Raw genomic sequence first — 57129 nt, 5'->3', positions numbered from 1 at the left:
CGAACTGGGTGGGATTGAAGCGGATGTCGAAGGGGCCGGCCCCCTGGAGGGCTTCCCGCGAAAGCAGATGGCAGCAGCCCGACACCGACAGGCAGGGCCGCGTGTAGGCGAAAAGCCCGACATCGGCCGCGCCCCGGCAGGGTTCGCAGACAAAAAGCCGCTCCTTGACCTCGGCCATGGACGGCCGGCCCATCTGGGGCGGAAAGAGGTTGAAGTCGGCCGATTGGTGGTCGCGCGGCGGCTCGCAGTCGGTGATGGCGCAACCGATCGCCCCGGTCTGGGGATGCTCCCGGGCCGTGGCCAGCAGGCGCGAGAGCCAGTCGCGTTCGGGAAAAGCGTCGTCGTCGAGAAAGGCGACATGTTGACATGTCGCCACCTCGGGCACGGACAGGAGCCAATTGCGCGCTCCGGGCGCGCCGATGTTGACCGGCAGACGCACGATGACGAACCGGCCGGCCGGGAAAAGGTCGGCGATGGCTTCGAGCATGGCCCCGGTGCCGTCGGTGGAGCCGTTGTCCAGGACCGCAACCGTGGCCTCGCCAAGGTCTGTGGCGGCCAGGTGGGTCAGGCACTCCCGGAAAAGCGCTTCCTTATTCATGGAATACAGGCACACCGCCGCCTCGCCGGCCCGGGCCGGGCGCGGCGTTTCGCGTGTGCGCGACAGTTCGAAGGCCCGAAGTGTGAGGTTGACGTGCTGGGGCAGGACGCGCCGGACGGCCAGACAGGCCGTAAGGGCAGCCGTCCGGTCGCCGAGGCGTTCCTGGCAGTGGGACGCGCCGACCAGGGCAAACAGTCCCCAGGCATCGCCGTCCAGGGCGAGCAGCTTTTCCAGGGCGGCCTCGGGGGAGCGGCGCAGCAAGGCCAATTCGGCCTCCAGGCGGGCAAAAAGCGGCGGCGGCACGACCGGGGCAAAGCCGGCCAGGAGCGCCTCGGCCTGGTCAACATCGGGCAGGCGACAAAGCGCCTGGAAGGCCGGGGCCAGCCGGGCCAGGCCGGCGGTGTTGTCACGGGCGGCGATTTCCAGGTAGCGGATGAGGAGTTCTTGATCACCGCTGGCAGCGATGGCCGCGTAAGAGATCTCGTCGTTGTCCATATTCGGCAGCGACGCCAGCAGGTCGGCCACTGCCGCCGCCTTGGCCGGCAAAAACGGGGCGGCGGCCTGGGTTTGGGCCGTAAGTGCCAGACTCTCCCGGTCAAAAGGGGCGCGCTGGACGGCGTAGGCGAGCAGCCCCTTGGCGGCGGCGGCGCAGTCGGGCTGGCCCGCTCCCTGGGCCAGGAGCAGGCCGGCCAGGGAGCGGCGCAGTTCCTGTTGTTCGGTGGTCAGCGCCCAATAGGGCAGGGCGTCCAGGACGGCTGGCAGAAAATGGGGCGAGGGCGTCGGCAGCGGCGGCAGGGCAGGGCGGCGCGGATCGATGGGCATGGCGGTCCTTTTCCCTTGGGAGCATTGGTGCTAGGTTGCCTTGGCCCATAGCCCGTCCGGGGCGGCAAGTCCAACCGCCGTCTGGCCGGCGCGTCGGGACGCGGCAAACACCAAGGCGCATTCATGCACACGACATCCCTGGCCCGGGCGGCAGCCATCCTGCGCGCCGGCGGTTGCGTGGTCTATCCCACGGAAACCTATTTCGCCCTGGGCGCGCTGGCGGACAACGCCGCCGCCCTGGAGCGCATCGTCGCCGTCAAGGGACGGCCTGCCCACAAGCCCTTGCCGCTTTTGGTCGGAGAGCTGGCCCAGCTCGCCGCGGTCGTGCCGCCGGGCTTTGCCGCCGGACCGCTTGGGGCCGATTTCGGCGAACTGGCCGCGCTTTTTTGGCCCGGCCCGCTGTCCTTGGTGGTCCCGTGCCGTGAAGCGCTGCCCGGGCTGGTCAAGGACGCCGACGGTCGGGTGTCGGTGCGCTTCACGCCCCACGAAACAGCGGCGGCGCTTTGCCGCTTGGCCGGCGGCGCGTTGGTGGCCACCAGCGCCAACGTCAGCGGCGGCCCGCCAGCTGCCACGCCTGAAGCACTGGACCCGGAAGTGACGGCGGCCGTGGACGCGGTGCTGACCGCTGGCGCACCCCCGGCCGGCGGCCCGGCCTCCACCGTGGCCGGCCTGCGCGGCGGCAAGCGCCTGACCATTTTCCGCCGGGGCGCGACGCCGTTATCCGCCCTGAAGGCGGCCGGCTACCTGCCTGAGAACGTCACGAGCTGACCCGTTTCACTTCCCGTATTGACCGGCGCGTGGTCTCGCTACCGTCAGGGCCATAAGCCGTTCCAGAACGGCCTCGTGGCCAACGCCCGCCAGGCAGGGCAGGGGGCGCGGGCAGGCGGCGGCAAAGGCCCCGGACGTTACGACCGCGCAGGGCGCGCAGGCCATCCCCGCCGTTATGACGTCCAGGCCGACCGGACCCCACTGCCGGGGCGAGGTCGGGCCGAAGACCGCCACCCCAGGCACGCCGTGCAGGCCGGCCAGATGCAGGGGGCCGCAGTCCGGCCCCACCACCGCCCGGGCCGCGCGCAGCGCCAACGACAATTCTTCCACCGTCTCGAGCAACATCATGTTGCTTCCGGCCGGGGCAAGGCCGCGTTCCAGTTCCGCCGGTCCCAGAACATAAACCGGGCGCAGCCCGCGCGCGGCCAGCCCCTTGGCCAGGGCGGCCAGCCGGTCCAGGGGCCAGCACTTGTCCGGGTGGCCGGCTCCGGGAAAAAGCAGCACGTCGTCCGTGGTCGGTGCATGGCTTCCGAAAAGCGTTTGGAACATCTCGCGCCAGTCCTCGGCCCAGGGGATACCGTGGGTTTCCAGGGCCTTGCGGTAGTGCCCCCGAGGGCTCTCCAGACTGCCGGGCACGACGCCAGGCAAGAACAGAAAACGGTCGCTTGGCGGCAGCTCCGGCCGAGCAGCCAGGCCGGGGCGGATCACCAGGGTATTGGCCAGGGCCTTGGGCCAGACGGCGGCGGCGAAGCGGGCGTCGAGGGTTCGACGCAGGTCGGGCGGGCAGGGCGCGGCCAGGGGAGCGAGGTAGCCGGCCAGGGACGGACGCACGGCAGCAAAGGCCGCAGCACCCGGAAAACGCCGGACCACCGACAGAAAAGCCGGCCAAGCCAGGAAAAAATCGCCAAGCGCTCCGGCATGTTCCAAAACGATCTTGTCAGGGGGGTTCATTTCGCGTACCCTTGGAGATAGAAAAAGACGTATCTTTATAATTGCTTGAGACTTTTTCGGGAAACCGGGCCGGGCAACCGCCCGCAGACAACCACCGCGTCCGCCTGGAGCATGTGATCATGGCCCTTGTCAAACCCTGCCCGCAATGCGGCCACTCCATCGTCCATTACCGCAATCCCGTGCCCACCGTGGACACGCTCATTCATCTGCCCGGACGCGGCGTGGTGCTCATCGAACGCCTCAATGAGCCTTACGGCTGGGCGCTGCCCGGCGGGTTCGTGGACTACGGCGAATCGGCCGAGGCCGCCGCCATCCGCGAGGCCAAGGAAGAAACCGGCCTTACCGTGGAACTGACGAGCTTACTTGGCGTCTATTCCCACCCCTCGCGTGACCCCAGGCAGCATACCTTGAGCGTCGTCTACATTGCCCAGGCCCTGGACCCCGACGAACTGGCCGCCGGCGACGACGCCAAGAACCTGTCCGTCTTTCCCGTGGGGCAGTGGCCGAAGCCCTTGTGCTTCGACCATGAACGTATTCTCAACGACTATGCCACGCTTTTGAACCGGGTCAAACCGCTGTGAAGCGGCCGCCAGCCAGACAAGGACGCGGCGAAGAACTTCCGCCGCGCCTTGTAGCCCCGAACGCCGCCCGGGGCGGTTGACGGGAGTAACGGACCACATTCCCCACTCCCGCGGATGGCCGTGCGCAAGGGGAAGAGAACCGGCCCTGCCGAGGAGCGCGATGAAGTTTCATCACAAGGTCCTCTTTGTCGCTTCGGAAATGTATCCCTTCTCCAAGACCGGCGGTCTCGGGGACGTCATGGGCGCGCTGCCCAAGGAACTGAAGCGTCAGGGCGTCAACGTCGCCCTGATCGCGCCCTACTACGGCCGCCTCAACCACGGCGACCACCAGCTGCGGCTGATCTATTCCAAATGCCGCGTCGGCTACCCCTGGGCGCCCATCACCGCCGACATCTACACCGCCACCTGCGACGACGTGCCGGTCTACTTCGTCCAGCGCGGCGAATACTTCGACCGCCGGTTCTACTACAACACCCACGACGGCGACTATTTCGACAACTGCGAACGCTTCATCTTCTTCTGCCGGGCCACCATGGCCTGGGCCAGCCGGCTGGACGGCGCGCCGGCCATCGTCCACGCCCACGACTGGCAGGCCGCCCTGGTGCCGGCCTACCTGCACTTCCTGCGTCCGGCAGCGCCCTTTTGGCGCAACACCAAAACCGTCATGACCATTCACAACCTGGCCTTCCAGGGCCGTTTCGCCTCACGGCTGTTCTTCGACTCGGGCCTGCCCAAGGAGGCCTGGGGCCTGGACGGCGCGGAATTCTGGGGTGATTTCAACCTGCTGAAGGCCGGCCTGGCCTATTCCGACATCATTACGGCGGTCAGCCCCACCTACGCCCTGGAGATCCTCTCGCCCCAGTTCGGTTGCGGCCTGGAAGGCATCCTGACCAAGCGCGCCTCGCAGCTGCGCGGCATCTTAAACGGCGCGGACTACACCGTCTGGGACCCCATAAACGACCGCCACCTGCCAAGCGCCTACAGCCCCGACGACCTTTCGGGCAAGGCCGTGTGCAAGCGAAACCTCGTGGCCGAGCTGGGGCTGGACCGCCGGTTCCTCAAGCGGCCAATCCTGGGCTTCATCGGCCGCATCCGCGACCAGAAAGGCATTGATCTGTTGATCGACATCATGGGCCGCGTCATGGAAAAGGACGCCGCCGTGGTGGTCCTTGGCGAAGGCAGCCTCGACTACGAGGCCGTGCTGTTGGACATGATGGAAAATTACCCCGGACGGCTGGCCGTGCGCATCGGCTATACCGAAGACCTGGCCCATCGCATCCAGGCCGGTTCGGACATTTTCCTCATGCCCTCGCGCTACGAGCCTTGCGGCCTGACCCAGATGTACGCCTTGCGCTTCGGCACACCGCCCGTGGCCACGGCCGTGGGCGGGCTGCGCGACACCATCGTGCCCTGGCCCGATCCCGCGGCCACGGGATTCACCTTTTCCGAACCCGACCCCGAACTCTTCTACCGGGCCATTCTCGACGCCCTGGAACTCTGGGACCGCCCCGAAGCCTGGAAGGCCATGGTCGTAAGGGCCATGCGGGCTGATTATTCCTGGGAAAAAGCGGCCAAGAATTACATCAATCTCTACCGGGAGCTTGGAGCCGACATCTGAGCCGCTACGAGGCCGACACGGCATTGCCGTCGGCTCGGTCTTGTGGCGCAACCTGAAGAAATCGAGCGTTGTTTACCGCCTTGCTCGTGAGCGGCGTTGTGCGCTCCGTGAAGGCGACACCTGATCCGACGCGCCGGGACCGCCTGGACCAAGGGCCGTCCCGCCCGCCAAAGGAGTTCCCATGTCCAAAGCCGCCGCTTCGTCCGTGTCGCCCTGCCTGCCCGTGGCCCTGGGCGAACTCGACATCTTCCTCTTCGGCCAGGGCAAACATTGGGACCTCTACCGGCTCCTGGGCGCGCATCCCTACGATGGGCCGGACGGACCGGGCTACCGGTTCGCCGTCTGGGCCCCCAACGCCCGGGCCGTGTCGGTTATAAGCGACGCCAACGGCTGGACCCCCGGGGCTCAAGCCCTGCATCCCGTGGCCGCCTCGGGCATCTGGGCCGGCTGCATCCCGGGTTTCGAGAAAGGCTGGCTCTACAAATTTTCCGTCATCCAGCTAGACGGCGCGGTAGTGGAAAAGGCCGATCCCTTCGCCTTTTGCACCGAAATGCGGCCTGGTGTGGCCGCCCGGGCCTGGGATCTGGACAGCTACGCCTGGAACGACGGGGCCTGGATGAAGCAGCGCCGGGCGCGCGGCCTGCCCCTGACCGATCCGGTGGCCATCTATGAAGTCCATGCCGGCTCCTGGCGCTGGAAAACCGCCGACTACGGCTCGTTCTACTCCTACCGCGACCTGGCCGAGACCCTGGTGCCCTACGTGCGCGACCTGGGTTTCACCCACATCGAATTCATGCCCCTGGCCGAACATCCCCTGGACGAATCCTGGGGCTACCAGGTCGGCCACTATTTTTCCCCGACCTCGCGCTTCGGCACGCCCGAGGACCTGCGCTACTTGATCGACGTCTGCCACCAAAACGGCATTGGCGTCATCCTCGACTGGGTGCCGGCCCATTTTCCCAAGGACGCCTGGAGTCTGGGCCGCTTCGACGGCACCGGGCTTTTCGAGCACGAAGATCCGCGCCAGGGCGAGCACCCCGACTGGGGCACCTATGTCTTCAATTTCGAGCGCCACGAGGTTAAAAACTTCCTTCTGGCCAACGCGCTCTATTGGTTCAAGGAATTCCATCTCGACGGCCTGCGCATCGATGCCGTGGCCAGCATGCTCTACCTCGACTACTCCCGCCGGGAAGGGCAGTGGATTCCCAACAAGTACGGCGGCAAGGAAAACATCGCGGCCATCGAGATGCTGCGCGAGCTCAACGTGGTGGTCCACGAGCATTTCCCCGGCGCGGCCATGATCGCCGAGGAGTCCACCTCCTGGGCCGGTGTGTCGCGGCCGGTCTATACCGGAGGCCTGGGGTTCACCTTCAAGTGGAACATGGGCTGGATGAACGACACCCTGAGCTATTTCGCCAAGGACCCCATCTACCGGGGTTACCACCAAAACCAACTCACCTTTTCCATGCTCTACGCCTTCCACGAGAACTTCATCCTGCCTCTGTCCCACGACGAGGTCACTCACGGCAAAGGCGCGCTCATTTCCAAGATGCCCGGCGACCAGTGGCAGCAAATGGCCAACCTGCGCCTGTTTTTGGCGTATATGTGGGCCCATCCGGGCAAGAAGCTCCTGTTCATGGGCTGCGAATTCGGCCAGTGGAAGGAATGGAACTCCCGGGAGCCCCTCGACTGGGCGCTGATGGATTTCCCCAATCACCAAGGCGCGGCGGAACTGGTGCGGGCGCTTAATGCCCTGCACAAGGCCTATCCGGCCATGCACGACCGCGACAACGACTGGACCGGATTCGAGTGGGTGGATTTGTCTGATTACGCCGCCTCGGTCATCACCTTCCTGCGCAAGGCCCCGGACGGATCGCCGGTCTTGTGGGCGTTCAACTTCACGCCCATCGTGCGCGAGAACTACGCCGTGGGCTGCCGCATCCCCGGGTTCTGGCGGGAGATATTCAATTCCGACGCAGCGCTTTTCGGCGGCGGCAACATCGGCAACGGCGGCGGCGTCATGGCCCGGCCGGCCGCGTACGGCGACTGGCCCGAATACCTCTCCCTGACGCTGCCGCCCCTGGCTGCCGTGGCCTTGACCCCCGAAGGCTGAACATGGACGGGAGGAGGCGCGGCCTCCTCCCCAAACCTCCTGTGCCGGGGGAATCTTCCCACCGGCTGTTGGTGTTGTGGAAGGAAGCCCATGACTGCCCAATCCCCTTTGAAAAACCCCATCCTTCTCACCCTCGGCGACGCAGGCGGCCTGGGGCCGGAACTGGTCTGCCGGCTGCTCGGCGGCCCGGACGCGCCGAAAAACGACCGTCCTGTGGTGCTTGTTGGCCCGGAAACGGCCCTGGTCTGGCACGCCGAGCGCCTGGGGCTGGCCCGGTTCTGGACGCGCCTGTCCGACTACGACGCCGTGGCCGAGGCTGCGCCCGGGATTTATCTGCTGGAGCCTGAGGGCTCGGCCGGGCTGCCGTTGTCCCCTGGCCAGGAGACGCCTGAAGGCGGGCGGGCCGCCGGCGAAAGTCTGGAGCTGGCCCTGGCCGCCCTGGCCGCCCACCCGGATTGGGGACTGGTCACCGGCCCGCTGTCCAAGGCGGCGCTCAATGCCGCCGGTTTCGCCTTTCCGGGCCATACCGAATTTCTGGCCGAGCGTTCGGGCGTGGGGCGCGGCGGCGTATGCATGCACCTGTGCGGCCCGGTGCTGCGGGTGAGCTTGGTCACCACCCATCCGCCCCTGGCCAAGGTGCCGTCGCTGGTCACCTACGATCGGGTGGCCCGCTGTCTGGCCCTGACCTGGGATTACGTTACGCGCCTTGGGGTGGCGGACAAGCCCATTGCCGTGTGCGGCCTCAATCCCCATGCCGGGGAGGGGGGGCTTTTAGGCCGCGAGGATGAGGCGGTGGTGCGCCCGGCCGTGGAGGCGGCCCGGGCCAAGGGCATTTCGGCCGTGGGGCCGCTGCCGGCGGACACGCTTTTTTACCGGGCGGCCCAGGGCGAATTTTCCGCCATCCTGGCCATGTACCACGACCAGGGCCTGCCGCCGCTGAAGCTTTTGCACTTCAAGGACACGGTCAACGTGACCCTTGGCTTGCCCTTTGTGCGCACCTCCGTGGGCCATGGCACGGGCTTCGAGCTGGTCGGCACGGGCAAGGCGGCCGTCAGCAGCCTGGCCGCCGCCCTGAATCTGGCCAAGCGGCTGACGGGGTAACCACGTCTTCCCGCTATCTCCTCTTTGCCCCTTTTGGGGGACCGGGGGCCTCAGGCTCCCGGCCGCCTGAGGAGTCGTTTTGCTGCGGCTCGGGGCGCGACACGAGTGTCGCGTTCACGAAAAACTCACAGGGTATCTCGTAGACAACATGTTGAAACTGTAAATTTTTTCTTAAAAAATGTCGTATTTTTAAGGGACGCGACACTAGTCGCCCAGACGCAATTCCTTGTAGTAATTGACCAGGCCATTGGTGGAGCAGTCGTGGGACGCCACCGGCGCGTCATTCTCCAGCTCCTTGAGGATGGTTCCGGCCAGCACTTTGCCGAGTTCCACGCCCATCTGGTCGTAGGAGTTGATGTCCCAGATGGTTCCCTGGACAAAGATCTTGTGCTCATAGAGCGCGATCAGCGTGCCCAGAGTCTTGGGATCCAGGACGCGATATAGGAACGAATTGGTCGGTCGGTTGCCGGTGAAGGACTTGGCCTTGGATAAAAGCTCCAGCTGCGCTTCACCCAAGACCTTGTCGGCCAGCTCGGCCCGGGCTTCGTCCACGGTCTTGCCCTTCATGAGGGCCTCGGTCTGGGCGAAAAAGTTGGACAAGAGCATGTCCTGATGCCGGCCCAGGGGCGTGCGGGTGATGGCGGCGGCCAGGAAATCGCAGGGGATGAGCTTTCGGCCCTGATGGATCAGCTGATAAAAAGCGTGCTGGCCGTTGGTGCCCGGCTCGCCCCAGATGATGGGGCCGGTGGTGTAGTCCACAAACCGGCCGTCATTGGTGACGGACTTGCCGTTGCTCTCCATGTCGCCTTGCTGGAAATAGGCGGCGAACCGGGTCAGGTGCTGGTCATAGGGCAGGATGGCCTGGGTCTGCGCCCCGAAGTAATTGTTGTACCAGATGCCGAGCAGTCCCATGACCACCGGAATGTTGCGCTCAAGTGGCGCGGACCGGAAATGCTCGTCGGCGAGAAACGCGCCTTCGAGCATGGCTTCAAAGTTGTCGAAGCCCACGGCCAGGGCGATGGACAGGCCAATGGCCGACCACAGGGAATAGCGCCCGCCGACCCAGTCCCAGAAGGCGAACATGTTGGCCGTGTCGATGCCGAAGGCGGCCACGGCTTCGGCGTTGGTGGACAGGGCCACGAAATGCTTGGCCACGGCCGCCTCGTCGCCGGCTTGGGCGAGAAACCAGTCCCGGGCGTCATGGGCGTTGGCCATGGTCTCCAGGGTGGTGAAGGTCTTGGAGGCGATGATAAAAAGGGTCGTCTCCGGGGAGACGCGCTGCAGCGTTTCCACCATGTGCGCGCCGTCCACGTTGGAAACGAAATGCGACGTGATGCCGGGCACGGCATACTGGGCCAGGGCCAGACTCGCCATCTGCGGTCCCAGGTCCGAACCACCGATGCCGATGTTGACCACGTCGGTGATGGCCTTGCCGCTATACCCCTTCCACTGGCCGGAATGGACGCGGCCGCAGAAGATGCGCATCTGGTTGAGCACCTTGTTGACGTCCGGCATGACGTCGTGGCCGTCCACCAGGATGGGCCGGTTGGCCCGGTTGCGCAGGGCCACGTGGAGCACGGCCCGGTTCTCGGTGCGGTTGATTTTTTCGCCGGCGAACATGGCGTCGCGCCGGGCTTCCACCCCGGCCTGCCGGGCCAGGTCGAACAGCAGGCCCAGGGTCTCGTCCGTGACCCGGTTCTTGGAATAATCGAACAGGATGTCGCCCAGGCGCAGGGAAAGTTTGTCGAACCGGCCGGAATCGGCGGCGAACAGGTCGCGCATGTGCAGGTCCCTCACGCGCTCATGGTGGGCGACAAGGGCGCTGTGGGCCGGATGCTCGGTGAGTTGGGCCATGTCGGGTCTCCTTTGACCGTCGCGGGCTTGGGATCAAGGCCTTGGCCGGGGCGGGCGCGGCCGGACGACGCTATTGCCATAACACGCCGTTGTTGCGGAAAAAAGAATAAAATACGGCATCGGCCCCGGTTTGGGGCCGATGCCGTATGGCCTAGCATATCGCTGCGTCCATTGCACGGCGGGGACTGCGTTTTTTACAAAGCCGGCGGCTGGGCCTGGTCGGTGGCAGGCGGCGCGCCGAGTTCGGCCACGGCCTCGGCGTAGGCGGCCCGCAGGGCCTCCATGTAGACCGCGTCCACCGGACCCTTCCAGGTGGTCACCTCGGTGAAGCGTTTGGGGATGCGCGTGGCCCTGGGGTCGTAGCCGGTGGCGATCTTGAGCCGCCAGCGGGCGCGCCGGGCATTCTCGGCGGCGGCGTCAAAGGAGCCGGCCAGTTCCTCATGGCCCAGGCAGCCGAGCACCGAGGCGATGACTTCGGGCTTGTAGACCTCCCGGGCGAAAAGGCAGGCCACGAGGCAAGTCAGAAGCACTCGCTCGCGCTCGTCCTTGACCAGGAAGTCCACCACCTTGGCCACGTCCTGCTCCTTGTGCTTCTGGTCGTAGGAGTAGGCCCCGGTATCGAGGTGGGAATGGCGGAAGGCGACGGTCTGGGAGGCAAAATAGGTCTCGCCCGTGGCGTAGCCGGCCATTTCCTGGCCCAGCACGCAGGCGTAGTCGGCCCCGCCGTAATGAGCGGCGGCGACCATGGCCCCCTGGCCAAGGAGCGCATAGAAGTCGTTGGCCTTGTGGCCGATGAGCCACATGGCGCGTTTGAGGGCAGCCGCGTCGCCAAAGGTGAGCTTCACCTCGGTGTCCTTTTCGGAAATGACGCCCTTTTGCGTGGCCTCCACGGCCCAAGCCAGGGCCACGCCGGCCGAGATGATGTCCAGGCCCTGGCGGTCGGCCATGTCGTTTATCGCCAGCACTTCCACCGGATCGACGACGCCAAGCATGGGGCCGGCCGCGAAGTTGGGTTCGTGGTCGTAGGCCACCTGATGGATGGCGAACCGGTGGGAAGAGGAGAACATCTCGCGCACCATGCCGACGTGGATGCAGCCCACCGGACAGCCGGCGCAGGCAGCGTTGTGCATGAGGAGCTTTTCGGCAAAGGCCTCGCCCGAGATCTTGTCGGCCTCGGAATCGCTCGTCGCGGCCAGGTTGCGCCAGGGCAGCGACTTGAGTTCGTTTAAGGGCAACACGTTGGCCGGGGTGCCAAGGTTGTGGTATTTTTCCATCATCCCGGAGGATGTGACCTTTTCGTGGATGTCCTTGAAAAGCTTGGCATAGCCCTTGTCGGCCGGCAGCGGCAGGTCGCCGTCGCCCTGGATGACGATGCCTTTGAGGTTTTTCGAGCCCATGACCGCCCCGGCTCCGAGGCGGCCGAAGTGGCGGTAGGTGTCGACGTTGATGCAGGCGTAGCCCGAGCCGTTTTCTCCGGCCGGGCCGATGCGTAGAATGCTGCGGTGGCCCGAAGCCCCCTCGGCGATCTTTCGCAGGAGCTTGCCTGTGGTGAACACGTCGGCCCCGGCCAGATAGTGGACGTCGATACGTTCGATGCGCCGCGAGCCGACCACCAGGGTGGAGAGCCGTGGGGCCTTGCCCACCACGACCAGGGCGTCGTAGCCGGCAAAGCGCAGGGCCAGGGCCGAGCGGCCGCCGGCGTGGGATTCGGCGTAGTTTTCGTTATATGGCGATTTGAAGCCGCACACGGTCTTGCTCATGAGCGGGAAATAGCCCGTGGCCGGACCAATGGCGAATATCAGCGGCTGACGGGGATCGAAGGCCGGGGCCGTGGGCAGGCCGTATTTTTCATAAAGGAGCGCCGCCAGCCCCGAGCCGCCGAGGCATTGCCGCCGACCGGGCAGGATGGCCAATTCGCCGCGACCGCGTTCGAGGTCATACACCAGGACGCGGAACAGATCGTTTGCCTCATTCGACATGGCAGCTCTCCAGGCAGGGGGCGGCGGGCGTGTCGGCCTCGACCAGCTCCAGGCAGTCATGGGGGCAATAGGCGGTGCACTGGCCGCAGTGCAGGCACACGGCGGGATTGCCGGCCGCGTCAAGATTGATGGCGTCCACCGGGCAGGCGGCGGCGCACTGGCCGCACTGGATGCACAGGGATTTTTTGAGCGTCACCCCGCCGCCGGACTTGCGCTGACTCATGGCTCCGGTTGGGCAAGCGGCCGCGCACGGGGCCGGGTCGCAGGCCAGACACAAGATGGCCTGGAAGCCGCTGGACACGCCGCCGGTGGACCGGATGCGAATGCCGGCGGTCTGCCAGGACATGGACTTGTACACCAGCCGGGCGCAGGCCAGGGAGCAGGAATGGCAGCCGATGCAGCGCTCCATGCGCAGGGCGCGATGGATCTTCATGGTCGGATCTCCAGAGGCGAAATCGCCAAAAAAGGCATAATGGTTTCGGGTATCTTTCAATTGGCATAGTGGCATCAGGAACGCCCGAGGTCAACCGCCGGCCGGCGACATTTGGCCGACGCCACGAAAACGGCAAAGGATTTCTTGACCGGGCCGGCGAATACGCTTAATAACCTTTCTCCCAACGGGGGCGTAGCTCATCTGGGAGAGCGATGCGTTCGCAACGCATAGGTAGTGGGTTCAAGTCCCATCGCCTCCACCAAAGGATTGCAAGGGCCTTGCGGCAGATGCCGCAAGGCCTTTTTTTTGTGCAGAACAACCAGCCAGCCACGACTGCCCACGACGAACTTGGCGCACCAGGTATGCCCTTTCCGAACGCTGGGCAAACCGCCTGCCGCCAGAACATCATTCCGCCATACTTGACGCTTCTCGACTGAACGGGGACTGACGGTCATAGAATTGTTGTTCACAAGGCCTCAAGTCATTCGTCGTCGCCACTTTGCATGAGCCCCTTGCCTCCATTGCGCCTCGTCACTGCTTCGCAATCGATGGGCGTTGCACTCGTCTCTTGAACCCCGGGTCAGGACTCGCCTCTCCAATCCTGCATGGCGATGTTCGGCGTCATCATCGGATGGAGGCTGTACGTTGTCCGTCCTTAGGCGTGCCATGGAGAAACGGTTATTATTCACATAATAAACCATTTGACAACATATGGTTAGCGTAACAACAAATCTTATTGCAAAATATTAATGGTCCATTTAAATTACGAAAGGCGGCACACTTGCGAGAAATGCAAAAAATCCAGGAAATTCGCAGAGCAATGACGATCTGGATTTGCCATGCCCGCGAGTCGCCAACCCAGGTTGCCGCATGCCCTTGGTTAAAAAGGACTGTCGGTGGCAAGGGCGTATCCCGATGCAGGCGGGGGGCTTGTTCGGGGCGTTGAAGTTGATGATTGGGGGAAGCGGTTTTGGGTGATCAGTCAGGGCATAGACGCCGGACTGATGTTTTTATGTTTTGTTTTGATATGGAGTTGTTTCATGCAGTGGTTTTACGATTTGCGCGTTGGCAAGAAACTGATCATTTCTTTTATTATCATGGCGATTATTACAGGAATTGTCGGTTACCTCGGTTTGCACAATATGGGTGCCATTAATAGCATGAATAACACGATGTACGAACGAGAGCTTCTTGGCATTTCTGCTGTCAAAGAAGCCAATATCGATCTTATTTATGCTGACCGTGCCGTGCGAAACATGATCATGACGACTTCACTCGAAGATCGCGCTCGCAACGTAAAAAGCCTGGAAAAATATAAGAATGAATACCAGGAGCAGATGAACATCGCCAGAAACTTGTTCTTCTCCAAGGAAGGCAAAGAGAAAATTGCCAAACTCGATGCCGCCTGGAATGCCCTGCAACCTGTATGGAATCAAATTATTGAGGCTTGCAATAAAGAAGAACTGCAGTCGAATAGGACTTCCGTTGATCTTGCCTTGGGGGTCGGACGCGAGAAGGTTAACGCTGTTGACGATATCATGACAGATCTTGTTCGCATCAAGGAAAACAACGCCAAAAGATACTACGACGAGTCCAGCGAAATCTACAATACGAGCCGAAACGTGCTTTTTGCCATCATCGGCACAAGCATCGTCATTGGCCTGCTGCTCGGCGTCGGTATCTCTCGCGCCATTGCCAAGCCGCTTATTGCCTGCATGGAGTTTGCCAAGGCCCTGGCCCGAGGTGATCTCGGCCACAAACTCGAAGTGGTCCGGGCCGACGAGGTCGGCCAGGTCTGCCAGGCCATGCGCGAGGTGGCCGAAGCCGAAACGCGCGTCACGCAGATCGCCGAGATGATGTCCGAGGGCAACCTGCGCATCCAGGTGGAGCCGCGTTGCGCCGAGGACGTCCTCATGCGCTCCCTGGCTTCCATGATCGAACGCCTCACCGAGATCGTCGAAGAAGTCAAAAGCGGTGCTGAGAACATGGCTTCCGGGGCCGAGGAACTGAGCGCCTCTTCCGAGTCGCTGTCCCAAGGCGCGTCCGAACAGGCCGCCGCAGTGGAAGAAAGTTCCTCTTCCATGGAAGAAATCAACAGCTCCATCATGCGCAACGCCGACAACGCCCGCCAGACCGAAACCCTGGCCAAGAAAGCCAGCGCCGACGCCAAGGAATCCGGCGCGGCCATGGTCGACACCGTGGCCGCCATGCGCCAGATCGCGGCCAAGATCTCCATCATTGAGGAAATTGCCCGCCAGACTGATCTGCTCGCCTTAAACGCCGCCGTCGAGGCCGCCCGGGCCGGCGACCATGGCCGGGGATTCGCCGTCGTCGCCGCGGAAGTGCGCAAGCTGGCCGAACGCAGCCAGGGCGCGGCCGCTGAGATCAACACCTTGTCCGCCTCCAGCCTCGACGTGGCCGAACGGGCCGGCCGACTCCTGGAAATGCTCGTCCCGGACATCCTCAAGACTTCCGATCTCGTTCAGGAGATCGCCGCCGCCTCCCAGGAGCAAAGCTCCGGTGTGGAACAGGTCAACAAGGGCCTGCAGCAGCTTGATCAGGTCGTGCAGCAAAACGCCTCGGCCTCCGAGGAACTGGCCTCTACGGCTGAGGAACTTTCCTCCCAGGCCGCCCAGCTCGTCAGCACCGTGGGCTTCTTCCAAGTGGCCGGCCAAGGCGTGCCCCGGGCCGCCCACCGCACGGCCACGGGCGACAAGGGCACCCCGCGCAAGGCCCTCCCCCGAAAAGGTGTGCCGTTGCCGGCGGCGGCCAAGGTCGATCTTGGCGACGAGCATTTCGAACAATTCTAGAGTGGGGACGGCCATGAATCAGACATCGAATATCGGCGTCCGGCGATTTCTCACCCTGATCCTGGGCGAAACAGGCATCTTTGGCATCGATATCCACGTGGTGCGGGAAATCCTCGACTATACGGACATCGCCAGATTGCCGCGGATGCCCGACCACATGCGCGGGGTGGTCGACGTGCGGGGCCAGGCCGTGCCGGTCCTTGATCTCGGCCTCAAGCTCGGCTTCGGCCCAGTCAACCAAACCCTGAATACGCGTATCGTCATCGTGGAGCAGCCCGACCCCGACGGGGGCGTCCGACTGGTGGGGGCGCTGACCGAAGCGGTCAAGGAAGTGCTGGAACTCGACGCCCAGGCCATCGCGCCGCCGCCGGGCATGGGAACCGACGTCGAGGCGGCCTGCATCCAGGGCATCGCTCGCCACAACGGCCGTTTCATCATACTCCTCGACACGGCTCGGGTCTTTTCCGATGAAGACCTCGCCGGGCTGGCCAGCCTGACGCAACAGGCGGCCACCCATCACGCCGCCTGAGCGGTGCGCGAACCACAATGAAATACAGCGCACCGGCGCGGATAGTCCGCGCCGGTGCGCTTTTTTGTCGAAAAAACCGTCCCGGCAAGCATCCATCGGGATCACGCCGAAAACTGCCCCGGGGCTGTCCCTGGAACCGGCAGAGTCCGGCGGCCCCGGGCCTGGACATCCTGTTCAGGAAAACCGACCAATGCGCCCCGCTACACCATGCCGCCATTAGCCCGAATGACCGCGCCATTTATCCAGCCGCCGTCGCCGCCAACCAAAAATGACACGACCCCGGCCACGTCCTCGGGCGTGCCCAGCCGGCCAAGGGGCGTGGCCGCCGCGATACGCTCCACCATTTCCGGCGTCTTGCCCGTCAAAAACAGCTCCGTGCCCACCGGCCCCGGGGCCACGGCCGTGACGGCTATGCCGCGCGGTCCCATCTCCTTGGCGAAAATGGCGGTCATGGTTTCCACCGCCGCCTTGGTGGCGGCGTAGACGGCGTAGCCGGCCGGCCGCAGGCCGACCACGCTGGAGGAGAAGTTGACGATGCGCCCATTGTCGCGCAGCCGTGTCGCGGCCAGGCGCAACATGTTGAACGTGCCGCCAAGGTTGATGGACACGATGCGCTCGTACAGGTCGTCGCTGGTGTCGGCCAGGGAAACCAGCCCCGGCTGCATCACCCCGGCGTTGTTGACGACGACGTCGACGCCGCCGAAAACAGCTTCGGCCGCCTCGAAGAGCGCCGCCGCGTCGGCCGGGTCGGACACGTCGGCCCCGATGGCGACCCCATGGCCGCTCTCGGCCACAATGTCGCGCACAACAGCCTCAGCCCGGTTTTGCCCAGTCACGTAATTGACCACCACCGCCAGCCCGTCCGCCGCCAGACGCCGGGCCACGGCCGCGCCGATGCCCCGGGACGCTCCAGTGACAATGGCCACACGTTTGTCCATCATAAGGCCCTCCAACTTCCCTGTCGTCATCCTGCCTGGCTGATGCCGGGCATACGCGCACCAAGCCTAGCCCCTCGCCAAGTCCCAGACAAGCGGTTCAAATGCCGGCGTCTCCGTTGCCCAACAACCCGAAATCGGGCAAGGAATGGGAAACGTCCAACCGTCACGGAGGCGTCCTTGGCCCCATCCGCCCGCGAATTGCTCACCCGTCTGGCCCCGGATTTCCCGGCCCGCCACGTCGGGGAACTCTACGACGACACCACCGAATTCATGCGCATCGGCTACGGCGACGTCATGGTCCTTGGCGAGCGCCACTTCCTGGTGCTTCGCGACGAGGCCGAACGCCGCTTCGGCATGGAAGACCCAAAGTACTGGGTCAAACGCTGCCGCTGCCTGGAAACCGGCGGCCGCAACATCGTCAAGCTCGTTTTCCACGAGAACTTTCCCATGACCATCGGCTCCATGGTGGTCACCTGCACCAGAAGCCCGCGCAAGGAGACCCGCATCCTCGACCTTGTGCGTGGCGACCCACGCTTCATGCAGGGCGAGACCATCTACGACGCGGCCGACAATCCCGTGCGCATCCTCGACCTCGTCGCCGGCAAGCGCCTGGACGAGAAGATCGAGGCCCTGGAAATGCCGCACCGCGACTATTTTCACGACCTTTTTCCCACGGTCCTCGAACGCTTCATCGAGGCCTGCCAGGCCATCAAATGGCTCCATGACCGCAACGAAAAACACGGCGACGTGCGCCGCGACCACCTCTACGTGCTCCACGATTCCGGGCAGTACTGCTGGATCGATTTCGACTACACCTTCGACTTCCAGGAAAGCCCGTTTGGCCTTGATCTCTTTGGCCTGGGCAACATCATCCAGTTCCTGGTCGGCATGGGACAACACACCACCCAGTCCATCTCGCCGGCCTTGCGGGCGCAAATCACCAGCGACGATTGCTCCATCATGTTTCCCAACCGCATCGTCAATCTGCAAAAGCTCTTTCCCTACATCCCGCTCGAAATGACCAATGTCTTGCGGCGTTTTTCCCTGGCCGCCGAAGTCTATTACGACACGGCCGGCGAACTCATCGACGACCTCTGCCGCGCCCGCCAAGCCCTTGGCCGAAACGGCATCTGACCTGGAGCAGCCATGAACACCGACAAAATCCTCATTGCCTACGACGGATCGGACAATGCCCAGCGCTCCGTGGCCTATGTCGCGGCCATGGTCGGGCACGACGGAACCCGACAAGTCGATGTGGCCGCCATCGAACGGCCGGCCGACCGGGACCTTTTTGCCGATGACGCGGCCTGGAAAGCCGAATGCCAGCGCCGCAACGCCGCCATGCGCGACGCCCTGGACCAGGCCCGGGCCATGCTCGTCGCGGCCGGCATCCCCGACGACAAGGTCGGCACACGGTTCGTGGAGAGCTGCCGTTCGCCGCTGCGGGAAGCCACCGAATGCAGCATCGGCACCAGCATCGCCCTGGAAGTGCTGCGGCTGGCCGAGGAAGGCGGCTACGGCACCGTGGTCGTGGGCCGGCGCGGCGTGTCCAAGCAGGAGGAATTCCTCTTCGGCAGCGTCTCCACCAAAATCATCCACGCTGCCAAGGGGTTGGCGGTCTGGGTTGTGGCGTAAGAAAGCGACAGGAAGATGCCTTTTTTGCTCCACATCTTGGAGGGGCAACCGATAGTTTGGGTGGCGGCTGGCGGTGGATTTGACATTTCCATCAGGCGTTTTTCGTGGGCGCGCCATGAGTCCGGCCCGGAGTAAACGCCAAGGGGCCGCCCGGGACGGGTTCCTGGGCGGCCCCTTAGCGTTTGAACCTGCGTGAAGCTACTGGGCCAACCCCAGCAGCCGGTCGGCCATGAGCGACGGGGCCAGATCCCGCTTGAGGCCGGCGGTCAGCGTCAACTCTCCCCACATGTCCATGGGCTGGCTGGCTCCGGCCTCGGCCAAAGCCATCTCGAAGGCCCGGCGCAGGGCTGCAAACGACGCTTCCACTTCCGGGTAGGCGTTGTCCTGCCGCCAGGGCAGGCGCAGCGTTTGCCGCAGCGTGCCGGTGGCGTGGTTGGGCGTGGCCAGCTGGTAAAAGCCGGCCGGCGCGGCCCCGGCCCGTTCGTGCTGGCCGGGATAGCAGTGGGCCTGCCAGGAGGACGGCGGCTCGGGGATGGTCGAATCGACACGCACGTAAGGCAAGGCCAGAGCCTTTTCGTGGCCTTCCAGGACGACGTCGTAAACTAGCTCGGGACGCAGGTTGCCGCGCTTTTTGACGATATGCCAGGTGATGCGCATAGGGGACTCTCCTAGTCCAGTTGCACGACGTCGCCGAACGGCGGTCGCTCCTTGGCGGTTTTTGGCACGATCCACAGCACCGGATAGGCCGGCTCCTCGGGAAAGCGGTCGCACTGGAGATCGGTGAAATAGAGCAGACAGGCCGGCCGCAAGCCGTCGGCCTCGACCTTGGCGAAGGCCGGGCGGTAGTCCGTGCCGCCGCCTCCTCGCGGAGTCAGCGCCAGGGGCGGATCGGCCCGGGAGTACACGGTCGCTTCGCTCACGTCCGCGTCGCAGGCATAGACGTGAAGGCTTGCCTCGCAGGCGCTCAGGATGGAGCCGAGTTCGGCGCAAAAGGCGGCGAGAAGCTCCTCGTCCACCGAGCCGGAGGTGTCGAGAACAAGGGCCACCTCGCCCAGGGTCATGGAGCGCGGCGAGGGTAGATAGAGGCCCAGGTGGATATGGCGGCGGCTGGGCGGCGACCAGGAATAGTCGCTGACCGCCCGGGCCAGGATGAAGCGGCGCAAGAGCGCCGCCCAGTCGAGCCTGGGCGCGGCCAGCTCGGCCAGCAGCCGGTCGAGGCCGGCCGGCATGTTGCCCATGGCGCTGGCCGCCCGGCGCGACTGGTTGACGTCCTGGCGCAGCTTGTCGGTCAGATCGCGGTGTTCGGATTCACGGCGCTGCCCGTCCAGGTCCGGGTGGTCGCGCACCTCGCCGATGCTGCGGCTTGGCGTTTGGCCAAGGGTTCCGGCCCTGTCCTGGTCGCCCGAGGCGCTTTGGGGCTGCTTGTCCTGGCCGTTAAGCGCGGAGCCGGACGGCGCGGGTTCGGCTTGTCCGGCCTTGGCGGCCAGCGGCGTGTCGCCATCGCCGCCGCCCGGGGCGGTGTCGGCCGGCAGGGCCGATGTCTTGGCCGCATCCGTGCCGCCGCCGCCGTGGCGCTGGTCGATTTCGCCGGCCAGCACGGCATAGATGGCCTCGGCCGGTTTGCCGGCCTGGGTGGCCTCGAAGGGGTGGCCCGGGGGCAGGGTGAAACCCGCTTCCACCAAAAGGGCGGCCACGGCCAGGTCGCAGGCCCGGTTCCACAGCGCCTTGTCCCGGTCCTTGCGGCGCAGATGGTGTTCGCAGGCCAAGTGCAGGATTTCATGGGCGATAATCGCCGCGATTTCGTCCTCGCTGCGCTCGGTCACGTAAAGAGGATTGTAGCCGAGCGTGACGCCGTCGGTCCAGACGTCGCGGCAGGAGGCGTCGGCCAGGGGGGCCAGACGCAGGGCCATGGCCCCGAAAAAGGGGTGGCCCAGCACGAGCTCCATGCGCGCCCGCACGAGCTTTCGGCCCACGGCGTCGGGCGCGGTCACACGAACACCTCGGCGTTGTCCCGGGCCCAGGCGGCAAATGACGGCGTCTTGGCCGTGCGGCTGTCGCGGCGCACGGCGTCGCGCATGAGCAGCACCCCGAATTCCACCGGCAGCCGGGCGGCGTAGCGGGTCAGCGCCGGCATGACGTCCGGGCAGGCCAGCCGTCCTAGGGCCTCGCAGATGGCGTAGGCTGCGGCCGGTTCCACCGGGGCCGGCGCGGCGTCGGGATCGGCCAACACGGCGTCGGTGTCGGGCAGCTCGCGCCAGGTGCGCAAAAATCCGGAAAATTCCAAAGCCGCGCCGTCGCCCACGGCCCCGCGCAGCAGTTCCAGTTCCACCTGCGGATCGGGCGCGCCCTGCAACATGGTGGACACGAATTCCCAGGACCGGGGCGTGGGGAAGGACCGGACGGCCCGGGTCGGATCGAAATCGTGGAGCAAAGCGGGCCGGAAGCGCAAAAAGGCCGTGACCTCGGACGCGATGCCCGCAGCTTCCGCCCAGGCAATCCAGTCCTCCAGGTGGGGTTCGATTTCCAGGTGCACGAACCGGTTGGCCAAAGCGGTCGGCATCCGGTGGGTGACGGCCCGGTCCTGATCGCGGTTGCCGGCGGCGATGACGGTCCAGCCGTCGGGCAGGCGGTATTCGCCCAGGGCCCGGTCGAGGATGAGCTGGTAGCAGGCGGCCTGGACCAGGGGCGGGGCGGCGTTTAATTCGTCGAGAAAAAGGACGCCCTGGCCGCTTGTCGGCAAAAAGGCCGGAGCGCGCCAGTGGGTGCGGCCGTTGGCGTCGATTTGCGGCAAGCCGCGCAGGTCCACGGGATCAAGGAGCACGGCCCGGATGTCGATGAGCTCAAGGCCGAGAGCGGCGGCGGTCTGAGCCACGATCTGGCTTTTGCCGACGCCCGGGGGACCCCAGAGAAATACGGGTTGGCGGATGGGGAGCAGGGTGGTCAGGGCGCGGGCGACGTGAGACGGGATCAACGGCAACCTCCAGAAGAAATATCCCGGGGCGTCGCCGTCATCGGAGCAGGAGCGCGTCAGGCGGCATGGCGCGGACTTCCAGGCCGCCTGACGCGCCGGGCATGGCCACCGTCCGGAAACGCCCCGGGATGAAGTGCTGATAATGAAATTGAGAATTGATGTCAATTGATGAAAGTGGGAGGGAAAGGGCTTCAACCGTCCTATCCGGTCAGCTTATACTCGGCGGCAACAAGCGGGGGTCCCGCGTCGACGGGGCTCTGCCCAGGCCGTGCGCCAGAAGAGCGAAAGAGCGGCGGGCGAGTCAGGGCGCGATTCATGCCGGCCGTGGCAGCAGGCAGACTAACGCCAGGAGCTCGGCTCAGGCTGGCACGTCGGGCGGCAGGCAGGATTCCTGGCAGACGGCCAAATAGTCCTCCACGGCTTCCTCGAAGGCGATCTGGAGTGCTTCGGGGGTGGCGGCGTGGAAGGTGACGATGTCGCGGATGCCGTCGATGCGGCCGTGGAGCGTGCCGTCTTCCTCCGCGGAGCAGACGAGGCAATAGCCCTTGTAGACGGCGTAGCAGGTGGCGTTGTCCATGGAGAGCCTCGCGGTCAGACGGCCATGCCGGCGCGCAGGAGGTATTCGCGCACGTCGGCGGCGCAGCCCTTGTCCAGCACGTTTTCGGGGTGGGGGCGGTGGAAGAAGCCCTTGACGCCGCCAAGGACAAACCGCACCCGCGAGCCGGCGGTTTTTTGGTGATGGTGGATTTCACGGCCGCCCAGGGCTCGGATCAGCGCGGCCACGTCGTCCCAGAGGATGTCCGGCCGGGCGGGCACGCAAAAAAGCGCTTCCCAGGTCTTTTGCCGGGCGCTGTTGAGTTTGATCACGGGCTTGCAGGACAACACGGTTGGGGACGGCATGTTCAAATGAGAAAACCAGAAGCGGACGTCGGGCGTCAAGAGGCGGCGACAGGGCGGTTGCAGGGAAAAGAGCCCCGGACGGCCATGCGGGGATGGGGCCGTCCGGGGCGAGGCGAGGACAGGAACTTTCGGTTAGTCGCGGGTCCAGTAGAGCAGGTGGCCGGTCTTTTCGAGTTCGGCGCGCAGTTCCCGCTCCCGGGTCTCGGGCAGACCTTGGATGCGGATGGACACGTCGCGCTGGCCCGGGCCGCCCCGGTCGTAGGACGACAGGATGCTCACGATGCGGGCCTCGAAGCGGCGCAGTTCGTCGAGCACCGGCTTGAGGCTGCCCTCGGCCACGCCCAGGCGCAGCCCGATCTGGATGCCGCCCTGGTCGATGCCGGTGATGGAGACGAACAGGCGGAAGATATCGGTGTCGGTGATGATGCCGACCACCTTGTTCGTTTCATCGACCACCGGCAGGCTGCCGAACTTGCGGTCGCGCATGATAAGCGCCGCCCGCTCCACGGTGTCGGTGCGGCGGATGCGCACCGGGTCCTTGGTCATGATGGCTTTGACCTTGAGCTCCGAGAGCAGGTAGGTCATTTCGTACATGTCCAGTGAGGTGGCCGTGGACGGCGAGGCCGCCTTGAGGTCGCGCTCGGAAATGATGCCGACAAGCTTTCCGTCCTTGTCCACCACGGGCAGACGACGGATTTTTTTGTCGCGCATGATCCGGCCGGCCTTGATCATCGAGACATCCTCGGTCGCCGTGGCCACGTCGGTGGACATCCAATCGCCGACAAGCATGTACCGCTCCTTTGGGATGCTTTGGGGTTAGAGGTCGGCAGCGCCGGTCGGCACGCCCTGAGGCGACCAATTGCGCAACCGGTAATAGTCGGCCAGCATGGCGTCGAAGGCCTCGCGGGGGAGTTCCTTGCCGCTTGGCAGGGGTTCGCGGTGGATGCGCTCCGGGAGGCGGTCGTCGGCCGGGGTCAGCCCTTCGCGCAGGTTGAACTCCCGGGTCATGTCGGCGATGGCCGCGGCCCGGCGTTTGAGCGCTGCTTCGCTGGCGTCGAGGCCGGTGGTCAGGCCGATGACCTGGGTCAGCTCGTCCCAGGTGTAGAGATCGCGGAAGAACCGGCACAGGATAAGCGTATCGAAGATGGTGAGCCGGTCCTCGAACTCGATGAGCATGGCCGCCTTGCCTTCCACGGCGTCGGGCGGGATCATGCCGGCCAGCTCGGGCTTGTAGAAGGTGGTGCGCAGATGGCAGGCCCCCCGGTCGGATGTGGCGTAGGCCAGCCCCATGCCGCGAAGCGCCCGGGGGTCGTAGCCGGCCGGCTCCAGGCCCTTGACGTGGACGGCCAGGTCTTCCAGTCCCCAGGCCCGGGCCGCGACCTTGATGCCCTGGCCCAGGAGCGCCCCGATGCCCGTGCCCGAGGCGATGTCCTGGATGAGCCGGGCCGCGCCGTCGGGGTCGTTGTAGGCGATGGGGTAGTCCACCCGGCCGCGCGAGACGGCCTCGACGGTGAAGGCGCAGAGGTTGCCGGCGGAGATGGTATCAATGCCCAGGCGGTCGCAGAGGTCGTTTAAATACACGATCTCGGCCATGTCATCGATCATGCACAGCCCGCCGAAGGCGTAGATGGTTTCGTACTCCGGCCCTTCCAGGGTCAGGCCCTTGTGGCGGCCCGAGGCGAGCTTGGCCATGCGGCCGCAGGACATGAAGCATTTGGCGCAGGCGTGGGCCTTGACCTCGTGCTCCTTGTGGAAGGTCTCGCCTGAGATCTTCTCCCAATGTTCGCAGTTGCCCTGGGTCCAGTACTTGGCCGGAAAGGCTCCGGCCGCGTTCATGACCCCGACCATCATGGTCGTGCCCATGGCCTTGTAGACCTGCACGCCCTTGGTCTCCACCCCGCGCTTGGCAAAGGCGGCGGCATGGGCGGCCAGGCCGGCGGGATCGGCCGCCTGGCGCTTGCGGTCGCCCTGGAACACGATGGCCTTGACCTTTTTGGAGCCCATGACCGCGCCGACGCCGGTGCGGCCGGCGCAGCGCCAGCGTTCGTTGGCGATCATGGCCAGCCGGCACAAGTTCTCCCCGGCCGGGCCGATGACCACCGCGCCCACGCGCTTGGCGTCGTCGCGGGGCAGCACGAAACGCTCCCGGGCCGCGTCTTCGGTGGCGTAGGCGTCAAGGCCGGCCAGATCGGCCGCGTCGTGGAAGGTGCAGCCGTCGGGGTGGATGGTCAGGGCCGTGAGCGCATTCGCCGCGCCGGTGAGGACCACGGCGTCGAAACCGGCGGCGTCCACGGCCTGGGGCGTGCGGCCGCCGGAATAGGATTCGGTGTAAAACCCGGTCTGGGGGGATTTGGTGAACACGCCGTAGCGGCTGGCCCCCCAGGCCACGCCGCCGCACAAGGGGCCGGCGGCGAAGATGAGGTTGTTCTCCGGGGCCAGGGGATCGACCCCTGCCGGGTTGCGGTCAAGGAGCAGCCTGGTGGCCAGGCCCTTGCCGCCGAGATAGGCGTCAAGATGGGCCGGGTCGGCCGCTTCGATGGCAAACGCGCGCCGGGTCAGGTCAACAGTGAGGATGCGTCCGTGAAAGCCGTGCATGGCTTTTCCTTTTAAATGCCGAGATAGGCCGATTTGACGTGGGGGTTTTCCAGCAGTTCCTTGGCCGAGCCGGACATGGCCACCCGGCCGTGTTCCAGGACGTAGCCCCGGTCGGACAGACGCAGCGAATGGTTGACGTCCTGTTCGACCAGAAGCACCGTGGTGCCGGCGTCGGCGATCTTGCGCAGGGTCTCGAAGATCGACTTGACCAGGATGGGAGCCAGACCCAGGGACGGCTCGTCGAGCATGAGCAGGCCCGGCAGGGCCATGAGCCCCCGGCCGATGGCCACCATCTGCTGCTCGCCGCCGGAGAGCGTCATGGCCAGCTGGGTCTGGCGCTCGAGCAGGCGCGGCAGCAGTTCGTAGACCTGGCGCAGGGTTTTGTCGCGGTCCTTATAGGCCCGGGAGTTGTAGGCCCCGATGTCCAGGTTCTCGGCCACGGTCATGAGCGAGAAGAGCCGGCGGCCTTCGGGCACATGAATGACGCCACGCTCGACGATGGCTTCGGGGGGCAGGGCCTGGATGGCTTCGCCCCGAAACCGGATGATGCCCGAACTTGGCGGCACCAGGCCCGAAATGGCCTTCAGCAAGGTCGACTTGCCCGCGCCGTTGCCGCCGATGATGCTCACCACCTCGCCTTCGTTGACCGTCAGCGAGAGGTCGTTGATGATCTGCACGTCGCCATACGCGACGTTGATGTTCTCCACGCTAAGCAGCGTCATACTCGCCTCCCAGATAGGCCTTGATGACGTTTTCATCCTTGGTGACGGCCTCGGGCGAGCCTTCGGCGATCTTCTGGCCGAACTGGATGACCACCACCCGGTCGGACAGGGCCATGACGGCGCGCATGATGTGCTCGATGACAAAGACGGTGACGCCACGGTCGCGAAGTCCCCGGATGATGCCGATCATGTCGTCGACTTCGGTGGGCCGCAGTCCGGCCATGACCTCGTCGAGGAGCAGCAGTTTGGGATCGGTGGCCAGGGCCTTGGCGATCTCCAGGCGTTTGCGGTCGGCGATGGTGAGGTTGGCGGCCAGCATGTCCTTGGTATGGTCGAGCTGGAGGGTGACCAGCACTTCTTCAGCAATTTCCCGGGCCTTGATGGTGGAATTGGTGCGCAAAAAGGCTCCCACCATGACGTTGTACAGCACGGTCTTGCTGCCGAAAGGCTTGACGATCTGGAAGGTGCGGGCCAGGCCCAGCCGGGCGAGATCCCAGGGCTTTTGGCCGTGGATGGTCTGTCCGGCGAACTTGATCACGCCTTCGGAGGGGGCGAACACGCCGGCCACGAGGTTAAAGACCGTGGATTTGCCCGCGCCATTGGGACCAATGAGCGCCAGGATTTCGCCGGTCTTGATGTGCAGGTCCAGGGAGCTGACGGCGGTTAAGCCCCCGAAGTGCTTGGTGAGATTGGTGACTTCCAGGATGTTGCTCATTTCGCTGCTCCCTGGCCGGTGATTTTGCGGGCCAGCCGGTCATAAAGGGCGGCCAGTGGCGCGGTGAGACCCTTGGGCAGGTAGATCATGACCAGGATGAGGATGAGCCCGAAGATGACCAGATGCAGCCCGGGCAGCATGTCGCTTAAGTAGATGCGGGTGAATTCATTAAGCGGTCGCAAGAGCAGCGCGCCGATGACCGGGCCGGCGATGGTACCCCGGCCGCCGATGAGCGCGATAAACGCGATCTCGAAGGAGAGATCCAGGCCCATGAGGCCCTTGGGATAGAAGTAGAGCATGAGCTGGGCGTAGAACGTGCCGGCCAGGGCGGTCAGGAAGCAGGACAGGGCCATGGCGAAGAGCTTGTAGTTGGCCACGTTGATGCCCAGAGCGGCGGCGGCGTCGGGTTCTTCGCCGCCGGCGGCCAGATAGTAGCCGATCTTGGAGCGTGAGACGAACCAGGTAAAGGCCAGGACCAGGATCAGAAGCACCAAGATGATGTAATAGTACGGCAGCTTGGACATGAACTGGTAGTCCCAGAACGTCGGGTCCTTGAGCAGCGGCACGAGCAGGCCCCGGGGGCCGTTTATTTTGAGCGGTCCCAAGGTGTCGATGTTTTCCACCATGACCCGGATGCCTTCGGCAAAGGCGATGGTGCACAGACAGAAGTAGGCCCCGCGCATCCGGAAGGTGGGCAGGCCGATGATGACGCCGATGACGGCGGCGATGGCTCCGCCGACCAGCATGCCGATCCAGGGCGACACGCCATACTGCAGGGTCAGGATCGAGGAGGTGTAGGCCCCGATGCCGACGAAAACGGAATGCCCCAAGGGCAACACGCCGGCGAAACCACCGACCAGGTTCCAGGCCGTGGTCAGATAGGCGTAGAAAAAGAGCAGGATGAGGATTTGCAGATAGGTGGGCGAGGTCACCACCAGGGGCAGCCCGAAGGCGGCCAGGGCAACCACTGCCAGCAATATCCGGTCGAGTTGTTTTCGGCTCACGGCGCGCCTCCTACCAATCCTGTTTGTGGCCGAAGAAGCCGGATGGTTTGACGAAGAGAATGATGAGGAAGATGGCGTAGATGATGGCTTCGGTCCAGGTGGAGGCCATGAACTGGGAGAAGACGGACTCGATCAGGCCGATGACCAAGCCGCCAAGGAGCGCACCGGGAATGCTGCCCAGGCCGCCAAGCACGACGATGATAAACGCCCGGATGTCGAAGACCACGCCAACCGAAGGGTAGACGTAGTAAAAGGGGATGAGCACGCAGCCCGCGATGCCGGCGATGGCCGTGCCGAGGCCGAAGGCGATGTTGTAGATGCGGTACTGGTTGATGCCCATGAGGTTGGCCGCTTCGCGGTCCAGGCTGGTGGCGCGAAGGGCTTTGCCGGTTTTGGTTTTGCGCATAAAAAGGGCAAGGCCGACGGCCGTGGCGACGGCCACCACGAAGCCGGAAAATTTGGGGATGGAGATGATGAATTCGCCAAGCGCGAAGGACTTGTTGGAAATGGCCGTGCGCACGGTGCGGTACTCGGCGCCAAACAGCATGAGCGCCAGGTTGTCAAGGACGTACCAGACGCCGGTGGTGACGATGATGACCGTCAACGGTTCGCGCACCTGGCCTTCGGCTTTGAACACGGGTTTGATGACCACGTCCTGCAGATAATAGCCGAAAACGAACAGGACGGGCGGTACGATGACAAGGGCCAGATACGGGTGGATGCCCGTGAGTCGAATCAGCCAATATGCGCTGAACATGCCAACCATGAGCAGTGAGCCGTGGGCGAAGTTGACCACCTTCATGACCCCGAAGATCAGGGTCAATCCGAGGGCGGTCAGCCCGTACATGGCTCCCATCATGGCGCCGTTGAGCGCCGCCTGAATCACCGCGGTCATGAAAAGCCTCTCCGGACGTTTGCCCCGGACCGGAAAGGCCGGTCCGGGGCGTTACTGCAACGTGTTACTACTTGTTGGCCGGGAAGGCCGGGACGTACCCGGCGCGGCGGGCGGCCTTGGGCCACACGGTGACGCGGTCGGGCTTGCCGTCCACGTTGGCCACCTGGACGATGACGATGCCGGCGTTCTTGTTCTGGCCGGTCTCGTCGAACTGGACGCCGTCGTAGGAGACGACCATGCCCGGTCCGGTGGTCAGGTTGGTGGCGGCCAGGGCGTCGCGGATCTTGGCCGGCTCGGTGGAGGCGGCGCGTTCCAGGGCGTCGGCGATGACATACATGGCGACGTAGGCGTCAACGGACTCGCCGGTCAGGTCGTAGCCGTACTTCTTCTTGAACTTCTCGTTGGCCGGCTTGGCGGCGGGCTTGTTGACGTCGGTGTTCCACTCGACTTCGTCAAAGATGCCCAGGGCGTTGGTGTCGGTGTTTTCCAGGAACTTGGGATCGGCGTGGCCGCCGCCGCTGGCCAGGACGACCTTGGGCTTGACCTGCATTTCGGCCATGGTGTTGGTCAAAAGGATGGCGTCGGCGGCGTTGGACACCAGCATGACGATGTCAGGCTTGGCGGCCTTGAGCTTGGTCACCACCGGGGTGAGGTCGGTGGCGGTGCTGGGATAGGGTTCGTCGAGGACGACCTCGTAGCCGTCTTTCTTGGCCAGTTCGCGCCACTTCTCGGCAAAGCCGGTGCCCCAGTCGCCGTTTTCAAAGACAAAGGCGATCTTTTGCAGCTTCACGCCGGTTTCTTCCTGCATATCTTTGAGGAAACGGAACTGGTCGCGCACCCACCAGGAGTCCTTGGCAGCGATGCGGAAGACGTTTTTAAATCCGCGCTCGGTGATGGTGTCGCGCACGGCCACGGGCACCACGAAGGGGATGCCGTAGCGCTCGGCCACCTGGGTGGCCGGGTAGGTGACGGCGGAGTTCCAGCAGCCGGTCATGAGGTTGACTTTTTCGGTGTTGATAAGGCGCTCGGTCTCGGTGACGCCGACGGTGGGGTCGGACTTGCTGTCGGCGTAGACCAGCTCCAGCTTGGCGCCGCCCAGGGACTTGATGCCGCCGGCGGCGTTGATCTCCTCGATGGCCATTTCCCGGGCCTGCTTGCCCTGGACGCCGACCGAGGCCGACGGACCGGACAGGGGCTCGACGTTGCCGATCTTGACGGTCTTGTCGGCGGCCAGGGCCGGAGCGGCGAACAGGGCGGCGGACAGGGCCATGCCCATGCAGCCGGCCAGAATCGTCGTGATGGAACCGTTTTTCATGCCTGCACCTCTTTACGTTGTCGGTTGGCTGGGTCGGGCCTTGTTGCCGTTATTTGCCGAGGCTTTTGGAGACCTCGCGGATGCCTTCTTCCATAATGTCCAGGCCGCGGTCGAGCTGGTCACGGGTGATGACCAGCGGCATGAGCACCCGGATGCAGTTGCCGAAGTTGCCGCAGGACAACACGAGCAGGCCGTTGTCCTGGCAGAACTTGGCCACGCCCTTGGCCGCCTCGGGGCAGGGGGCCTTGGTGGCGCGGTCGGAGACGAATTCCAGGGCGCGCATGGCTCCAAGGCCGCGCTCGTCGCCGATGAGCTGGTACTGTTTTTTAAACGCGGCAAACCGGCGCTTGACCACGTTGCCCAGGCGCTCGGCCTTGGCCAGCAGGTTGTCTTGTTCGAAGATGTCCATGACGGCCAGGCCGGCGCGGCAGGCCAGCGGGTTGCCGCCGTAGGTGCCGCCGATGCCGCCCGGGGCCACGGCATCCATGATCTCGGCCTTGCCGACCACGCCGGCCAGGGGCAGGCCGCCGCCCATGGATTTGGCCACGGTCATGAGGTCCGGGGCCACGCCGAAGTGCTCCATGGCAAAGAGCTTGGAGGTGCGGCCAAAGCCGGACTGGATTTCGTCGGCGATAAAGACGATGCCGTATTCGTCGCAGATGGCGCGCAGCTTCTCGAAGAATTCCTTGGGCGGAACCACGAAGCCGCCTTCGCCCTGGACCGGCTCGGCGATGATGCAGGCGATGTTCTCGGCGGCGGCGGTGGCGATGAAGAATTCGCGCAGCTTGTCGGCGCAGGCCACGCCGCACTTGGGATAGGTCAGGCCCAGGGGGCAACGGTAGCAGTAGGCGTAGTTGGGGTACTGGTAGACTTCCGGGGCCAGGGGGCCGAAGCCGAATTTGTAGGGCTTGACCTTGCTGGTTAGGGACATGGCCAGCAGGGTGCGGCCGTGGAAGGCGTTTTTCATGGACACGACGCCGGCCCGGCCGGTGTGGCAACGAGCGATCTTCACGGCGTTTTCCACGGCTTCGGAGCCGCTGTTGACGAACATCGCCTTTTTCTCGAAGTCGCCCGGGGCGGCCTCGGACAGGCGGGCGGCGAGCTGGACGTAGGGCTCGTACATGGTGACCATGGAGCAGGTGTGGAGATAGCGTCCGGCCTGATCCTTGACGGCGGCGACGACCTTGGGGTGGCAGTGGCCGACGTTTAACACGCCGATGCCGCCGACGAAATCGATGAACTCGCGTCCGGTGACGTCGCGAAGCAGGGCGCCCTTGGCGGATTCGACGAAAAAGGGCGTGGCGTTGGGATGCCCCTTGGGGACATAGCGATCACGCAATGCTTGCAGTTCCTGCGCCTTGTCGGTGGTGTTCACGGATCATCCTCGGATGTTTCAGGTGGTGGCGTAAGTGCCTCGTACTAAAATGCACACAGTTGGCAAGCTGCCTTCTCAGCAAGAAGCGGACCGAGTTTGTATGTTAAAATATATCAATGTATTATAAGTCATATGACGAATTTGGCTACGAGACTGTGATTCTATTGTGAATCAGCAAAAATGTTAAAAATCAATAAATCCAAAATAATGCTGTGAGACAAGATGCTGAATCAAGCTGAATCAGCATTTTCCGCCACGGACACGGCCGGAAACGCCAAGCGTGTTCCTCGGCCCTTTCCGTCAGAAAGCGTCAATCACGTGAGAATCCCAAATGATAGGCAATAAGCCGCCAAACCGGATAAAACGAAAAAACGTTTATCCCGGTCCTGGCCGCAAACGGCTGATGCAGAAGTGAATCAGGAGCGGGAAAGGCCGTAACGCTTGAGCTTGCGCACCACCGTGGCCTGGCTCACCCCAAGGTGGGCGGCCATCTCCCGGGTGGTGCGGCAGGCGGCCATGGCCTCGCGCAGACGCCGGATGGCCGTTTGCTCGGTGGAATCGGCCAGGGGACGGGGGCCGGACGGCGTGTCCACCGCTGGCGGCGCGTCGCCGGCCAGGGCCTCAATGAGCGCGTCGGTGAGGTCGTCGTCGTCGCTCATGACAAAGGCTTTCTGGATGATGCTGACGAGTTCCCGGACGTTGCCGGGAAAGGCGTAGGCTTCGAGCTGGCGCATGGCCCGGGCCGAGAGGCGTTTGGCCTTGCCATGGCGGGCGTTTTGCTGGGCCAGGTAGAATTCGGCCAGGCCGAAGATGTCTTCGCGACGCTCGCGCAGGGGGGCGATGCGCACCACGAAGGTGTTGAGGCGATAATAGAGGTCGGTGCGGAACTGGCGGCGCTCGACCAGGCCTTCCAGGTCGCAGTTGGTGGCCGCCACCACCCGGCATTCCACGGTGCGGGCCTCGGCCCCGCCCAGGCGGCGCAGTTCGTGGTCGTCGAGGTATTTGAGCAGCTTGGCCTGGATGCCCAAGGGGATGTCGCCCACCTCGTCGAGAAAGAGCGTGCCCCCGGCGGCCAATTCGATCAACCCCGCCTTGCCGGCCTCGCGCGCGCCGGTAAAGGCCCCTTTTTCATAGCCAAAAAGTTCGGCCTCGAACAGGTTTTCCGGCACGGCCGGACAGTTGATCTGAATAAACGGCTTGGGCGAACGGGGGCTGACCTGGTGCAGGAATTTGGCGAGCAGACCCTTGCCGGTGCCGGATTCGCCAAGAAGCAAAACCCGCGAGGCGTCCATCTGGGCGAGCTTTAACAGCGTGCGCAAGGTACGCTGCATTTGCCCGCTTTGGGCCACGATATCCTTCTGGGAAAGCTCGAAAAGCGACAACTCGGCCAGTTCGCTGCGGTAGCGCTCCTCGACCTTGCGGGCGTTTTGAAGCCCCTGCCGCAGATTTTGCAATTCCGTCACATCGCGCTCGTTGACCACCACCAGGGCCACCTCGCCCTGGTCGCCAAGGACCGGTGTGGCCGTGACCAAGAGCTGTTTGCCGGTCTTGGTGATGTGCTGGATCATGCTCGACTGGCGTTTGGTTTCGAGCACGTCCAGGGTGGCCGAGCGGTCGACCATGCGCTGGGCCACGATCAAGGAGACATTTTTCCCGACGTAGTCCTCGGCGTTGACGGAATTGAGCCGCTCGGAAGCGGCGTTGATCGAAAGGATGGTTCCCGTGCCGTCGCAGATCCAGATGCCGTCGGACACGGAATCAAGTATGGCCCCCAAGCGGCCTTCCATGGCCGGATGGGCTTCGCCGGCGCAGGGGCGGCAGATGCAGGTGGCCCCGACCACCCGGCCGTCGCGGCAGATGGGAAAGGTGGTGGCGACCACGGTCTTGGAGCCAACATTGAGGCGATCATAGACCACGTCGCCCTCGGCCAGGCATTTGGCCATGGGCTGCCACAGGTCGGGCCGGGCCAGAGGCAGAGCCGCGCCGGGCGTGGCCACCTCGGGGCCGAACATGGAAAGCGCGGCGGGGTTGGCGTTGGCCACCCGGCCGTCGGCGTCCACGGCCAAGACCGGCCGCTCAAGGGAGCCCAGGATATCGGGCACGGAAAAAGGGGCGGGCATGGGCGGTCAAGGCTCCCTGGGCGCGTTGGGTGGCTGGTGGAAGCCTCTAGTGCCACGAAAAAGGCTTCGGAGGCAAGGAAGCCACGGGAGCGGGAGGGCGCGGGAGGCGCGGTCACGGACGCTTTTGCGGCAGCGGTGGCGCGAGATTGAAGGCGTGGCCCTGATGGGCTGTCGGTAGTGATCGAGGCGGCGACCTCTCTACCGATGTGTTCGGTTCCGGCGCTTTTGCACGATTTGCCGTCAGCGGCGTCAGGATGCCGTGCGCCCAAGCGCCCGCTGCAGCGCATCGGCCAACGTCTCGCTGATACTCCCCAGTGCTTCGTCTCCACCCAGGGCGAAGCGCTGGTTCACTTCCAGCTCCACGCCCAGATAGCGCTCGCCGAAACGGCGGCGAAAGGCTGTGACCATCCCGTCGGACACGCCTTTGTAGGGGTAGTTGCGCCGCAGGATCAGGTCGCCGTCCAGGCAGGCCAGCTCGCGCAGCCAGTTGCGGCAAAAATCCTTTTCGGCGCTGCGCCCGGGGTCGTAGAGAAAGCCCACATCGCAGTGGCGGGTGACGCCGCGAAGGCGCGGGGTGAAGCTGTGGCTGGCGATGTGCAGCACCGTGCGGTCAGCCGCAATCCCCTCGGCGACCACGGCGGCCACGGCGTCGCGGTGAGGGTGGTAGTATCGGGCGAGGATGGCGTCCTTGTCCCGGCGCGGCAGGCCCTTGGTTGCCTCGGAAAAAAGCCCGGGATGCCCAAGCGAACGGTTTAGGTCCACGAGCATCCGGCTGGTTGTGGAAAAGAGCAGCGGCGCGCTGTCAACGGCCCGGGCGAGCCTCCGGGCCGTTGACAGCGCGCCGAAGTCGTGCCCCCGGTGGCTGGCCAGGGCGTCGCGCCAGCCGTCAAACAGCGGGGCATAGGCGGCGGGGATGTCGGCCCCGCCGTGCTCACAGGTAATAAGGAGCGCCCAGGATGCCGACATTGAAGGGCTCGTTTTTCTCCAGGCAGTCGGCCAGTTGGCCGTAGACGCGCCGAATGTTCGTTGGCCGGCAGTCGCCGTCCACGGCGGCCAGGATGCGCCGGGCCAGGCTCGACTGGTCGACCAGCACGGCCAGAGCTTTTTCCCAGTCGGGATCGAAGTCCATGGTCGGCAACGAACTCATGGCCAGCCGCCGCCAGATGACCCGGGCCGGAATCCAGGACGGGGCGTAGACGCCGAAAAGGCGCGCGTATTCGTCGGGCACCTTGGCCCGGCCGGCGTTTTCGATGGTGGCGTTAAATATCGTGGCCAGCTCGCTTGTGGCCCAGGCTTTTTGCTCCTCATAGGTGGACCAGCGTTCCTCCACCAGCCCCTTGAGGGCCGAGACCACGACGTCGGCCAGGGCAAAGTCGGCGGCCGGGCATTCCTGGGTGTCCAGCACCCGGATTTCGATGGTGGAGCGCTCGAAACGCGGGATGGCCCCACGGGCGTTGAGGAAATCGCCGCGAAGCACCCCCTTGGGGTCCAGGGGGGCGATGTCGCGGTAGAGCGGCTCCAGAATGCGCGCGTGGTATTCGTCGATGGAAAAAACGGCTTCCGGGATCACCGCGCCCATAACTGCCGGCACCCGGTCGGCGTTGTGGGCGTAGTGGCGCATCCGTGCATCGAGCCAAGGCGTGGCCTTGCCGTCGAGGATGGGCGTGGAGGCGGCCAGGGCCGGCATGATGGGCATGAGCACGCGAATGGCGGCATGGAGCCGGCCGAACTCGTCGTCGCCGGCAAAAGGCAGGTTGATGTGCATGCTTTGCAGATTGGCCCAGCCATGTCCCTTGCAATTGAAGATGGCGTCGAACGCCTTGTAGATTTCGCTGCTCTCGTGGGGCCACAGCACGGTTTCCGTGAAGGGGTCCATGAGGGGATGGGCGCCGGTGGGGAGCAGGCGCGCGCCGTGGGGAGCCAGCAGTTCCTCGGCTTTGGCCACGCTGGCGGCAAAGGCGGCGGCCAGACCCTTCAAGGTCTTGGCGGGCTTGCTAACCTTCATCTCCAGCACATGGGCCACCAGTTCGTTGGACCAGGTAACCGGCCCCAGTTCGACGTCGCTGGCGTCCGGAACGCCGCCGGCGGCGGCCAGCAGCTTGTCGGCGATGGGCCGGACCGCCAAGGTTTCGCGGTCAACGATCATATATTCGATCTCAATGCCGAAAGCGGAGAAGAGATGTCTGGCTTTGCTCATACGTTGAGGCTCCCGGTTTTGCGGCGTTCGATGCGTTTGAGAAAGACTTCCACCACGCGCAAATAGAGTTCGTCCTGCAGCACCTCGTCCTCGAAGCCGGCGTCGATGTTGGGGTTGTCGTTGACCTCGATGACGTAGACCTTGTCGCCCACCTGCTTGAGATCCACGCCGTAAAGCCCGTCGCCGATGGCCGCCGCCGCCTTGAGCGCCGTGTTGACCACCTTCTTGGGGGCCTTGGCCACGGGCAGGGTTTCCACCCGGCCGTAGACGTCCTTGCCGGACTTGCCCTTGCGCAGGATCTGCCAATGGCCCGAGGCCATGTAGTACTTGCAGGCAAAAAGCGGCCGCTTGTCCAGCACCCCGATGCGCCAGTCGTATTCCGAGGGCAGATACTCCTGGGCGATGACCAGATCGGACTTGGACAAAAGCCGCTTGGCCTCCTGCATGAGCGCGTCGGATTCGCGCACCAGCACCACGCCCTGGGAAAAGGCGCTGTCGGGCTGCTTGAGCACGCAGGGCAGGGGCAGCTCTTCCAGGATATGGTCGATATTCTTGCAATGGGCGATAACCGTGCGGGGGGCCGGAATTTTCAGGCGCGACAGCACCTCGGCCAGATAGACCTTGTTGGAGCAACGCAGGATGGATTCCGGGTCGTCGATGACCACCAGCCCTTCGGCCGCCGCCTTGCGGGCCATGCGGTAGGTGTGGTGATCGACGTTGGTGGTTTCGCGGATGAACAGCGCGTCGAACTCCGACAGGCGGTTGGAATCCTCGCGGGTGATGATCTCCACGCCAAGGCCAAGGTTCTCGGCGGCCTTGACGAAGCGCTTGATGGCCCGGGCGTCGGAAGGCGGGCGTTCCTCCTCGGGGTCGTGGAGGATGGCCAGATCGTAGCGGCTCACTTGGCGCTTGGGGATGGTGAGCTTTTTGCCGGTGAAGTAGTCGGTGGACACGGCCTCGGCAAAGTCGCGCTCTTCCTCGGGGATGTCGCGCAGAGGCAGAGGCGAGACGTTTTGGAGCTGCCAGCCGTTTTGCCAGTTGCAGTCGGCCCGCAGAAACGGCGTGGGAAAGAGCTTGAACAGCCGCGAGGCGAGCTGTTCCAGGCCTTTTTCCGGCGTTTTGCCGAAATAGGCCGAGAAGCTTATTTTTTCCTGCGGCCTGTCGGCCAGGGCCCGTTCCAGGAGTTCGGCCAGTTCTTCCGAGGCCAGCCGGATGATGCCCACGGACTTCATGTCCTGGATGGCCGTGATGGACGGGATGGGCTTGTGGCCCCGGGCTTCGGCCAGAAGCGACACGTAATAGCCCATGGATTGGTAGCGGAAGGAACGGCAGAGGTTGATGATCTTGACCCCGCGCAGGGCGGTGAAGGCCTCGTCGGCCAGATAGCTGCGGGCGGCGACGGGTTCGACGCCGGAAAACACCAGGGAACAGTCCTCGGGGTTTTCCATGATCACCAAAACAGACACTAGAGACTCCTTTGCCGGTCCTCGGACCGGCTTTTCTTTCGAGGCGAAAGCACGAGCAGATTGGCGTCGTCGGTGATGACGCCAAGCATGACGGCGCAGACCAGATGATTGAGCGTCACCTCGTAGTATTGGCTGCGGCTGATGGGATTGGGCAGGAGCGGATCGGCGATATGGGTGACGCGGGCCGAGGAATCGTAGCCGTTTATCACCACGAAATGCCCGGACGGCTTGCCGCGCAGATCGTCGAACACGGTCTTGCCGGCCACGTCGCGCTCGCGCGGGGTGCGGTAGAGATAGGTGGCGGACAAGCCGGCCAGGATGGGCCGGCCGCGCTTCAAGATGTCGCGAATAAGCGGAGCGGTCAGGTCTTCAAAACGAATCTGGCCGCCCAGGCGCAGGAATTCCAGATAGGCGGCCGAGGCCTGATGCAGACGGCGGCCGGTCTTGACGACCAACTGTTCGGTCAGCTTGGCGGCCAGATCGACGTCCTGGGCGAACCAGGTGACGTCAAAGACCGAGAGATCGAAGGTGTAGAGCTTGGCCTTGTAGCCCCGCCGCAGGGCATGGCAGCCGAGATAGGCCCCAAGCGTCCCGCCGTCGGGCAGGGTGGGAGCCTCGGCGATGACGTCCTCCAGAGGGAGGTGGTCGCCGTAGTAGCCGTAGACGGCGTGCAGGCAGGTCGGCCCGCAGGTGGCGTCATCGGGCTGGGGCAGGATGGACAGAGCCAGGGTTTGCGGTTCCACGAGACGGGAAACTATCACGGTCGCAAGGGTGTGACCATGACGCATTTGCAATGTTTGTGAAAAAATGAACTATTGGAAGTAGTTGTCGATACACAAAAAAGTGTAGCCAAGCTATTCGAGACGAATCTCTTCTTCCTTGACGATCTGGAAGGCCTTGTTGGACTTGACCAGGCCCGGGATGCCCTGGAACTTGCGAACGCCCTGGATCTCGGCTTCCAGCAGTTCGTCCACGTCGTTTTCGAGCATGAGGATGTCCCCGGGCTTGAGCGACAACAACTGGCGGCCGGTGATCTGGGAGCGGCCAAAGCGCACGAGGAGTTCCACGGGCGTTTCCATGAGCCGTTCCTTGAACCGGGCGATCCAGGCATGGTCCACTTCCAGGCGTTCGGTCTGGAACGAGGCGTAGAGCTTGGAGCGGATGGGCTCGATGGTGGCGTAGGGCAGGCAGACGATGAGCGAGCCGATGGCGTTTTCGAGTTCGACCTCGAAGGTCACGACGACCACGACATCGCTTGGCGGCACGATGGCCGCGAACTGGGGATTGACCTCGCTGCGCACGAGTTCGATGTGGACCTCGTGAACGGGCTGCCAGGATTCCTCCATGTTTTCCAGGGCGATGCGCACCACTCGGTTGATGATGGCCTGCTCGATAGGGGTGAAATCCCGGCCCTCGATCTTGGGCTGGGAGCCGGCCCCGCCGAAAAAGCTCTCCACCATGGCGAATACCAGCCTGGAGTCGACAACGAGGATGGCGTTGCCGCGCAGCGGATCGAGCTTGAAGATGTTGATGGAGGTGGGGACGGGCAGGGAGCGCATGAAGTCCCCGAACTTGGACATGTCGATGGAAATGGGGTTGACGTCGGCGCGCTTGCGCATGGCGTTGGCCATGGCGTTGGAGGCCAGGCGGGCGAAGCGGTCGTTGATGATTTCCAGAACCGGCATCCGGCCGCGGATGATGCGGTCCTGGTTGGACAGGTCGAAGACCACGACCCCGGAGTCGTCCTCCAGAATGTCGTTTTCCGCTTCGATCTCGCCGCCGGATAACCCCCGAAGCAGCGCATCGACTTCGTCCTGATCGAGAATTTTGCTCATGCCCGCACCTTTCGGCCGTTTATCGGACCACTATAGGGCTATCGGCGCGAAATGAAAAGGGAGGCCTGCAAACGAAAACCGGCCGCCCATGTTGGGGCGGCCGGATCCTTCCTCCGGGGGCGTCCCCGGTCAAACGGGCGTGGCGAACGCCCGGGTCTGGCTAGAAGCTGACATTAAGGCCCAGGGTGCCGCCGAAGGCGTTGATGCCCTGGTTGTTGAACTGGCCGATGTGGAGGTACTTGACCGATCCTTTGAGGCTCAGCTGCTGGGTCAGGGAATAGGTCGCGCCGATCTCGCCGTTCTCGGTCAGGTTGTTTTCAAAACCGTTGTACGGGGTCTTGGCGTCGGCCCACATGCCGCCGAAACCCGCGCCGGCGAAGACCGAGGCTTGGGTGGTGGCCACGAAGTGCCAGCGGACGTTGAAGTTGGCGCCGATGCCGTTGGCAGGATCGGACTTGCTGCCGTAGCCAAGGGCGGTCTCAAAACGTTTGGTCTGGTCCATGTAAACGCCCATGCCTTCAGCTTCCACGGCGAAGTTGTCGAAGACATAATAATTGAGCGCGCCGCCGTAGGTCATGATGGTGTTGACCCGAGGATTGGTGGTCCCGTAGGCGCTGAACCGGGGTTCGAAGTTGAAGCTTCCGGCCGAGAAGTTCTGGGCCATGACCCCGCCGGCCGTGGCAGCCAGGCTCAGGCTGACGGCGGCAAGTACGAGCAAGAGTTTTTTCAGCAAAGCATCCATAGCCTTCTCCCTGTAGGGCGGATTGATTGACGCGGAATGATTATCAATTGTCATGCCAACGTGTTTCATGCTAATATTGATAATAAATTAAGAATGATATAAGATTTACCTGGTTCTGGCGAAACCAATCCTGGCGAAAGGTGTTTGGTTTTTTAAAAAACTGAAACACACTCTGCGCGTTGACGTGCTGTCGCGCCACGGTTTGCCTGAGCATGGGCGGAAAGCTGTTGCCGCCCATACACGTGGTTCGTGGTGCGCAAGCCCGACATGACCTGCGCAACCAATATTTGGTATGACGCACGCGGAGTGAGGCGACCGGAAAAGCGCGGAGCCAGAAAGGGCGACTTAATTATAATGATGTCCATATATTGGGAAAATGCCGCCGCCGTGCCGTCTTCGCTGGAGCTTGTCCCGGAAGTGCGGGCGCTCATTGGCCCCGGAGACCGTATCGTGGACCTGGGTTGCGGCCCGGGACGGACCCTGGCCGGGCTTCGCCGAGACGGCCTTGGAGCGTCCCATGTCGGGGCCGACTGCAATCCGCCGAGTCTGGCCCTGGCCGCAGGGCTTGGGTTGGCTGTGGTCCGGGCGGATCTTGCCGCCTTGCCCTTTGCTGACGCTTCCTTTGAGGTAGCCGTGCTTCAGGCGGTCATGACCACGCTGCCGAGTCCGGCCGCCCGGCTGGCCGTGTTGGCCGAAGCCCGGCGGGTGGTCAAGGGCCTACTGTGTCTGGGCGATTTCCTGCGCAATCCCGATCTGCCGTATTATCGGGCCCGCTACGAGGCCGGTCTGGCCGAAACCGGCGAGGCCGGAAGCTTTCTGGTGCGCGAGGGCGGGGTCGTGCTGTATCAGGCCCACCATTTCACGTTTGAAGAGCTTGAGGGGCTCTTGTCGCAAGCAGGCTTCGGCGTGGTCCAGGCCGTCTTTGCGCAGGTTGCAACCCGCAGCGGCAACATCGTGGCCGGCGTGTCGCTGGCGGCAAAGGCGCTTTGACTTTCCGGGGCCAAGGGGCTATCAGCCAACTTTTCGCGCCCTATCCTGGAGGTTCATATGAGCGTTGCCGCCGACATGGAAGTCATGGCCCGAAAGGCCAAGGAAGCGTCCCGGGCCATGGCCGCCGCTTCCGGCGCGGCCAAGGACGCCTTTTTGGCCGGACTCGCCGGGCTGCTGGAAACCCGCCGTGAAGGCGTGCTGGCCGCCAACGCCGCTGACCTCGAAAAGGCGCGCGCGGCCGGCATGGATGCCCCGCGCCTGGACCGTCTGACGCTGACCCCGGCGGTCATGGACGGCATGGCCAAGGCCTGCCGTGAGATCATCGCCTTGCCCGACCCCGTGGGGGCCATCGAGTCCATGCGCCCCCGGCCAAACGGCCTGCTCGTCGGGTGCATGCGCGTGCCCTTGGGCGTTATCTGCATGATCTACGAATCCCGGCCCAACGTCACCATCGACGCCGCCATCTTGTGCCTCAAGGCCGGCAACGCCGTCATCTTGAAGGGCGGTTCCGAGGCCCTGGCCTCCAACCTGGCCCTGGCCGGGCTATTGCGCGAAGCCTTGGAAGCGTCGGGCCTGCCGGCCGACGCCGCCCAGCTCGTCCCCACAGCCGACCGGGCCGCCGTAGCCGCCCTATGCAAGCTCGACGAACTCATCGATGTCATGATCCCGCGCGGCGGGGAAGGGCTCATCCGGGCCGTGGTCTCCCAGGCCACCATGCCGGTGCTCAAACACTACAAGGGCGTGTGCCACGCCTACATCGACAGCGGGGCCGACGAGGCCCGGGCCGAGACCATCGTAGTCAACGCCAAGGCCCAGCGTCCGGGGGTGTGCAACGCCCTGGAGTGCCTGCTCGTCCACGTCGACGCCGCACCGACCTTCCTGCCCCGCATCGGCGACGCCTTGCGCCGGGTCGGCGTGACCATGCGGGCCTGCCCGCGCTCCCTGCCGCTTTTGGGCGAAGGAGCCGTGGCGGCTATGCCCGAGGATTTCGGCCACGAGTTCCATGACCTTATCTTGGCCGTCAAGGTTGTCGATTCCCTGGACGAAGCGCTCACCCACATCCACCGCCACGGTTCCGGGCACACCGAGGTCATCTGCACCGAGAACCATGACCGGGCCATGGATTTCCTGCGCCGGGCCGACGCCTCCATGGTCGGCGTCAACTGCTCCACGCGGTTCAACGACGGCGGCGAACTCGGCCTTGGCGCGGAGATCGGCATCTCCACCTCCAAGCTCCATTCCTACGGCCCCATGGGGCTGGTGGAACTGACCAGCGCCAAGTTCGTGGTGCTCGGCCAGGGGCAGGTGCGGGGTTAGCGAAGCGGCATGTCCGGGACCAGGATCGGCATTTTCGGCGGGACGTTCAATCCCGTCCACGTCGCCCATGTCCGGGCCGCCATCGAGGTGGCCGAGGCCTTGGGGCTGTCCGCCGTGGAATTTATTCCTTCGGCTCGGCCGCCCCACAAAATCGGCGGCAAACTGCTGGATTTCGAGCTGCGCGCCGCCCTGTGCCGGGCCGCCGTGGCCGGCATCCCGGGGTTTTCCGTCAATCTCCTGGAAGCTGACCGCCCTGGGCCGTCCTACACCCGCGACACCTTGGCCGAGTTGGCCGCTTCGCGCCCGGGGCAGGACTTCTGCTTCATCCTCGGCCTGAGCGACCTGCTCTGTCTGCCTTCCTGGAAAGACGGCCTGGGGCTGGGCCGACTGGCCGATCTGGCCGTCCATTCCCGGGAAGGGCAGGGGATCGAGGCTTTCACGGCATTTTTGACCACCCATGCCCAGGGCATGGGGGCCACGCCCACGGCCGATCCGGCCGTCTGGACGTTGCCCGGCGGCCACGCCGCCCGTTTTGTGCCCATCACCCGGCTTGACGTCAGCGCCTCGGACATCCGGGCCCGCTGGCGATCCGGCCGTCGCATCGACGGGCTGGTTTGCCAGGCCGTCTTGTCCCAACTTCTCACCAACGCCGAGACGCTGCGGACCGCCTGGGGACGCGCCGTGTCGGCCTGACGTACGGACGCACGCCTTGCAAAGCCGATCTTCTTTTTTTTGCCGCGTCATCGCCTGCCTGGCCTCGTGCCTGTTTGTGACCATGTTGGTCCTGCCAACGGCGGACAGGTATCTCGCCTTCGCGCCCAAGGGCACCATCGCCGAGACCGATACCGCGCCCTTGCCGTCGGTGAGCGCCGATCCCGCCACCTGGGGCCGCTGGTTCAATGCCCTGCGCCGGGGCTATCTCGACCGCCGCTACAACCTGCGCGGCCTGCTCATCAGCTGGAACAGCTATATGGATACCTTTGTCCTGGCGTCCACCACGCCGTCCTCCAAGGTCATGGCCGGCAAGGAGCATTGGCTGTTTCTGGCCCAGGACGGGGCGTTTCGCAACGTCATCGAGGACGCCCGCTCCCCCGAGGATCTGCCAGCCGCTTCGGTGGAGCTGCTGGCCACCGAACTGGAGCATCGCCGCCAGTGGCTGGAAGAACGCGGCATTCGCTATCTGGTGATCCTGGCCCCCAACAAGAATTCCGTCTATCCCGAGATGTTGCCCGAGGCCTTGCGTCCGGTGCGGCCCAAAAGCCACCGCGAACAGTTCGTGGAAGCCGTGCGGGCCAAGGGGCATGTCGAGATCATCGACGTCACGTCGGCTTTGCTTGAAGAAAAAAAACAGCATAATGTCTTTTACATGACCGACAGCCACTGGAACGCTTTTGGCGCTTACGCGGCCTACCGGCAGATCATGGGACCCATTGTCCGGGATTTTCCGGCGGTCAAACCCTTGCCGCGCGAGCAGTTCAGGGTGGAGCAGTATGCCTGGATGGCCGGCGATCTGGCCTTCATGATGGGGCTGTCCGATTACTTGAAGGAAGACCGGGTGCTGCTTTTCAACAAGGAATGGTACAAGGCCCGCGGCCTGTCCTACGACGGTCCGGTCGATCCGCACTATTTCGAAGTGCCGCAGTATTCCTTTACTGACAACGCCAAGCTGCCCACGGCCGTCATCTTTCATGATTCCTTCTGGTGGGAGCTGTTGCCGTTTATGGCCGAGTCCTTCAGCAAGTCACTTTATGTTTGGCTCAAGCCCCAGTCCGAGATGGAGCTGCGCTTTTTCGACAAGGCGCTTATTGAGCGCGAGAAGCCGGACATGGTTATTGAGGAATTCACCGAACGCTACATCATTCCGCCGCTCAAGGGCGGGTTTAGAATCAAAAACGATACGGCCGCAGCCCAAAACTAGGGCCCCGGCGGCCTTTACACCGGCGCGTGAGTTCGTATAAAGGGTGGACGACCCAATTTATCGCGGACTACCCGCCTGGAGTTTTGTCTTTTTCCATGGAACACGACACGTCCTCGTCATCTCCTGACGCCGATTCCGCCGAACCCGCCAACGCCGACCCGGCCAAGCGCCCCGGGACCGGAGGCGGATCGTGCTGACCCTGGCTTTGGCCGTCGGTTTGGCCGTCGTGCTGTCGGCGTTTTGCTCCATGAGCGAGGCGGCGCTCTATTCCGTGCCTTGGAGTTGGATTGAGCGGCTGCGTAAAAGCGGCCGGGCATCGGGAGAAATCCTTTTCGCCCTGCGCAGCAACATTGAAAAACCCATTACCGCCGTCCTGACGCTCAACACAATCGCCAATACCGCCGGCGCGGCCGTGGCCGGCGCGGCTGCGGCTTCCGTATTCGGCTCCGACGACCTCTGGCTTTTCACCGCCATATTTACCGTCGTCATTCTCATTTTCGGCGAGATCCTCCCCAAAACCGTGGGCGTGGCCTACTGTCGGCCGGTGTCGGCCTTCATCGCCCGGCCCATGAAACTCATGATCCTGGCCCTTTTGCCTATCATTTGGGCCGGCGGGTTCCTGGCCCGGCTGGTGTCCGGCCGTCGCAAAACCCCAGTGTCCTCGGAAGAGGACCTGCGCGCCGTGGTGAGCCTGACCCGGCGCGAGGGGATTATTAATCCCCTGGAGGAACTCTCCATCACCAACATCCTGTCCCTGGACCGCAAGACCGCCAGCGACGCCATGACTCCGCGCACGGTGGTCTTTTCCCTGCCGGCCGAAATGACCGTGGCCGAGACCCGAGGGCAGGGCAAGGGCGTGTGGCCCCACAGCCGCATCCCGGTCCACGCCGCCGACGACCCGGAAAACATCGTCGGCATCGTCTACCGCCGCGAGGTCCTCGAAGCCCTGGCCAACGACCAGGACGACAAGCGTCTGACCGATCTGGCCAAGCCCGTGCGTTTCGTGCTCGACACCATGACCCTGGACCGGGTGTTGGTAAAATTCCTGGAATCGCGTATGCATCTCTTCGTGGTGCTGGACGAATACGGGGGCGTATCCGGCGTCATCACCTTGGAAGATGTTTTGGAAGAGATCTTGGGGAAGGAAATCATTGACGAAACCGACCAGGTGGCGGACATGCGCGAACTGGCCCGGACCCGACGCGAGGCGCTTTTGCGCCAGCGCGCCCGGGACGACGCGATGCCGTCCTAATCTTCAACCTATCGGGTTTTGCCATGGCGAAAAAGAAGAACACTCCCATGTATCTCGTGGCCTTGACCCTGTTTCTCGGGGGCCTGGGCTATCTGCTCTATTCCGGCCTAGGTGAAAACACCGCCTACTTCCTCAATGTCTCCGAAGCGTTGGCCATGCCGCCCAAGGAGCTGTCCAAGGCTCGGCTGTTTGGCACCGTGGCCGAGGAGGGCATTGACCGGCCGGCCGACGCCCTGGGCGTCAGCTTCACGCTTCTGGACAAGGACCAGACCGCCAAGACCATCCGGGTCGATTTCAAGGGCGTGGTGCCCGACACCTTCAAGCCCGGCGTGGAGGTCATCGTGGAAGGTGGCGTCAATCCCGCTTCCGGGGCTTTCGCGGCCAGCACGCTCATGACCAAGTGTCCGTCCAAGTACCAGAAGGAAAACCGAGGCTAACCCACAGCCCCGGCCACGGGTCCGCGAAGCCGGCCGCAGGGCCGCCCCGAGCGCCTACCGCCTTTTGGGCGGCGACGCGCGACCGTCCCATGCTCAATTGTCGCGAAACCGCTTGCCATCCCCTGGCGTTGTCGGCTCGACGCCCTGTGTCCGTGCCGCCATCGTTCCCGGGGACCTTATAGAGGAGTTTTCATGCACGTTACGGCGTATTTTGCCTTACTTGCCGCCATGATCATCTGTCTGGCCGGCGCGGTGGCCGCCTTGTTCGCCCTGTGGCGAAACGACTACGGCCGCCTGGGAATGATCGAAAAAGGCCACCTGCTGGCCACGGCCGGCGTGGTCCTGGCCTCGGCCATCCTCACCGTCGCCCTGTGGCAACGCGATTTCTCCTTTGTCTACGTGGCCGAATATACGGACACGCTCTTGCCCCTGTTCTATGCCCTGACCGCCTTCTGGGCCGGCCAGGCCGGGTCGCTGCTGTTCTGGATGCTCACCTTGGCCCTTTTCGGGGTCTTTTTTGCCGTCTCGCCGGCCTACCGCAGCCTGTCCGCGCCCACGCGCCACGCCTACTGGCTTTTTTTCCTCGTCGTCGAAGCCTTCTTCCTGCTCCTTTTAACCGGCCCCTCCAATCCGTTCCTGGAAGCCGTGCCGCCGGTGCCCGAAGGCCGGGGGCTCAATCCGCTGTTGCGCAATCCCGGCATGATCTTCCATCCGCCGCTGCTGTTCATGGGCTACGCCGGCTTCGCCATTCCGGCCTGTCTGGCCCTGGCCGGCTGGCTGACTGGCGAGCGCGCCTCCTTTGCCGCCGCCGCCCGCAACACCGCCATCCTGTCCTGGATTTTCCTTTCCTCCGGCATCATCCTCGGCGGCTGGTGGTCTTACATGGAACTGGGTTGGGGCGGCTACTGGGCCTGGGACCCGGTTGAGAACGCTTCACTGATTCCCTGGCTGGTCAGCACCGCGTTTATCCACACCGCCATTGTCGAGCGCCGCACCAAGGCCCTGGCCAAGACCAACGTGGCCCTGGCCGTGGTGACCTTCGTCAGCTGCATCCTGGGCACCTACCTCGTGCGCAGCGGCGTGGTCGAATCCCTGCACGCCTTCGGCGAAGGCGGCGTGGCCGGGCCGCTGCTCCTTTTTATGCTCTTTACCCTGGTGGTCCTGGCCGCCGTGCTCCTGGCCGGCGCGCCGTTTTTTGCTGACCGGGTCAAGCCCCTGTCCGGCCTCATGAGCGTGCCGGGCTTTCTGGTGATCCTGGCCTGGCTTATGCTCGCCCTTTCCGTTGTGGTGTTTCTGGGCACCCTGTGGCCGGTCATCAGCAAACTGTGGAGCGCCAACCCCGTCGGCCTGGACGCCGGTTTTTACAACCGCGTGTGCCTGCCGCTCTTTGCCCTGGTCACGGCTTTGGTCGCCTTTTGTCCGCTCATGTCCTGGTCCGAGGGCGTGCGCGACAAGGCCGGCCTGGGGCTGACCGTCGGCGCTTTCGTTGGCGGCGGGGCCATTTTGTATGGCCTGGGCATACACCTGCCCGTGGCCCTTTTCGCCGGCGCGGCCTCCATCGCCGCCATGGCCACGGTCGCTTACGTCTTCATCCGCCAACGCCATGCCCGAAGCCTGGCCGGGGCCCTTGGAGCCTACAGCGTCCACCTGGGCCTGGCCCTGGTGACCCTCGGCATTGCCTTTTCCGGCCCCTACCAGCTCAACCAGGAAGCCGTGCTGACTCCGGGCAAGACCATGGAGATCGGCGGCTTCACGTTGACCTTTAAGGATCTGGAGTTTGAGGAAAACAAGGCCATGGCCATCAGCCGGGCCGTTATTGACGTGACTCGCGACGGCAAGCCCGTGGGCGTGCTCACCCCCGAGCGGCGCATCTACACCGGCTTCGAGCAGCCCTTTGCCGAGGTGTCCACCATCCCGAGCCTGGGCGACGAAGTCTACGCCACCCTGGTCAGCGCCACCGAGAAAAAGGCGGCCAGCCTCAAGATCAGCGTCAATCCGCTGATTAACTGGATTTGGATCGGCGGCACGCTCATGTGCCTCGCCCCCTTTGCCAGCCTGCGCCGCCTGCGCGGCAAAAGCGAGTAGGGCGGCTCAAGCCCATGGCCGAAGCCCTTGTCCGCCTGCGCCGGGTGTGCCGTTTTTACGGCGAACGCGCGGTGCTCAAAAACATTGACCTGGAGTTGGTCCCGGGCCAGGTGATGTTGGTGGTCGGTCCTAATGGCGCGGGCAAGTCCACGCTGTTGCGCCTTGTCGCCGGCCTTTTGCCGCCAAGCGAGGGCGAGGTGGAAACCGAGCTGCCGCCCGGCGGCATCGGCTACCTCGGCCACAAGACGCTCATCTACCCCAAGCTCACGGCCCGGGCCAATCTGGCTTTTTGGCAGTCCATGTTCGGCCAGCCCCGCGACGACGACGCCGTCACGGCCGTGCTCGCGCGCGTGGGGCTGGCCGGCTTCGCCGACGAGGAAGCCGGGGTGTTCTCCCGGGGCATGTCCCAGCGCCTGAGCCTGGCCCGGGTGTTTTTGACCGCGCCCAGGCTGTTGCTGCTCGACGAACCGGCCTCGGGCCTGGACCCGGCCTCGGCCGTGTGGCTGCGCCGGGAGATTCGGGCCGTGGCCGACGCCGGGGCTTCGGTGGCCTGGGTGAGCCACAACATCGCCGCCGATCTGGCCGCCTGCGACCGGGTGGTGCGTATTGACGGCCACCGCGTCGCCTACGACGGCCCGGCCGCCGGTTTTGACGCCGCCGCCCTGGCCGGGGAGGGCGTATGCTGAAAGCCGCCCTGGCCATTGCCCGCAAGGACCTGTCCCTGGCCCTGTCCGGGGCTCAGGGGCTGGTCCAGACCGTGCTCTTGGGCTTGCTCCTCATCTTCATCATGAGCCTGTCCCGGGAGCCGGGCGAGCTCTCGCCGCCCTTGGCCGCCGCCGCCGTCTTCTGGCTGGCTACGGCCTTTGGGCAGGTGCTGGTTTTTAATTTCCTCTACGGCCTGGAAGAGGCCGAGGGGGCGCGCCTGGGGCTGCTCTTGTCCCCGGCCCCGGCCCAGGCCGTGTGGCTGGGCAAGGCGCTGTCCGGCTGGGTGTTGCTTTTTTGCTGTCAGATGGTATTCGCCCCTGCGGCGGTCGCCTTTCTTGGCCAGACCGTGGCCGGTTCGCCGCTCATGGGCCTGGCCGTGGTCGCGGCCGTGGACTGGGGGCTGTGCGCCCTGGGATCGCTTTTGGGGGCCTTGTCGGTGGGAAAGTCGTCGCGGGAATCGCTGTTGACCGTGATCCTTTTCCCGCTGCTCGTGCCGGCGCTCCTGGCCGGCATCCGCCTCCTGGAAACTGTCATCTCGGGTCGGGGGCTGGAGGCCGTGGGGGCCTGGACGGGTACGGTGGTCGCCTTTGACGCCGTGTTCACCGCCGCCGCCCTGGTCCTTTTTCCGTTTCTCTATACCGGCGAGGAATAGCCCGCATGATCCGCCTGAGTGCCCTGGCCTTCGCGGCCGCCTCGATCATCGCCCAGTACCTGATCTGGTTCCATGCCCCGGTGGAGCAGTCCATGGGCGTGGTGCAAAAGATCTTCTACACCCACATGCCCCTGGCCTGGTGGTCCACGGTGAGCTTTTTCGTCAACTTCGTCGCCTCCATCCTCTATCTGGCCAAACGTCGGGACGCCTATTCCCGGCTGGCCGGCGCGGCGGCGGAACTGGGCGTGCTCTTTTCCGGACTGGCCCTTATTACCGGCATGTGCTGGGCCCGGCCCATCTGGAACGTCTGGTGGACCTGGGACCCCCGGCTTACCACAACGCTGGTCATGTGGTTCGTCTACGCCGCCTATCTGCTGCTGCGGGCCTCGGACGTCGGCGGCCAGCGCCAGGACACGGTCCTGGCCGTCCTTGGCGTGGTGGCCTTTCTTGATGTGCCGCTCGTTTTCATTTCGGCCCGCTACTGGCGCAGCATCCATCCTTCGGTCCTGGGCTCCCAGGGCGGTGGCATGGAACCCGAAATGTGGCTGGCCGTCGTGGCCAACCTCGTGGCCATGGGCCTTCTCTGGTTGGCCTTGCTCGCCTTTCGCACCCGACAACTCGGAACCGGCGCGGCCGTCACGGCCCTTATGCGCCACGGTTCCATAAGGAATTAAGCCATGGGGAAGGAAGTCTACCTGTTCGCGGCCAACGTCCTGGTCTGGGTTGGTCTCGGCTGCTACGTGGCTTTTCTGGCAACTTCCCAACAGCGTCTCAAACGGCGTCTGTCGCGCCTGGAGATCTTAAATGACGACAACTGAACACGGCCCCAACGCCTCGGGCCGCATGGTCCTGGCCTTCATGGGCTTTTGCCTGGTGATCATCTTCGCCGCCTCCTTCATCTACCGCCTGGAGCGGCCGACCCTTGAGGTCCACCAGAAAAAAGGCGGCGGCATGGGGCAGGGGATGCCCGGGGGCATGGACCAAGCCATGAACGGCCCCATGCGTGAGGTCATGGAACTCATGCAGAAGCTTCAGGAAAATCCCGACGATCCTGGTCTGCAAATGGCCATGGCCGAGCGCTTCATGGCCATGGGTTCCTTTGACCGGGCCAAGACCTTTCTCGACAAAGTTGCAAAGGTCCGTCCCGACGACCCTGACGTCTTAAATGCCCTGGGCGTGGTGCGCTACAACATGCAGGATCTCGACGGGGCCAAGGCGGCTTTCGAAGCCATCCTGGCCAAGGACGCCGAGGACTTCCGGGCGCGTTTTAATCTGGGCCTGCTCTACAAATACGCCTACAAGGACGAAGCCAAGGCCAGACAGGCGCTTTCCGCCGTCATTGCTTCGCCCAAAACCGATCCCGAGACGCGGAAAACCGCTCAGGAAGAACTTGAGGCGAAGCCGGGTTCCTAAGCGAGATTGCTTTTCGTGTCGATTTGGTGAATGTTGCCGCGTAACGCGACCGTACCCAACCCGGGCCGGCTTTAGGGCCGCTCCCGGACGCCGAGACCGATGCCCCATGCAACCGCAACCGGAGGAAACGTGATGTTTGGCAGAAAAACGACCCGGGCCGCCCTTGCCTGCGCCCTCGGCCTGACCCTTGGCTTGGCCGCCGCGCCGGCTCATGCCGCCGACACCATCAAGATCGCCGTTCCCACGCCGCTCACCGGCAGCGCCGCCGGCTACGGCGAGAACGTCAAGGCCGGCGTGGACCTCAAGCTCGAAGAAATCAACGCCGCCGGCGGGATTAACGGCAAGAAGCTCGAGGCCGTCTACTTCGACGAGCAGTGCGAGCCCCGCGAGGCCGCCACGGTGTCCTCGTCCATCGTCAACGACGAAGCCATCGTCGCCATCGTCGGCCACCTGTGCTCCTCGGCCCATCTGGCCGGCCTGCCGGCCTACGTGCGCGAAGGCATCGCCGCCATCACGCCCACAGCCACCAACACCACCATTTCCACCAAGAGCAAGGACGAAAAGGGCAAGGCTTGGTCGTTCCGCAACGTTTATCGCGACGACTTCCAGGGCAAGTTCCTGGCCGACTACTCGGCCAAGGTGTTGGGCCTGAAGAAAGTGGCCGTGTTCTACGAGAACAACGACTACGGCATCGGCCTCAAGGACGCCTTCATCAAGGAAGCCAAGGCCCTGGGCCTGACCGTGGTCGGCGAGGAAGCCTACAAGAAGGGCGACCAGGACTACACCCCGCAGCTGACCAAGCTCAAGGGCGCCGCTCCCGAAGCCATGTTCATCGCCGGCTACTATCCCGAAGGCGCACTCATCGCCGACCAGGCCAAGAAGATCGGCCTTAACGTCGCCAAAATGGGTGCCGACGGCTTCGACAACCTCGACTATGTCAAGCTCGGCGGCGCTTCGGCCGACAACACCTACCTGACCGCGCCCTTCCTGGTCGAGACCGCCGGGGCCGACGCCAAGAAGTTCATTGACGCGTTCAAGGCCAAGTACAAGCGCGACGTGGACTGGATGAGCGCCAATGCCTATGACGCCGCCGGCATCATGGCCGAAGCCATCGCCAAGGTCGGCGCCGACCGGACCAAGATCCGCGATTACCTGGCTGGCCTTGATTCCCCGGAAAAGGGCTACAAGGGCGTCACCGGCGTCAACTACTTTGACGGCAACGGCGACTGCCTCAAGCCCGCCTATGTCAAGGTCGTCAAGGACGGCAAGTTCGTCCCGGCCGAAAAGCAGATGAATTAGGCGGAAACCGCCGCAGGAACAAAACGCGAACAGGCTGGAGATCATCCGGCCTGTTCGCGCTTCATGCCCCTCTCAACGCCAAACGCTTCGGAGCAGACGTTGCTCGAACAACAGCTCGTCAACGGGTTCACCCTGGGTCTCATCTATGCGCTCATCGCCGTGGGCTACACCATGGTCTACGGCGTCATTGAGCTGATCAATTTCGCCCACGGCGAAATTTACATGCTCGGGGCTTTCCTTACCCTGTCGTTTATTTCCATGGGACTGCCGCTGCCCCTGGCCGTGCTTTTGGCCATGCTGGCCGCCGCCGCCATCGGCGTGCTGCTGGACATCATCGCCTACCGCCCCCTGCGGGAGGCCCCGCGTCTGGCCGCGCTCATCACCGCCATCGGCATGTCCATCTTTCTGCAAAATCTGGCCATGATCATCTGGGGCAGCCGGCCCATGCCCTTTCCCAAGCAGGCCCTGCCCGCCTTTTTCAGCGAACCGGCCCTGACCTTTTCCGACGTCACCATCTCCTGGATGCAGGTCATCATCTACGCCGTGGCGCTGCTGCTCATGGTCGGCCTCAACCTCATCATCACCCGCACTCGGGTCGGCACGGCCATGCGCGCCCTGGCCCAGAACCAGACAGCCGCCTCGCTCATGGGCATCAACGTCAACCGGGTCATCTCCTTCACCTTCGCCCTGGGCTCGGCCATGGGGGCCATGGCCGGCATCATGGTGTCCATGTACTACAACACCATGTACCCGACCATGGGCTATCTGGCCGGGGTCAAGGCATTTGCCGCCGCCGTGCTCGGCGGCATCGGCTCGGTGCCCGGGGCCATGCTCGGCGGCGTGGTGCTCGGCATCGCCGAAACCCTGGGCGCGGGCTACGTCTCCTCGCCCTACCGCGACGGCGTCGCCTACGCCGTCATGATCCTGGTCATCATCTTCCGTCCCTCGGGCCTGCTCGGCCGGGCCGTGACGGAAAAAGCCTAGCAACCGGCGGCCGTCGCCGGCCGCCTCGAACCGACTGGAACACACATGCGCGGCGCGGCACAATCACTCAAATACCTGCTTCTGGCGGCGGCTCTGGCCTATCCGCTGATGCCTTTCCGGGACGTTTACGTCCTGCACGTCCTGGTCCTCATCATGGTCTACATGGTGCTGGCCATGGGGCTCAACATCCTGCCCGGCTTTTGCGGCCTGCTCGACCTCGGATTCGTGGGATTCTATGGCATCGGGGCCTATACGGCCGGGCTTCTCACCATCCACTACAACATGTCGTTTTGGCTGATCGTCCCTCTGGCGGTCTTAAACGGCGCGCTTTTTGGGGTGCTTTTGGGCGCGCCCACCTTGCGGCTGGTCGGCGACTATTTCGCCATCGTCACCTTCGGGTTTTCCGAACTCGTGGTGCTTTTCCTCACCAACGAGATCTGGCTGACCCGTGGCCCCTTGGGCATTCCCGGCATCGCCCCCATTTCCCTCGACGTCACTTGGCTGGCGACCCTGCTTGGCGTGGACGAGCGGTGGCGCTACGCCTTTCGCGGCGAGGTCCCGTACTACTATCTGGCCATGGTCATGGTGGGACTCGTCTTTGTGGTCATGACCCGGGTGGAGGATTCGCGCCTGGGCCGGGCCTGGCTGGCCATTCGCGAGGACCCCATGGCCGCCGCTTCCTGCGGGGTCAACCTCTTCGCCTACAAGGTCATCGCCTTTGCCGTGTCCACCGGCATCGGGGCCTTGGCCGGCGCGTTTTTGGCCCGGTGGACCCTTTTCATCTCGCCGGACATGTTCAAGTTCTGGGAATCCTTCCTGGTCCTGTGCATGGTCGTGCTGGGGGGCCTGGGCAACATTCGGGGCGCGCTGGTCGGTTCGACCATCCTCATCGCCCTGGGCGAAGTGTTGCGGGTGGCCCTGCCCAAACTCGGGCTGCCGGCCGAAACCCGGTTTCTGGCCTACGGCCTCATCATGGTGGTCATCATGCGCTTTCGCCCCCACGGCCTTTTCACCCAGGTGGCGGAATCGACCATGCAAAGCAGTCTGATAAAGGACTTGCGCGCCAGGATCGCGGCGCGCCGGACGGCGTAATATGGATGCGATACTTACCGTAGACGGAGTCAGCAAACGCTTCGGGGGCCTTATGGCCCTAAGCGACGTGTCGTTTACCGTGGAGCGGGGGGCCATCACCGGCCTCATTGGCCCCAACGGCGCGGGCAAAACCACGATGTTCAACTGCGTGGCCGGCATTTATACACCCACCGACGGCCGCATTCTGTTTGCCGGCGGGGAAGGGGAGCCCCAAAACGTCGCCGGCCGCAAACCCGAGCGCATGACCGCCCTGGGCGTGGCCCGGACCTTTCAAAACATCCGGCTTTTTTCGGCGCTGACCGTGCTCGACAACGTGCGCATCGCCCGCCACTGCCGCACCTCGGCCAACTTCTTCGGCTCGGTGCTGCGCACCCGCTCCCAGCGGGCCGAGGAACGGGCCATCATCGACGCGGCCATGGAAAACCTCGATTTCGTGGGGCTTGGCGAGACGGCCCTGTCCCCGGCGGCCAGCCTGTCCTACGGCGACCAGCGCCGGCTGGAGATCGCCCGGGCCCTGGCCACCGACCCCAAGCTCATCCTGCTCGATGAACCGGCCGCCGGCATGAATCCCAGGGAAACCGAGGCCCTGGTCGATCTCATCCACGCCATTCTGGGCCGGGGCGTCACCGTCGTGCTCATCGAGCACGACATGAAGCTCGTCATGCGCATCTGCAAGCGCCTGGTGGTCCTGGACCACGGCGTCAAGATCGCCGACGGCTCGCCCCAGGAAGTGCGGGCCAACCCCGACGTCATCGAAGCCTACCTCGGCAAAGGGGCGGCCCATGCTTGAACTGACCGCCATTGAAACGTTTTACGGCAACATCCAGGCCTTAAAGGGCGTTTCCCTCAAGGTCGCCCAGGGCGAGATCGTCACGCTCATCGGCGCCAACGGCGCGGGCAAATCCACCACGCTCATGAGCATCTCCGGCGTGGTCCATCCCCGCAAGGGATCCATCGCCTTTCTGGGCGAGGACATCACCGCCAGCACCACCGAGCGCATCGTCTCCATGGGCATCACCCAGGTGCCCGAAGGACGCATGATCTTCCCGCGCCTGACCGTGCGGGAAAACCTGCTCATGGGGGCGTATCTGCGCAAGGACAAGGCCGGTATCCGCGACGACGAGGACCACGCCTATTCGCTGTTCCCGGTCCTGCGCGAACGCCGTTCCCAGATGGGCGGCACGCTGTCGGGCGGCGAGCAGCAGATGCTGGCCATTGGCCGGGCGCTCATGGCCCGGCCCAAGCTGCTGCTCTTGGACGAGCCGTCCCTGGGCCTTGCGCCGCTGGTGGTGGAAAACATTTTCGAGATCATTGTCCAAATCAACAAAGATGGCGTAACGGTCATGCTCGTGGAGCAAAACGCCCAGATGGCGCTGCAGATCGCCCATCGGGGCTATGTCCTGGAAACCGGCCATGTCACCCTGGAAGGGCCGGGCAAGGAGCTCCTGAGCAACCCCAAGGTGCGTTCCGCTTATCTCGGCCTGGACTAGGCCGCCCATATAACCCGGAGTTTGCGATATGGAAAAAGTCATCGATTTCGGCCTCACCTTCGACGACGTTTTGCTTGTTCCCGATTACTCGGAAGTCACGCCCGACCTGGCCGACGTGTCCTCCTGGCTCACCCCGGACATCAAGCTCAACATTCCCCTGGTCAGCGCCGCCATGGACACCGTCACCGAGTCGCGCATGGCCATCCAGCTCGCCCGTAGCGGCGGCGTGGGCGTGGTCCACAAGAACATGACCATCGCCCAACAGCGGCTCGAAGTGGAGAAGGTCAAGAAGTCGGAATCGGGCATGATCATTTCGCCCATCACCGTGCCCCCGGCCATGACCGTGGAGCAGGCGCTCACCGTCATGAGCGAATACAGCATTTCCGGCCTGCCCGTGGTCGACGGCGACACCCTGGTCGGCATCGTCACCAACCGCGACGTGCGCTTCGTCAAGGACTCGGTCACCACCGTGGGCCAGGTCATGACCAGCAAAAATCTCGTCACCGTGCCCGTGGGCACCACCCTGGAGGAGGCCAAGCACCACCTCCACGCCAACCGCATCGAAAAGCTCCTGGTCGTTGACGACAACAACAAGCTGCGCGGGCTCATCACCATCAAGGACATCGAGAAGATCCGCAAATATCCCAATTCCTGCAAGGACAGCCTGGGCCGGCTGCGCGTGGGCGCGGCCATCGGCGTGGGCGGCGACCGGGGCGAGCGTGTCCAGGCTCTGCTCGACGCCGGCGCGGACTTCCTGGTGCTCGATTCCGCCCACGGCCATTCCAAGAACATCCTGGAGTCCATCCGGGCCATCAAGGCCGAGCACCCGGGCTGCCAGCTCGTGGCCGGCAACGTCGGCACCTACGAAGGGGCCAAGGCGCTCATTGCCGCCGGGGCCGACGCCGTCAAGGTCGGCATCGGGCCGGGCTCCATCTGCACCACCCGCGTGGTGGCCGGCGTGGGCGTGCCCCAGGTAACGGCCATCATGGAAGCCTCCCGGGCCTGCCGTGAAGCCGGCAAGCGCATCATCGCCGACGGCGGCGTCAAGTTCTCGGGCGACATCGTCAAGGCCATCGCCGCCGGCGGCGACACGGTCATGATGGGCGGCCTTTTCGCCGGCACCGAGGAAAGCCCGGGCGAAACCGTGCTCTACCAGGGCCGCACCTACAAGATCTATCGCGGCATGGGTTCCATCGACGCCATGCGTGAGGGCAGCTCCGACCGCTACTTCCAGGAAAAGACCAAAAAGCTCGTGCCCGAGGGCATTGTCGGCCGGGTGCCTTTCAAGGGCCCGGTCACCGACAGCATCTACCAGCTCGTGGGCGGCCTGCGCTCCGGCATGGGCTACTGCGGCTGCAACACCATCGAGGAGCTGCAGCAAAAAGCCCGGTTCGTGCGCATCTCGCCGGCGGGGCTTCGCGAAAGCCACGTCCACGACGTCATCATCACCAAGGAAGCCCCCAACTACCGCGTGGAGACCTACTAGCATGAGCCAGCCCGACAAGGTTCTCATCCTCGACTTCGGCTCCCAGTACACCCAGCTCATTGCCCGCCGCGTGCGCGAGGCCGGGGTGTATTCCGAAATCCATCCCTGCACCGTCACGGCCAAGGAAGTGGCGGCCATGGCCCCCAAGGCCGTGATCCTGTCCGGCGGCCCTTCCAGCGTCGCCGACGCCGACGCGCCGCCCTTTGATCCGGCCGTGTTCGATCTGGGCCTGCCCATGCTGTGCATCTGCTACGGCATGCAGCTGTTGGCCCACCACCTGCCCGGCGGCCAGGTGGCCGCCTCCACCGACCGCGAGTATGGTCGGGCCGATTTGCAGCTTTTGGCCGACACGCCCCTTTTCGCCGGCCTGCCGCAAAAAGACGGGCACATCGTCTGGATGTCCCACGGCGACAAGGTCATGGCCGCG

General features: G+C 64.4%; 54 protein-coding genes and 1 tRNA gene (2 of these 55 only partly in view). 29 read left to right on the top strand and 26 right to left on the bottom strand.

Annotated elements, in window-relative coordinates; genetic code table 11:
- Positions 1 to 1420 carry the 5' portion of a glycosyltransferase gene (locus DMR_RS10925; RefSeq protein ID WP_015860964.1) on the bottom strand. 263 nt of this gene lie to the left of the window's left edge, so 1420 of the gene's 1683 nt are visible here — the first part of the coding sequence; the start codon lies at positions 1418 to 1420; its stop codon lies beyond the left edge, outside the window.
- 123 nt (positions 1421 to 1543) lie between these two features.
- Here DMR_RS10925 and DMR_RS10920 point away from each other — a divergent pair, with 123 nt between their 5' ends.
- The gene (locus DMR_RS10920) at positions 1544 to 2188 is read left to right on the top strand and encodes an L-threonylcarbamoyladenylate synthase (RefSeq protein ID WP_015860963.1); all 645 of its coding nucleotides are present in this window, start codon (positions 1544 to 1546) and stop codon (positions 2186 to 2188) included.
- Between the two features lie 6 nt (positions 2189 to 2194).
- Here DMR_RS10920 and DMR_RS10915 read toward each other — a convergent pair whose 3' ends face one another.
- On the bottom strand, positions 2195 to 3139 hold the full coding sequence (locus DMR_RS10915) for a glycosyltransferase family 9 protein (protein WP_015860962.1): 945 nt from the start codon (positions 3137 to 3139) through the stop codon (positions 2195 to 2197).
- A 119-nt stretch (positions 3140 to 3258) separates the two neighbouring features.
- On the opposite strand from DMR_RS10915, the gene DMR_RS10910 reads away from it, so the two are divergent.
- The 4 genes from DMR_RS10910 to pdxA all read left to right on the top strand — a co-directional run bounded on the left by DMR_RS10910 (position 3259) and on the right by pdxA (position 8552).
- Positions 3259 to 3720 (top strand): NUDIX domain-containing protein, encoded by a 462-nt coding sequence (locus DMR_RS10910; RefSeq protein ID WP_015860961.1) that lies wholly within the window; start codon positions 3259 to 3261, stop codon positions 3718 to 3720.
- Between the two features lie 160 nt (positions 3721 to 3880).
- Positions 3881 to 5338 (top strand): glycogen synthase GlgA, encoded by a 1458-nt coding sequence (glgA, locus tag DMR_RS10905; protein WP_015860960.1) that lies wholly within the window; start codon positions 3881 to 3883, stop codon positions 5336 to 5338.
- Between the two features lie 181 nt (positions 5339 to 5519).
- A complete protein-coding gene (gene glgB, locus DMR_RS10900; RefSeq protein WP_015860959.1) occupies positions 5520 to 7451 on the top strand; it encodes a 1,4-alpha-glucan branching protein GlgB in 1932 nt (643 codons plus the stop codon).
- A 90-nt stretch (positions 7452 to 7541) separates the two neighbouring features.
- Positions 7542 to 8552, top strand: coding sequence for a 4-hydroxythreonine-4-phosphate dehydrogenase PdxA (gene pdxA / locus DMR_RS10895; protein ID WP_015860958.1), 1011 nt, complete (start codon positions 7542 to 7544; stop codon positions 8550 to 8552).
- A gap of 204 nt (positions 8553 to 8756) precedes the next feature.
- On the opposite strand, the gene pgi is transcribed toward pdxA, so the two are convergent.
- The 3 genes from pgi to DMR_RS10880 form a co-directional block, all read right to left on the bottom strand.
- Positions 8757 to 10406 (bottom strand): glucose-6-phosphate isomerase, encoded by a 1650-nt coding sequence (pgi, locus tag DMR_RS10890; RefSeq protein WP_015860957.1) that lies wholly within the window; start codon positions 10404 to 10406, stop codon positions 8757 to 8759.
- Between the two features lie 194 nt (positions 10407 to 10600).
- Positions 10601 to 12385, bottom strand: coding sequence for an aldehyde ferredoxin oxidoreductase C-terminal domain-containing protein (locus tag DMR_RS10885; protein ID WP_015860956.1), 1785 nt, complete (start codon positions 12383 to 12385; stop codon positions 10601 to 10603).
- On the bottom strand, positions 12375 to 12818 hold the full coding sequence (locus DMR_RS10880; protein WP_015860955.1) for a 4Fe-4S dicluster domain-containing protein: 444 nt from the start codon (positions 12816 to 12818) through the stop codon (positions 12375 to 12377). Before DMR_RS10880 ends, DMR_RS10885 begins: the two co-directional genes overlap by 11 nt.
- Before the next feature lie 186 nt (positions 12819 to 13004).
- Here DMR_RS10880 and DMR_RS10875 point away from each other — a divergent pair.
- The 3 genes from DMR_RS10875 to DMR_RS10865 all read left to right on the top strand — a co-directional run bounded on the left by DMR_RS10875 (position 13005) and on the right by DMR_RS10865 (position 16157).
- Positions 13005 to 13080: transfer RNA gene (locus DMR_RS10875), tRNA-Ala, on the top strand.
- A 778-nt stretch (positions 13081 to 13858) separates the two neighbouring features.
- Positions 13859 to 15628, top strand: a complete 1770-nt coding sequence (locus DMR_RS10870) for a methyl-accepting chemotaxis protein (protein ID WP_015860954.1) — start codon at positions 13859 to 13861, stop codon at positions 15626 to 15628.
- Positions 15629 to 15641: 13 nt separating this feature from the next.
- Entirely contained in the window at positions 15642 to 16157 is a 516-nt protein-coding gene (locus DMR_RS10865; protein ID WP_015860953.1) for a chemotaxis protein CheW, read from the top strand.
- Positions 16158 to 16357: 200 nt separating this feature from the next.
- Here the strand turns inward: DMR_RS10865 and DMR_RS10860 are convergent, their stop codons facing one another.
- Positions 16358 to 17098 carry an SDR family oxidoreductase gene (locus DMR_RS10860; RefSeq protein ID WP_043600510.1) on the bottom strand — a complete coding sequence of 247 codons (741 nt, stop codon included), beginning with the start codon at positions 17096 to 17098 and terminating at the stop codon, positions 16358 to 16360.
- A 174-nt stretch (positions 17099 to 17272) separates the two neighbouring features.
- Here DMR_RS10860 and DMR_RS10855 point away from each other — a divergent pair, with 174 nt between their 5' ends.
- Positions 17273 to 18229 carry a hypothetical protein gene (locus tag DMR_RS10855; protein WP_015860951.1) on the top strand — a complete coding sequence of 319 codons (957 nt, stop codon included), beginning with the start codon at positions 17273 to 17275 and terminating at the stop codon, positions 18227 to 18229.
- Between the two features lie 12 nt (positions 18230 to 18241).
- Positions 18242 to 18730 carry a universal stress protein gene (locus tag DMR_RS10850; RefSeq protein WP_015860950.1) on the top strand — a complete coding sequence of 163 codons (489 nt, stop codon included), beginning with the start codon at positions 18242 to 18244 and terminating at the stop codon, positions 18728 to 18730.
- A 198-nt stretch (positions 18731 to 18928) separates the two neighbouring features.
- Here the strand turns inward: DMR_RS10850 and DMR_RS10845 are convergent, their stop codons facing one another.
- The 20 genes from DMR_RS10845 to DMR_RS10750 form a co-directional block, all read right to left on the bottom strand.
- Positions 18929 to 19387 carry a hypothetical protein gene (locus DMR_RS10845; protein WP_015860949.1) on the bottom strand — a complete coding sequence of 153 codons (459 nt, stop codon included), beginning with the start codon at positions 19385 to 19387 and terminating at the stop codon, positions 18929 to 18931.
- 11 nt (positions 19388 to 19398) lie between these two features.
- Complete coding sequence (locus tag DMR_RS10840) at positions 19399 to 20721, bottom strand: vWA domain-containing protein (RefSeq protein ID WP_015860948.1); 1323 nt, start codon at positions 20719 to 20721, stop codon at positions 19399 to 19401.
- Positions 20718 to 21701, bottom strand: a complete 984-nt coding sequence (locus tag DMR_RS10835; RefSeq protein ID WP_043600507.1) for an AAA family ATPase — start codon at positions 21699 to 21701, stop codon at positions 20718 to 20720. The genes DMR_RS10840 and DMR_RS10835 overlap by 4 nt, the downstream gene beginning before the upstream one ends.
- Positions 21702 to 22059: 358 nt before the next feature.
- Positions 22060 to 22278, bottom strand: a complete 219-nt coding sequence (locus tag DMR_RS10830; protein ID WP_015860946.1) for a hypothetical protein — start codon at positions 22276 to 22278, stop codon at positions 22060 to 22062.
- Between the two features lie 14 nt (positions 22279 to 22292).
- Complete coding sequence (locus DMR_RS10825; RefSeq protein ID WP_015860945.1) at positions 22293 to 22601, bottom strand: type II toxin-antitoxin system HicA family toxin; 309 nt, start codon at positions 22599 to 22601, stop codon at positions 22293 to 22295.
- A gap of 132 nt (positions 22602 to 22733) precedes the next feature.
- Positions 22734 to 23390 carry a CBS and ACT domain-containing protein gene (locus tag DMR_RS10820; RefSeq protein WP_015860944.1) on the bottom strand — a complete coding sequence of 219 codons (657 nt, stop codon included), beginning with the start codon at positions 23388 to 23390 and terminating at the stop codon, positions 22734 to 22736.
- Between the two features lie 27 nt (positions 23391 to 23417).
- Positions 23418 to 25196, bottom strand: a complete 1779-nt coding sequence (locus DMR_RS10815) for an aldehyde ferredoxin oxidoreductase family protein (protein ID WP_015860943.1) — start codon at positions 25194 to 25196, stop codon at positions 23418 to 23420.
- An 11-nt stretch (positions 25197 to 25207) separates the two neighbouring features.
- Positions 25208 to 25918 (bottom strand): ABC transporter ATP-binding protein, encoded by a 711-nt coding sequence (locus DMR_RS10810; RefSeq protein ID WP_015860942.1) that lies wholly within the window; start codon positions 25916 to 25918, stop codon positions 25208 to 25210.
- The gene (locus DMR_RS10805) at positions 25905 to 26633 is read right to left on the bottom strand and encodes an ABC transporter ATP-binding protein (RefSeq protein ID WP_015860941.1); all 729 of its coding nucleotides are present in this window, start codon (positions 26631 to 26633) and stop codon (positions 25905 to 25907) included. The genes DMR_RS10810 and DMR_RS10805 overlap by 14 nt, the downstream gene beginning before the upstream one ends.
- Positions 26630 to 27637: a branched-chain amino acid ABC transporter permease gene (locus tag DMR_RS10800; protein ID WP_015860940.1), complete on the bottom strand. Its 1008-nt coding sequence runs from the start codon at positions 27635 to 27637 to the stop codon at positions 26630 to 26632. Before DMR_RS10800 ends, DMR_RS10805 begins: the two co-directional genes overlap by 4 nt.
- Positions 27638 to 27647: 10 nt before the next feature.
- The gene (locus tag DMR_RS10795; RefSeq protein WP_015860939.1) at positions 27648 to 28532 is read right to left on the bottom strand and encodes a branched-chain amino acid ABC transporter permease; all 885 of its coding nucleotides are present in this window, start codon (positions 28530 to 28532) and stop codon (positions 27648 to 27650) included.
- A 67-nt stretch (positions 28533 to 28599) separates the two neighbouring features.
- Entirely contained in the window at positions 28600 to 29847 is a 1248-nt protein-coding gene (locus DMR_RS10790) for an ABC transporter substrate-binding protein (protein ID WP_015860938.1), read from the bottom strand.
- 49 nt (positions 29848 to 29896) lie between these two features.
- Entirely contained in the window at positions 29897 to 31222 is a 1326-nt protein-coding gene (gene gabT / locus DMR_RS10785) for a 4-aminobutyrate--2-oxoglutarate transaminase (protein ID WP_015860937.1), read from the bottom strand.
- Positions 31223 to 31638: 416 nt separating this feature from the next.
- The gene (locus tag DMR_RS10780; RefSeq protein ID WP_015860936.1) at positions 31639 to 33342 is read right to left on the bottom strand and encodes a sigma 54-interacting transcriptional regulator; all 1704 of its coding nucleotides are present in this window, start codon (positions 33340 to 33342) and stop codon (positions 31639 to 31641) included.
- Positions 33343 to 33591: 249 nt separating this feature from the next.
- Positions 33592 to 34308 (bottom strand): N-formylglutamate amidohydrolase, encoded by a 717-nt coding sequence (locus tag DMR_RS10775; protein WP_015860935.1) that lies wholly within the window; start codon positions 34306 to 34308, stop codon positions 33592 to 33594.
- Positions 34274 to 35539 (bottom strand): carboxylate-amine ligase, encoded by a 1266-nt coding sequence (locus tag DMR_RS10770; RefSeq protein ID WP_015860934.1) that lies wholly within the window; start codon positions 35537 to 35539, stop codon positions 34274 to 34276. The genes DMR_RS10775 and DMR_RS10770 overlap by 35 nt, the downstream gene beginning before the upstream one ends.
- Positions 35536 to 37005, bottom strand: coding sequence for a RimK family protein (locus tag DMR_RS10765; RefSeq protein ID WP_015860933.1), 1470 nt, complete (start codon positions 37003 to 37005; stop codon positions 35536 to 35538). The genes DMR_RS10770 and DMR_RS10765 overlap by 4 nt, the downstream gene beginning before the upstream one ends.
- Positions 37005 to 37766, bottom strand: a complete 762-nt coding sequence (locus DMR_RS10760; RefSeq protein ID WP_232502908.1) for a C39 family peptidase — start codon at positions 37764 to 37766, stop codon at positions 37005 to 37007. Before DMR_RS10760 ends, DMR_RS10765 begins: the two co-directional genes overlap by 1 nt.
- Before the next feature lie 93 nt (positions 37767 to 37859).
- Positions 37860 to 38840 carry a flagellar motor switch protein FliM gene (gene fliM, locus DMR_RS10755; RefSeq protein ID WP_006919667.1) on the bottom strand — a complete coding sequence of 327 codons (981 nt, stop codon included), beginning with the start codon at positions 38838 to 38840 and terminating at the stop codon, positions 37860 to 37862.
- A gap of 160 nt (positions 38841 to 39000) precedes the next feature.
- Positions 39001 to 39582, bottom strand: coding sequence for an outer membrane beta-barrel protein (locus DMR_RS10750; protein WP_015860931.1), 582 nt, complete (start codon positions 39580 to 39582; stop codon positions 39001 to 39003).
- Between the two features lie 354 nt (positions 39583 to 39936).
- On the opposite strand from DMR_RS10750, the gene DMR_RS10745 reads away from it, so the two are divergent.
- From DMR_RS10745 to guaA, 19 genes are all read left to right on the top strand, one after another.
- The gene (locus DMR_RS10745) at positions 39937 to 40572 is read left to right on the top strand and encodes a class I SAM-dependent methyltransferase (protein WP_043600499.1); all 636 of its coding nucleotides are present in this window, start codon (positions 39937 to 39939) and stop codon (positions 40570 to 40572) included.
- A gap of 45 nt (positions 40573 to 40617) precedes the next feature.
- A complete protein-coding gene (locus DMR_RS10740; protein ID WP_268741131.1) occupies positions 40618 to 41889 on the top strand; it encodes a glutamate-5-semialdehyde dehydrogenase in 1272 nt (423 codons plus the stop codon).
- Between the two features lie 9 nt (positions 41890 to 41898).
- A complete protein-coding gene (gene nadD / locus DMR_RS10735) occupies positions 41899 to 42582 on the top strand; it encodes a nicotinate (nicotinamide) nucleotide adenylyltransferase (protein WP_015860928.1) in 684 nt (227 codons plus the stop codon).
- Between the two features lie 16 nt (positions 42583 to 42598).
- Entirely contained in the window at positions 42599 to 43807 is a 1209-nt protein-coding gene (locus tag DMR_RS10730; RefSeq protein WP_015860927.1) for an alginate O-acetyltransferase AlgX-related protein, read from the top strand.
- 190 nt (positions 43808 to 43997) lie between these two features.
- The gene (locus DMR_RS10725; RefSeq protein ID WP_015860926.1) at positions 43998 to 45059 is read left to right on the top strand and encodes a hemolysin family protein; all 1062 of its coding nucleotides are present in this window, start codon (positions 43998 to 44000) and stop codon (positions 45057 to 45059) included.
- 23 nt (positions 45060 to 45082) lie between these two features.
- Complete coding sequence (locus tag DMR_RS10720) at positions 45083 to 45496, top strand: cytochrome c maturation protein CcmE (protein ID WP_015860925.1); 414 nt, start codon at positions 45083 to 45085, stop codon at positions 45494 to 45496.
- Positions 45497 to 45688: 192 nt separating this feature from the next.
- Positions 45689 to 47581 carry a heme lyase CcmF/NrfE family subunit gene (locus DMR_RS10715; protein ID WP_015860924.1) on the top strand — a complete coding sequence of 631 codons (1893 nt, stop codon included), beginning with the start codon at positions 45689 to 45691 and terminating at the stop codon, positions 47579 to 47581.
- A gap of 14 nt (positions 47582 to 47595) precedes the next feature.
- Entirely contained in the window at positions 47596 to 48267 is a 672-nt protein-coding gene (gene ccmA, locus DMR_RS10710; protein WP_015860923.1) for a heme ABC exporter ATP-binding protein CcmA, read from the top strand.
- Positions 48261 to 48938 carry a heme exporter protein CcmB gene (locus DMR_RS10705; RefSeq protein WP_015860922.1) on the top strand — a complete coding sequence of 226 codons (678 nt, stop codon included), beginning with the start codon at positions 48261 to 48263 and terminating at the stop codon, positions 48936 to 48938. Before ccmA ends, DMR_RS10705 begins: the two co-directional genes overlap by 7 nt.
- 5 nt (positions 48939 to 48943) lie before the next feature.
- Positions 48944 to 49612: a cytochrome c biogenesis protein gene (locus tag DMR_RS10700; protein WP_015860921.1), complete on the top strand. Its 669-nt coding sequence runs from the start codon at positions 48944 to 48946 to the stop codon at positions 49610 to 49612.
- Positions 49613 to 49615: 3 nt separating this feature from the next.
- Positions 49616 to 49756 (top strand): CcmD family protein, encoded by a 141-nt coding sequence (locus DMR_RS23340; RefSeq protein ID WP_006921665.1) that lies wholly within the window; start codon positions 49616 to 49618, stop codon positions 49754 to 49756.
- Entirely contained in the window at positions 49743 to 50351 is a 609-nt protein-coding gene (locus tag DMR_RS10695) for a tetratricopeptide repeat protein (protein ID WP_015860920.1), read from the top strand. Before DMR_RS23340 ends, DMR_RS10695 begins: the two co-directional genes overlap by 14 nt.
- Before the next feature lie 132 nt (positions 50352 to 50483).
- Positions 50484 to 51650, top strand: coding sequence for an ABC transporter substrate-binding protein (locus tag DMR_RS10690; RefSeq protein ID WP_015860919.1), 1167 nt, complete (start codon positions 50484 to 50486; stop codon positions 51648 to 51650).
- 99 nt (positions 51651 to 51749) lie between these two features.
- Positions 51750 to 52634: a branched-chain amino acid ABC transporter permease gene (locus DMR_RS10685; RefSeq protein ID WP_043600496.1), complete on the top strand. Its 885-nt coding sequence runs from the start codon at positions 51750 to 51752 to the stop codon at positions 52632 to 52634.
- 45 nt (positions 52635 to 52679) lie between these two features.
- Complete coding sequence (locus tag DMR_RS10680) at positions 52680 to 53726, top strand: branched-chain amino acid ABC transporter permease (protein WP_015860917.1); 1047 nt, start codon at positions 52680 to 52682, stop codon at positions 53724 to 53726.
- Position 53727: 1 nt separating this feature from the next.
- Positions 53728 to 54516 carry an ABC transporter ATP-binding protein gene (locus DMR_RS10675; RefSeq protein WP_015860916.1) on the top strand — a complete coding sequence of 263 codons (789 nt, stop codon included), beginning with the start codon at positions 53728 to 53730 and terminating at the stop codon, positions 54514 to 54516.
- The gene (locus DMR_RS10670; protein ID WP_015860915.1) at positions 54509 to 55216 is read left to right on the top strand and encodes an ABC transporter ATP-binding protein; all 708 of its coding nucleotides are present in this window, start codon (positions 54509 to 54511) and stop codon (positions 55214 to 55216) included. The genes DMR_RS10675 and DMR_RS10670 overlap by 8 nt, the downstream gene beginning before the upstream one ends.
- A 28-nt stretch (positions 55217 to 55244) precedes the next feature.
- Positions 55245 to 56702 carry an IMP dehydrogenase gene (gene guaB / locus DMR_RS10665; protein ID WP_015860914.1) on the top strand — a complete coding sequence of 486 codons (1458 nt, stop codon included), beginning with the start codon at positions 55245 to 55247 and terminating at the stop codon, positions 56700 to 56702.
- Between the two features lies 1 nt (position 56703).
- Positions 56704 to 57129 carry the beginning of a glutamine-hydrolyzing GMP synthase gene (guaA, locus tag DMR_RS10660; RefSeq protein ID WP_015860913.1) on the top strand. The gene runs 1125 nt beyond the window's last position, so the window shows 426 of its 1551 coding nt (coding positions 1–426); its start codon is at positions 56704 to 56706; the stop codon falls past the right edge of the window.

This window comes from Solidesulfovibrio magneticus RS-1 (assembly GCF_000010665.1).
Classification (GTDB): Bacteria; Desulfobacterota; Desulfovibrionia; order Desulfovibrionales; family Desulfovibrionaceae; genus Solidesulfovibrio; species Solidesulfovibrio magneticus.
Note: the sequence above shows the minus strand (reverse complement) of the source record. Positions and strands in the feature narration are given on the sequence as shown.

Coding starts and splice junctions, on each gene's coding strand:
- DMR_RS10745 (WP_043600499.1), top strand. CDS start 39,937: ATGATGTCCATATATTGGGAAAATGCCGCCGCCGTGCCGTCTTCGCTG.
- DMR_RS10850 (WP_015860950.1), top strand. CDS start 18,242: ATGAACACCGACAAAATCCTCATTGCCTACGACGGATCGGACAATGCC.
- glgA (WP_015860960.1), top strand. CDS start 3,881: ATGAAGTTTCATCACAAGGTCCTCTTTGTCGCTTCGGAAATGTATCCC.
- DMR_RS10695 (WP_015860920.1), top strand. CDS start 49,743: ATGACGACAACTGAACACGGCCCCAACGCCTCGGGCCGCATGGTCCTG.
- pdxA (WP_015860958.1), top strand. CDS start 7,542: ATGACTGCCCAATCCCCTTTGAAAAACCCCATCCTTCTCACCCTCGGC.
- DMR_RS10810 (WP_015860942.1), bottom strand. CDS start 25,918: ATGACGCTGCTTAGCGTGGAGAACATCAACGTCGCGTATGGCGACGTG.
- DMR_RS23340 (WP_006921665.1), top strand. CDS start 49,616: ATGGGGAAGGAAGTCTACCTGTTCGCGGCCAACGTCCTGGTCTGGGTT.
- DMR_RS10820 (WP_015860944.1), bottom strand. CDS start 23,390: ATGCTTGTCGGCGATTGGATGTCCACCGACGTGGCCACGGCGACCGAG.
- DMR_RS10670 (WP_015860915.1), top strand. CDS start 54,509: ATGCTTGAACTGACCGCCATTGAAACGTTTTACGGCAACATCCAGGCC.
- DMR_RS10830 (WP_015860946.1), bottom strand. CDS start 22,278: ATGGACAACGCCACCTGCTACGCCGTCTACAAGGGCTATTGCCTCGTC.
- nadD (WP_015860928.1), top strand. CDS start 41,899: ATGTCCGGGACCAGGATCGGCATTTTCGGCGGGACGTTCAATCCCGTC.
- DMR_RS10920 (WP_015860963.1), top strand. CDS start 1,544: ATGCACACGACATCCCTGGCCCGGGCGGCAGCCATCCTGCGCGCCGGC.
- fliM (WP_006919667.1), bottom strand. CDS start 38,840: ATGAGCAAAATTCTCGATCAGGACGAAGTCGATGCGCTGCTTCGGGGG.
- pgi (WP_015860957.1), bottom strand. CDS start 10,406: ATGGCCCAACTCACCGAGCATCCGGCCCACAGCGCCCTTGTCGCCCAC.
- DMR_RS10770 (WP_015860934.1), bottom strand. CDS start 35,539: ATGAGCAAAGCCAGACATCTCTTCTCCGCTTTCGGCATTGAGATCGAA.
- DMR_RS10750 (WP_015860931.1), bottom strand. CDS start 39,582: ATGGATGCTTTGCTGAAAAAACTCTTGCTCGTACTTGCCGCCGTCAGC.
- DMR_RS10915 (WP_015860962.1), bottom strand. CDS start 3,139: ATGAACCCCCCTGACAAGATCGTTTTGGAACATGCCGGAGCGCTTGGC.
- DMR_RS10825 (WP_015860945.1), bottom strand. CDS start 22,601: ATGCCGTCCCCAACCGTGTTGTCCTGCAAGCCCGTGATCAAACTCAAC.
- DMR_RS10700 (WP_015860921.1), top strand. CDS start 48,944: ATGATCCGCCTGAGTGCCCTGGCCTTCGCGGCCGCCTCGATCATCGCC.
- DMR_RS10845 (WP_015860949.1), bottom strand. CDS start 19,387: ATGCGCATCACCTGGCATATCGTCAAAAAGCGCGGCAACCTGCGTCCC.
- DMR_RS10715 (WP_015860924.1), top strand. CDS start 45,689: ATGCACGTTACGGCGTATTTTGCCTTACTTGCCGCCATGATCATCTGT.
- DMR_RS10775 (WP_015860935.1), bottom strand. CDS start 34,308: ATGTCGGCATCCTGGGCGCTCCTTATTACCTGTGAGCACGGCGGGGCC.
- DMR_RS10780 (WP_015860936.1), bottom strand. CDS start 33,342: ATGCCCGCCCCTTTTTCCGTGCCCGATATCCTGGGCTCCCTTGAGCGG.
- ccmA (WP_015860923.1), top strand. CDS start 47,596: ATGGCCGAAGCCCTTGTCCGCCTGCGCCGGGTGTGCCGTTTTTACGGC.
- DMR_RS10680 (WP_015860917.1), top strand. CDS start 52,680: ATGCGCGGCGCGGCACAATCACTCAAATACCTGCTTCTGGCGGCGGCT.
- DMR_RS10675 (WP_015860916.1), top strand. CDS start 53,728: ATGGATGCGATACTTACCGTAGACGGAGTCAGCAAACGCTTCGGGGGC.
- DMR_RS10720 (WP_015860925.1), top strand. CDS start 45,083: ATGGCGAAAAAGAAGAACACTCCCATGTATCTCGTGGCCTTGACCCTG.
- DMR_RS10885 (WP_015860956.1), bottom strand. CDS start 12,385: ATGTCGAATGAGGCAAACGATCTGTTCCGCGTCCTGGTGTATGACCTC.
- DMR_RS10705 (WP_015860922.1), top strand. CDS start 48,261: ATGCTGAAAGCCGCCCTGGCCATTGCCCGCAAGGACCTGTCCCTGGCC.
- DMR_RS10815 (WP_015860943.1), bottom strand. CDS start 25,196: ATGCACGGCTTTCACGGACGCATCCTCACTGTTGACCTGACCCGGCGC.
- DMR_RS10880 (WP_015860955.1), bottom strand. CDS start 12,818: ATGAAGATCCATCGCGCCCTGCGCATGGAGCGCTGCATCGGCTGCCAT.
- DMR_RS10790 (WP_015860938.1), bottom strand. CDS start 29,847: ATGAAAAACGGTTCCATCACGACGATTCTGGCCGGCTGCATGGGCATG.
- DMR_RS10795 (WP_015860939.1), bottom strand. CDS start 28,532: ATGACCGCGGTGATTCAGGCGGCGCTCAACGGCGCCATGATGGGAGCC.
- DMR_RS10910 (WP_015860961.1), top strand. CDS start 3,259: ATGGCCCTTGTCAAACCCTGCCCGCAATGCGGCCACTCCATCGTCCAT.
- DMR_RS10870 (WP_015860954.1), top strand. CDS start 13,859: ATGCAGTGGTTTTACGATTTGCGCGTTGGCAAGAAACTGATCATTTCT.
- guaB (WP_015860914.1), top strand. CDS start 55,245: ATGGAAAAAGTCATCGATTTCGGCCTCACCTTCGACGACGTTTTGCTT.
- DMR_RS10860 (WP_043600510.1), bottom strand. CDS start 17,098: ATGATGGACAAACGTGTGGCCATTGTCACTGGAGCGTCCCGGGGCATC.
- glgB (WP_015860959.1), top strand. CDS start 5,520: ATGTCCAAAGCCGCCGCTTCGTCCGTGTCGCCCTGCCTGCCCGTGGCC.
- DMR_RS10690 (WP_015860919.1), top strand. CDS start 50,484: ATGTTTGGCAGAAAAACGACCCGGGCCGCCCTTGCCTGCGCCCTCGGC.
- DMR_RS10805 (WP_015860941.1), bottom strand. CDS start 26,633: ATGAGCAACATCCTGGAAGTCACCAATCTCACCAAGCACTTCGGGGGC.
- DMR_RS10865 (WP_015860953.1), top strand. CDS start 15,642: ATGAATCAGACATCGAATATCGGCGTCCGGCGATTTCTCACCCTGATC.